General features: G+C 43.1%; 43 protein-coding genes (2 of these 43 running past the window's edge). 13 read left to right on the top strand and 30 right to left on the bottom strand.

Annotated features, from left to right (window positions below; genetic code table 11):
• The 3 genes from Q0590_RS18935 to Q0590_RS18945 form a co-directional block, all read right to left on the bottom strand.
• On the bottom strand, nt 1–261 hold the start of the coding sequence (locus tag Q0590_RS18935) for a PrsW family intramembrane metalloprotease (protein WP_302039160.1). It extends 426 nt beyond the left edge of the window; only the first 261 of its 687 coding nucleotides appear in the window; it begins with the start codon at nt 259–261; its stop codon lies off the left edge, out of view.
• Between the two features lie 111 nt (nt 262–372).
• On the bottom strand, nt 373–897 hold the full coding sequence (locus Q0590_RS18940) for an O-acetyl-ADP-ribose deacetylase (protein WP_302039161.1): 525 nt from the start codon (nt 895–897) through the stop codon (nt 373–375).
• A 133-nt stretch (nt 898–1030) separates the two neighbouring features.
• Entirely contained in the window at nt 1031–3256 is a 2226-nt protein-coding gene (locus Q0590_RS18945; protein ID WP_302039162.1) for a bifunctional alpha,alpha-trehalose-phosphate synthase (UDP-forming)/trehalose-phosphatase, read from the bottom strand.
• A 729-nt stretch (nt 3257–3985) separates the two neighbouring features.
• Between Q0590_RS18945 and gltB the strand changes: the two genes are divergently transcribed.
• Nucleotides 3986–8503, top strand: coding sequence for a glutamate synthase large subunit (gene gltB, locus Q0590_RS18950; protein ID WP_302039163.1), 4518 nt, complete (start codon nt 3986–3988; stop codon nt 8501–8503).
• Between the two features lie 127 nt (nt 8504–8630).
• Nucleotides 8631–10112, top strand: a complete 1482-nt coding sequence (locus Q0590_RS18955) for a glutamate synthase subunit beta (protein ID WP_302039164.1) — start codon at nt 8631–8633, stop codon at nt 10110–10112.
• A gap of 190 nt (nt 10113–10302) precedes the next feature.
• On the opposite strand, the gene Q0590_RS18960 is transcribed toward Q0590_RS18955, so the two are convergent.
• A complete protein-coding gene (locus Q0590_RS18960) occupies nt 10303–11580 on the bottom strand; it encodes a homocysteine S-methyltransferase family protein (protein ID WP_302039165.1) in 1278 nt (425 codons plus the stop codon).
• Nucleotides 11581–11671: 91 nt separating this feature from the next.
• The gene (locus Q0590_RS18965; RefSeq protein WP_302039166.1) at nt 11672–12112 is read right to left on the bottom strand and encodes a DinB family protein; all 441 of its coding nucleotides are present in this window, start codon (nt 12110–12112) and stop codon (nt 11672–11674) included.
• A 155-nt stretch (nt 12113–12267) separates the two neighbouring features.
• On the opposite strand from Q0590_RS18965, the gene Q0590_RS18970 reads away from it, so the two are divergent.
• A complete protein-coding gene (locus Q0590_RS18970; RefSeq protein WP_302039167.1) occupies nt 12268–12594 on the top strand; it encodes a nucleotide pyrophosphohydrolase in 327 nt (108 codons plus the stop codon).
• A 163-nt stretch (nt 12595–12757) separates the two neighbouring features.
• Nucleotides 12758–13291, top strand: a complete 534-nt coding sequence (locus Q0590_RS18975) for a hypothetical protein (RefSeq protein WP_302039168.1) — start codon at nt 12758–12760, stop codon at nt 13289–13291.
• Between the two features lie 66 nt (nt 13292–13357).
• Here the strand turns inward: Q0590_RS18975 and Q0590_RS18980 are convergent, their stop codons facing one another.
• Nucleotides 13358–13966: a DUF1684 domain-containing protein gene (locus Q0590_RS18980; protein WP_302039169.1), complete on the bottom strand. Its 609-nt coding sequence runs from the start codon at nt 13964–13966 to the stop codon at nt 13358–13360.
• Nucleotides 13967–14057: 91 nt separating this feature from the next.
• Here Q0590_RS18980 and Q0590_RS18985 point away from each other — a divergent pair, with 91 nt between their 5' ends.
• The 4 genes from Q0590_RS18985 to Q0590_RS19000 all read left to right on the top strand — a co-directional run bounded on the left by Q0590_RS18985 (nt 14058) and on the right by Q0590_RS19000 (nt 20451).
• A complete protein-coding gene (locus tag Q0590_RS18985; protein ID WP_302039170.1) occupies nt 14058–14771 on the top strand; it encodes a sulfotransferase-like domain-containing protein in 714 nt (237 codons plus the stop codon).
• Nucleotides 14772–14773: 2 nt separating this feature from the next.
• On the top strand, nt 14774–15679 hold the full coding sequence (locus Q0590_RS18990; RefSeq protein WP_302039171.1) for an aminotransferase class IV: 906 nt from the start codon (nt 14774–14776) through the stop codon (nt 15677–15679).
• Between the two features lie 186 nt (nt 15680–15865).
• Entirely contained in the window at nt 15866–19366 is a 3501-nt protein-coding gene (locus tag Q0590_RS18995; protein ID WP_302039172.1) for a ThuA domain-containing protein, read from the top strand.
• A 245-nt stretch (nt 19367–19611) separates the two neighbouring features.
• Nucleotides 19612–20451: a hypothetical protein gene (locus Q0590_RS19000; RefSeq protein ID WP_302039173.1), complete on the top strand. Its 840-nt coding sequence runs from the start codon at nt 19612–19614 to the stop codon at nt 20449–20451.
• 119 nt (nt 20452–20570) lie between these two features.
• Here the strand turns inward: Q0590_RS19000 and Q0590_RS19005 are convergent, their stop codons facing one another.
• The 4 genes from Q0590_RS19005 to Q0590_RS19020 form a co-directional block, all read right to left on the bottom strand.
• Entirely contained in the window at nt 20571–20978 is a 408-nt protein-coding gene (locus tag Q0590_RS19005; RefSeq protein WP_302039174.1) for a hypothetical protein, read from the bottom strand.
• Between the two features lie 146 nt (nt 20979–21124).
• On the bottom strand, nt 21125–22075 hold the full coding sequence (locus Q0590_RS19010; RefSeq protein WP_302039175.1) for a cation diffusion facilitator family transporter: 951 nt from the start codon (nt 22073–22075) through the stop codon (nt 21125–21127).
• A 72-nt stretch (nt 22076–22147) separates the two neighbouring features.
• A complete protein-coding gene (locus tag Q0590_RS19015) occupies nt 22148–22618 on the bottom strand; it encodes a transporter substrate-binding domain-containing protein (protein ID WP_302039176.1) in 471 nt (156 codons plus the stop codon).
• Nucleotides 22619–22976: 358 nt separating this feature from the next.
• Nucleotides 22977–25562: a PAS domain S-box protein gene (locus Q0590_RS19020; protein WP_302039177.1), complete on the bottom strand. Its 2586-nt coding sequence runs from the start codon at nt 25560–25562 to the stop codon at nt 22977–22979.
• A 1119-nt stretch (nt 25563–26681) separates the two neighbouring features.
• On the opposite strand from Q0590_RS19020, the gene Q0590_RS19025 reads away from it, so the two are divergent.
• Nucleotides 26682–29129 carry a T9SS type A sorting domain-containing protein gene (locus tag Q0590_RS19025; protein ID WP_302039178.1) on the top strand — a complete coding sequence of 816 codons (2448 nt, stop codon included), beginning with the start codon at nt 26682–26684 and terminating at the stop codon, nt 29127–29129.
• A gap of 653 nt (nt 29130–29782) precedes the next feature.
• Here Q0590_RS19025 and Q0590_RS19030 read toward each other — a convergent pair.
• Nucleotides 29783–31606, bottom strand: coding sequence for a tetratricopeptide repeat protein (locus tag Q0590_RS19030; protein ID WP_302039179.1), 1824 nt, complete (start codon nt 31604–31606; stop codon nt 29783–29785).
• A 479-nt stretch (nt 31607–32085) separates the two neighbouring features.
• Here Q0590_RS19030 and Q0590_RS19035 point away from each other — a divergent pair, with 479 nt between their 5' ends.
• Complete coding sequence (locus tag Q0590_RS19035; protein WP_302039180.1) at nt 32086–32517, top strand: globin family protein; 432 nt, start codon at nt 32086–32088, stop codon at nt 32515–32517.
• Between the two features lie 187 nt (nt 32518–32704).
• Here the strand turns inward: Q0590_RS19035 and Q0590_RS19040 are convergent, their stop codons facing one another.
• The 6 genes from Q0590_RS19040 to Q0590_RS19065 form a co-directional block, all read right to left on the bottom strand.
• On the bottom strand, nt 32705–33010 hold the full coding sequence (locus Q0590_RS19040) for a hypothetical protein (protein ID WP_302039181.1): 306 nt from the start codon (nt 33008–33010) through the stop codon (nt 32705–32707).
• 476 nt (nt 33011–33486) lie between these two features.
• Nucleotides 33487–34242, bottom strand: a complete 756-nt coding sequence (locus Q0590_RS19045) for a hypothetical protein (RefSeq protein ID WP_302039182.1) — start codon at nt 34240–34242, stop codon at nt 33487–33489.
• Between the two features lie 57 nt (nt 34243–34299).
• Complete coding sequence (locus Q0590_RS19050) at nt 34300–34806, bottom strand: hypothetical protein (RefSeq protein ID WP_302039183.1); 507 nt, start codon at nt 34804–34806, stop codon at nt 34300–34302.
• A 3-nt stretch (nt 34807–34809) separates the two neighbouring features.
• Nucleotides 34810–35181, bottom strand: coding sequence for a hypothetical protein (locus Q0590_RS19055; protein WP_302039184.1), 372 nt, complete (start codon nt 35179–35181; stop codon nt 34810–34812).
• Between the two features lie 758 nt (nt 35182–35939).
• On the bottom strand, nt 35940–37265 hold the full coding sequence (locus Q0590_RS19060) for a RagB/SusD family nutrient uptake outer membrane protein (protein WP_302039185.1): 1326 nt from the start codon (nt 37263–37265) through the stop codon (nt 35940–35942).
• 23 nt (nt 37266–37288) lie between these two features.
• Nucleotides 37289–40273, bottom strand: a complete 2985-nt coding sequence (locus Q0590_RS19065) for a SusC/RagA family TonB-linked outer membrane protein (RefSeq protein ID WP_302039186.1) — start codon at nt 40271–40273, stop codon at nt 37289–37291.
• A 424-nt stretch (nt 40274–40697) separates the two neighbouring features.
• Here Q0590_RS19065 and Q0590_RS19070 point away from each other — a divergent pair, with 424 nt between their 5' ends.
• The gene (locus tag Q0590_RS19070; RefSeq protein ID WP_302039187.1) at nt 40698–42068 is read left to right on the top strand and encodes a Gfo/Idh/MocA family protein; all 1371 of its coding nucleotides are present in this window, start codon (nt 40698–40700) and stop codon (nt 42066–42068) included.
• Between the two features lie 205 nt (nt 42069–42273).
• On the opposite strand, the gene Q0590_RS19075 is transcribed toward Q0590_RS19070, so the two are convergent.
• From Q0590_RS19075 to Q0590_RS19100, 7 genes are all read right to left on the bottom strand, one after another.
• The gene (locus tag Q0590_RS19075) at nt 42274–42786 is read right to left on the bottom strand and encodes a DUF6691 family protein (RefSeq protein ID WP_302039188.1); all 513 of its coding nucleotides are present in this window, start codon (nt 42784–42786) and stop codon (nt 42274–42276) included.
• Nucleotides 42787–42848: 62 nt separating this feature from the next.
• Entirely contained in the window at nt 42849–43427 is a 579-nt protein-coding gene (locus Q0590_RS19080; RefSeq protein WP_302039189.1) for a YeeE/YedE family protein, read from the bottom strand.
• A 132-nt stretch (nt 43428–43559) separates the two neighbouring features.
• Nucleotides 43560–43901 (bottom strand): rhodanese-like domain-containing protein, encoded by a 342-nt coding sequence (locus tag Q0590_RS19085; RefSeq protein WP_302039190.1) that lies wholly within the window; start codon nt 43899–43901, stop codon nt 43560–43562.
• A 32-nt stretch (nt 43902–43933) separates the two neighbouring features.
• Nucleotides 43934–44077, bottom strand: a complete 144-nt coding sequence (locus tag Q0590_RS19090) for a DUF302 domain-containing protein (RefSeq protein WP_302039191.1) — start codon at nt 44075–44077, stop codon at nt 43934–43936.
• 89 nt (nt 44078–44166) lie between these two features.
• The gene (locus Q0590_RS37555) at nt 44167–44433 is read right to left on the bottom strand and encodes a rhodanese-like domain-containing protein (protein ID WP_366970456.1); all 267 of its coding nucleotides are present in this window, start codon (nt 44431–44433) and stop codon (nt 44167–44169) included.
• Entirely contained in the window at nt 44403–45512 is a 1110-nt protein-coding gene (locus Q0590_RS19095; RefSeq protein ID WP_366970453.1) for an MBL fold metallo-hydrolase, read from the bottom strand. The genes Q0590_RS37555 and Q0590_RS19095 overlap by 31 nt, the downstream gene beginning before the upstream one ends.
• Before the next feature lie 48 nt (nt 45513–45560).
• Nucleotides 45561–46361, bottom strand: coding sequence for a sulfite exporter TauE/SafE family protein (locus Q0590_RS19100; RefSeq protein ID WP_302039192.1), 801 nt, complete (start codon nt 46359–46361; stop codon nt 45561–45563).
• Nucleotides 46362–46576: 215 nt separating this feature from the next.
• On the opposite strand from Q0590_RS19100, the gene Q0590_RS19105 reads away from it, so the two are divergent.
• Nucleotides 46577–47236 (top strand): Crp/Fnr family transcriptional regulator, encoded by a 660-nt coding sequence (locus tag Q0590_RS19105; protein ID WP_302039193.1) that lies wholly within the window; start codon nt 46577–46579, stop codon nt 47234–47236.
• Nucleotides 47237–47679: 443 nt separating this feature from the next.
• Here Q0590_RS19105 and Q0590_RS19110 read toward each other — a convergent pair whose 3' ends face one another.
• Nucleotides 47680–48090, bottom strand: coding sequence for a response regulator (locus tag Q0590_RS19110; RefSeq protein WP_302039194.1), 411 nt, complete (start codon nt 48088–48090; stop codon nt 47680–47682).
• Entirely contained in the window at nt 48056–49444 is a 1389-nt protein-coding gene (locus Q0590_RS19115; RefSeq protein ID WP_366970454.1) for a sensor histidine kinase, read from the bottom strand. The genes Q0590_RS19110 and Q0590_RS19115 overlap by 35 nt, the downstream gene beginning before the upstream one ends.
• A gap of 390 nt (nt 49445–49834) precedes the next feature.
• Between Q0590_RS19115 and Q0590_RS19120 the strand changes: the two genes are divergently transcribed.
• A complete protein-coding gene (locus Q0590_RS19120) occupies nt 49835–52132 on the top strand; it encodes a T9SS type A sorting domain-containing protein (RefSeq protein WP_302039196.1) in 2298 nt (765 codons plus the stop codon).
• Nucleotides 52133–52392: 260 nt separating this feature from the next.
• Here Q0590_RS19120 and Q0590_RS19125 read toward each other — a convergent pair whose 3' ends face one another.
• The 4 genes in view from Q0590_RS19125 to Q0590_RS19140 are tightly spaced (at most 59 nt apart) and all read right to left on the bottom strand, a layout consistent with a single transcriptional unit that may run on beyond the window.
• Nucleotides 52393–53130, bottom strand: a complete 738-nt coding sequence (locus tag Q0590_RS19125; RefSeq protein WP_366970457.1) for a serine hydrolase domain-containing protein — start codon at nt 53128–53130, stop codon at nt 52393–52395.
• A complete protein-coding gene (locus Q0590_RS19130) occupies nt 53127–53636 on the bottom strand; it encodes a hypothetical protein (RefSeq protein WP_302039197.1) in 510 nt (169 codons plus the stop codon). The genes Q0590_RS19125 and Q0590_RS19130 overlap by 4 nt, the downstream gene beginning before the upstream one ends.
• A 59-nt stretch (nt 53637–53695) precedes the next feature.
• On the bottom strand, nt 53696–56860 hold the full coding sequence (locus tag Q0590_RS19135; RefSeq protein ID WP_302039198.1) for an efflux RND transporter permease subunit: 3165 nt from the start codon (nt 56858–56860) through the stop codon (nt 53696–53698).
• A gap of 36 nt (nt 56861–56896) precedes the next feature.
• On the bottom strand, nt 56897–57671 hold the 3' portion of the coding sequence (locus tag Q0590_RS19140; protein ID WP_302039199.1) for an efflux RND transporter periplasmic adaptor subunit. 380 nt of this gene lie beyond the right edge of the window; the window shows 775 of its 1155 coding nt (coding positions 381–1155); the start codon falls outside the window, past its right edge — the gene reads right to left on this strand; the stop codon is at nt 56897–56899.

The following is a 57671-nucleotide window of genomic DNA, read 5'->3' on the forward strand; positions in this document are numbered from 1 at the left end:
AAAAGCATATTTGGTACCTTCTTCACTAATGCCTACAATCAGGGCAAATAAGCCACTGGTCAGTACATCTTCCGATACGGCCATGCCCATTTGCTCAGCGCCTGACTCCAGAAGCATGGCAATAAAAACACTCAATACGCCCAGGAAAAAAGACTTTATCAGCAGATGGAAAGGTTCTTTATCGAGTTTATCCCGCTCGTAGATGAACATAGCTATGGCTAATCCCGGAGCAATGGCTAGAGCGAGTAAAACTAAAATCATGCGGTTAAAATTAATCTCACTAAAATAACAAAGGTAGCAATATTATAAGAATAAACCCTGTTTTGCCTGGTTAAACTTCCCAGCCAGATTTAATATAGCTACTTATACAGGCTATGTAGACAAGAGGTTTTGGTACAACTGGTAGTTTTCCTCGTCAAAACAAATAAATAGAACGGTATCAAAGTGATCTGGGTGGAGCTGTAAGTAATTGGTAACTTCTTTAACAGCAATCTGAGCTGCCAGATGTTTGGGGAAATGATAGACTCCGGTGCTGATGTTAGGAAAGGCTACTGTGCGGCAATGATTCGCCTTAGCTAGCTCTAAACTATTCCGGTAGGCATTGGCAAGCAACAGTTCTTCATTGGCTTTCCCGCCCTGCCATACTGGTCCTACGGTATGGATGACGTACTTGGCAGGCAAGTTTCCGGCAGTAGTAATCACCGCTTCGCCTGTCGGGCAGCCACCTTGCCTGGCACGTATCTGCATGCACTCTTCCAGAATGGCCTTGCTTCCTGCCCGGTGAATGGCCCCATCTACACCGCCGCCACCTAAAAGGGAAGTATTAGCCGCATTTACAATGGCATCTACCTGCACTTTCGTAATATCTCCCTTTGTAACTTGTATGTTAGGTTGCATAAGATTAAATAAAAAACAGAGATAGGAAGTTTCCCTTTCCTATCTCTGTTTTATGTATGACTTGTGAATTACTTTATAAAAAATTATCCGTTGTTGCAGGTAGATAGTGAGTAAATACTTGCCTTCAAACATCCTAGGCCGTCATATTTACCTCTTTGTAGTCAGATGAAATGCCTTTTTGTTCACTTAACACATGAAGCAAACGCAGCACTTCTCTGTTAGAAGGAATATTATACTGGGCTGCTGTTATGTTATACCCTACCTTAATGGTAAAGGCATTCGCAAAACCGTTTACTGCTTTAAATGTATCTTCATCTGTGTAATCGTCTCCCATGGCCAGAATAAATCCATCGGGGTGGCGTTCTGCCCACCGGGTAGCCGCATGTCCTTTGTTAATACCGGCATTTTTGATTTCAATGACTTTATTCCCTTCCAGAATCTGCAGGCGCATAGTAGAAGTAAACTGGGTAAGTGAATCAAGTAGTTCGTGTACCCGTATTTCTGCCAGCCCCTGGTCTGCTTTGCGGTAATGCCATACCAGTGAATAATCTTTTACTTCTATAAACGTTCCAGGTGTACGGTCCACAAAGGTTTCCATAACGGCTTTTATCTCCTCTTTCCAGTCTTGTTCCAGTAAGTCAGCTTGCGCCCATTCTTGCCCGGAATCTTTCGTCCACACGCCATGCTCTGCTACAATAGAAATATTCAGTTTACCCAGCCACCGCTCCAATGAATTTTTATCGCGTCCGCTGATTACCACTACACTTGTGTCCGCTCTTTCGGAGAGTTTTTTTAGTAGATTATATAAATATTCATCTGGAGCTACTTTCTGTGGGTCATCCTGAAAATCTACCAGAGTACCATCGTAATCAAGTAAGAATAATTTTCTATCGGCTATGTTGTAGGCTTGAATCAGGCGTTCCTGTATTTCTTCATTGAAGCGTTTTTGTTTCACTTTTTCAGTTGCTTGTCTGGCTTCACCTAAACGCTCCATAAATACCTCAGACCACCGCTTTACATTATACCGTTTCAAGGTCTGTTGCATAGCAGCATTACGGCTAATCTGTTCTTGCTGTGGCATGGTAAGCGCCTTATGAATAGCCCGTACTATGTCGTGCATATCATTCGGATTTACATGAATAGCCTCCGTCAATTCTTTCGCAGCGCCAGCCATTTCACTCAGGATTAACACCCCGGTCTGGTCTGTTTTGGAAGCAATATATTCTTTGGCAATCAGGTTCATTCCATCCCTTAATGGAGTAATCAGGGCTACATCCGACATATAATAAATGGCTGCTAACGTATGGAAAGGCAACCCGCGATAGAAATAGAAGATAGGTGTCCAGCGGAGGGTATTGTACTTCCCATTGATACGCCCTACAGCTTCATCTATCTGCTCTTTTAAATGCGCATATTGCTCTACGCCTGCACGGGAAGGAACCAGAATTACGAGTAACGTTACCTGCTCCTGGTATTCCGGATATTTACCCAGGAACCGTTCAAAAGCCAGAATGCGTTCCAGAATTCCTTTAGAATAATCCAGACGGTCTACAGATAAAATGATTTTGTTTTTACCCAGTTGCTGCCGTAATTCTATAATCTCCTTAATGGTAGCTTTTTCATACACGGCATTGGCAAACTTATCGTAATCAATACCCATCGGGAAGGAATCTACTTCCACCACCCGGTTTGGTAAATTAATACGGCCTAGATGGTGATTAAAGTCCATTATCCGGGTAGCGGCACTTAAGAAGTGCCGCATATAATCATAGGTATGAAAACCCACCAGGTCGGCACCTAAAATGCCCAGCAGTATTTCTTTTCGCCAGGGAAGAGTCCGGAATATTTCGTACGAAGGAAACGGAATATGCAGAAAGAACCCAATGGTAGCATCCGGAAAAACTTCCCGTAACATACCTGGCAAGAGCATAAGCTGGTAGTCGTGCACCCAGAAAATATCTCCGGGCTGGGCTATTTTCTTTACTTCATCGCAATACAGCTGGTTTACCTTTTTATAATACTCCCAGAATGATTTTTTGTAGATCGTGTACTGGGTAAAATAATGAAAAAGCGGCCATATAGTCTTGTTGCTGAAACCTTCATAAAAATTCTCATATTCATGGTCTGTGAGAAACACAGGCTGCATATTATCCTGATTGAGCTTCTCTTTCAGATCTGTCTGTTCTTTTTGAGAGTCAATAGTGCTTCCTGGCCACCCTACCCAGAAGTTTTCTTTTACGGCATCTGTAGAACTTAAGCCAGTAGCCAAACCTCCTACACTAGTTGTGTAAACGAAATTTTCATTCACTACTTTTACAGATATAGGAAGTCTATTGGATATGGTTATCAGACGAGGCATATTTTCTTTTAGGTTATAGTTAAGTGATTGTGTCTTAATGCGTACAATATACAGTGTTTTGAATAAAATCAACAATTATCAGTGAATTAATTCAAAAGCAGCAACTGTTCATTCATAGTAAAAGATTTTGAAAAAAAAATGCCTCTGGCTGCAAATAAAACTGGCATTTTATTACAATTCCTTTCAATTTTACTCAGTTTTATATTAGTATACTTATATCCTGTTGATTATGTTCTACTAAGGAAAATTTATACTACCTCCTTATCGTACTGGTAGCCTAACCATTGCTTTCATCTTGTTGTTACACATTTTAAAAGTCAGTGGAAGATAAATAAATATATCATTTTTTTTATTATTTTTTGAATTATATTATTATATATTTAAATAATACAATTATTTATTGAAATATTTATTAATATACAAAATTCGGCTTTCACGCTATTAAAAACTTCTCCGGGCTCAATATCTAGAATAAGAATTTGCATTTTTTGATTACGTAAGTGTAAAATTTGGTTTTTTATTAATTTTTTTGCCGAAAATTCGTGCATGTATATATAAAAATTAATATCTTGGTGGTTCTTACTTCATTTAACCAAATTAAAAAGGGATAAAGGCTGATTGTTGCAAATTTTTATAAAAACAGTTCTATTTTTTAAATGTAAGCCAGCTAGCATTCAAAAACCACTAATTAAGTACTGAGGTAAACCTAATATTAACGAAACAATATAGATGAAAGAAGAAAATCAAAAGTCGCTGTATGTTCCCCAATTAGAACATGATTCCTGCGGTACCGGATTTGTAGCCCATCTGAAGGGAGAAAAATCTCACCGGATTGTAGAAGATGCCATTACTATGCTTGAGAACATGGAGCACAGAGGGGCATGTGGCTGCGATCCTGAGTCCGGTGATGGAGCAGGTATTCTCATCCAGATGCCTCACCAGTTTTTCAAAGAAGAATGCAACACACTAGGTATCGAACTACCGGAGTTTGGCGAATATGGGGTGGGTATGGTATTCTTTTCTACGGATTACAACATCCGTGAAAAGAGCAGACGCTTATTGAATAAATACATAAAAGAATTAGGTTTTCAACTATTAGGTTACCGGGAAGTTCCTGTAAACAGCACTGGTGTAGGTCCTTCTGCATTGGAAGGCGAACGCAAGATTGAACAAGTATTTGTAAAACCTGCACAACCCCTGGCCGACACTGCCACGTTAGAAAGGAGATTATACTTATTAAGAAATTATACTTCCCATTTAGTCGCAAAAGCTTTAGCGAACGACGATCTTTTTTATATTGCTTCGTTCTCTCATAAAGTAATTATCTATAAAGGCCAGCTGCGGACCAACCAGCTACGGACCTACTTCCTCGATCTGAATGACTCCAGAGTTATCTCTGCTCTGGCACTTATTCACTCCAGGTTCTCTACCAATACGTTCCCCAAGTGGAAACTGGCGCAGCCTTTCCGCTATATTGCCCATAATGGAGAAATCAATACCATCCGGGGCAATATCAACTGGATGAAATCTAAAGAAGCTATTTTAAGTTCTTCCTTATTTACAGAGGAAGAAATTCAAATGCTTCTGCCTATATGCAATGCCAATGATTCTGACTCTGCCAACCTGGATAACCTGGTTGAGTTGCTGACCCTGGGTGGCCGTTCGCTACCTCATGTCATGATGATGCTGATACCAGAAGCCTGGCAGGAAGATAAATTGATGGATGAAGGCAAAAAGGCTTTCTATGAATACCATGCGTCGATGATGGAGCCCTGGGATGGCCCGGCTGCTGTATGCTTCACCGATGGCAATATTGTAGGTGCTACCCTTGACAGAAATGGCCTGCGTCCTTCCCGCTACTGCCTAACAAATGATGACTACCTCATTATGGCTTCTGAAGCCGGAGCCTTGCCGATAGACCAGTCTAAAGTAGTATTGAAAGGCCGCTTGCAACCAGGAAAAATGTTTGTAGCTGATTTAGCTCAGGGACGTATCATCAGCGACGAAGAACTAAAAAGAGACCTGTGTGCCAAACAACCCTACGGAAACTGGCTACAAACCAATAAAGTAAGTTTAGAAGAATTGCCTGGGCCAAAGCAGCTCACTTACCAGTTAGATCCTGAAACCCTTATTCACCGGCAGCAGGCATTTGGCTATAGCGCCGAAGATCTAAAAATAACCTTGCAACCAATGGCCGAAAAAGCCCAGGAACCGATCAGTTCTATGGGTGTGGATACACCATTGGCAGTGTTATCAGATCAGAGCCAGCATTTATCTAATTACTTCAAGCAACTGTTTGCGCAGGTAAGTAATCCGCCTATCGACCCAATCCGGGAACGCATGGTTATGTCCTTATTTACCACTATTGGACCCACAGGCAATATTTTGGCAGAAACCCCTGAGCATTGCAAGCAAATGCATCTGGCTCAACCAGTAATGACAAATAATGATCTGAACAAATTAAAATACATCAGCCATCCGGATTTCAAAGCTAAAACCTTGGATGCCATATTCCCGGCAGATGGCAAAAAAGGTTCATTGGAAAAAGCCATTGACACCCTTTGTCAGGAAGCGGAAGCTGCAGTAATAGATGGATGTAATATATTAATTATCTCTGACAGAGCTTTCGACAGCAAAAATGTACCTGTACCTTCTTTATTAGCGGTTGGTGCTATTCACCATCATCTGATCCGGACGCAGCTGCGTACCAACGCAAGTCTGGTTGTAGAAGCTGGCGACGTACGGGAAACCCACCATTTTGCTACCTTAATTGGCTATGGTGCATCTGCTATCAATCCATACATAGCTTTTGAGACCATTTCTTCTTTTAAGAGAGATAATTTGCTACCTGAAAATATTTCTGAAGCACAGGCACACTATAACTATATAAAGGCAATCGGATATGGCTTGCTGAAGATCTTCTCTAAAATGGGTATTTCTACGCTGCAATCGTATCAGGGTGCTCAAATATTTGAGGCTCTGGGTATCAGCAGCTATGTAATTGATAAATGCTTTGCCGGAACAATTTCCCGTATCGAAGGTCTGGATTTTGATGGCATTGCCAAAGAATCTTTAATTAAACACAGACTTGCTTTCCCAGCCAAACCACTAGCCAATCCACGTCTGGAAGTGGGTGGCGTTATGCAATGGAAACGTACCGGGGAAGCACATTTATTCAATCCGGAAACTATTCACCTGCTGCAATACTCTACCAAACGTGGAGACTATAATCTATATAAGCGGTATGCGCAGAAGATTAATGAGCAGGCAGAAAAAGCTATCACGTTAAGAGGTTTACTGGAGTTCAAAAAACGGAAATCTATTCCATTAGCTGAGGTAGAAAGCAAAGAAAGCATCTTCAAACGTTTTGCTACCGGCGCTATGTCTTTCGGCTCTATTTCGCATGAAGCGCACACGACATTGGCTATAGCCATGAACCGCATTGGTGGCAAGAGCAACAGCGGCGAAGGTGGCGAAGATGAAATCCGCTTTGAACGCAAAGAAAATGGAGACTGGGAATGTTCAGCCATTAAACAAGTGGCCTCTGCCCGTTTTGGTGTTACCAGCTATTACTTAGCCAATGCACAGGAATTGCAGATTAAAATGGCACAAGGTGCAAAACCAGGAGAAGGCGGACAATTACCAGGCCATAAGGTAGACGAGTGGATTGGCCGCGTACGTCATGCTACGCCAGGTGTAGGGTTAATTTCTCCTCCTCCGCACCACGATATTTATTCCATTGAAGATTTAGCTCAGCTAATATATGACCTGAAGAATGCGAACCGTCAGGCACGGATTAATGTGAAGTTGGTAGCGGAAGCCGGTGTAGGTACCATTGCTTCCGGGGTTGCCAAAGCACATGCGGATGTAATCTTAATCGCCGGACACGACGGTGGTACAGGAGCCTCTCCGATCAGTTCTATCCGCCATGCTGGTATTCCTTGGGAAATTGGCCTGGCAGAAGCTCATCAGACGTTGGTACGTAACAACCTGAGAAGCCGGGTTACCCTGCAATCCGACGGACAAATCCGGACAGGCAAAGACTTAGCCGTAGCTATCTTGCTGGGTGCCGAAGAATTTGGGGTAGCCACTGCTGCCCTAGTGGTAGAAGGTTGCATTATGATGCGGAAATGCCACATGAACACGTGTCCGGTTGGTATTGCTACACAAGATCCTGAGTTGAGAAGATTATTCACCGGCGAACCTGAGCATGTGGTAAACCTGTTTAGCTTCCTGGCTGAAGATCTACGTGAAATTATGGCAGAACTAGGCTTCCGTACAGTGGAAGAAATGGTAGGCCAGGTAGATGTATTAAAAGTACGCGACAACATCGATCATTGGAAGATCAAAGATCTGGATTTGAGCCCAATCTTGTATAAGCAATTAACTACACCGAATGTAGGCATCTACAAGCAAATTGAACAAGACCATGGCATAGACAGTGTACTGGATTGGAAACTGCTGGATGTAGCTAAACCTGCCCTGGAAAACGGACAGTCGGTGGAAGCTGAATTCAAGATTATTAACACCGACCGAGCTGTAGGTACGCTGATCTCAAATGAAATATCTAAAAAATACAAAGGAGAAGGTTTGCCAGAAGGGACAATCCACTTCAAATTTACTGGTTCTGCCGGGCAAAGTTTTGGTGCTTTTGGAGCGCCAGGCTTGCGTCTGGAACTGGAAGGAGAAGCCAATGACTATTTTGGTAAAGGTTTATCCGGCAGCCAATTAATTGTATATCCGGCCAAAGAAGCCACTTTTGAGGCCAATAAGAATATGATCATCGGGAACGTAGCCTTCTATGGTGCTACGTCTGGCGAAGCCTATATCCGGGGTCTGGCCGGCGAACGTTTCTGTGTACGCAATTCAGGGATGAAAGCGGTAGTAGAAGGCGTGGGCGACCATGGCTGTGAATACATGACCGGAGGTATTGCAGTAGTATTGGGAGACACCGGACGGAATTTTGCTGCCGGTATGAGTGGCGGTATTGCCTATGTGTACGATCCGCAGAACAAGTTCTCTAAATATTGCAACAAAGAACTGGTTGAATTTGAGACACTGGAGTATGAAGATGTAAACATGTTGCGCGAACTGATTGAAAATCATCAGAAATTCACTGGCAGCGATGTAGCCGATCAGATACTCAAGAATTGGGGCAACACACTGCATTCCTTTGTAAAGGTAATGCCACGTGAATACAAAGCTGCCCTGCTCAAATCAAAAGTTAATCTCAAAGAAGCAGTATAACGAACGGAAAACAGGAGCTGGAAAAGGAAATAGGCAAGTATCTTTTTTATTCCAGTTTCTGTTCTCTAATATCTGTTTTCTAATCATTATCATCTAATTATTAACCTTCTTACTTCTAGCCAATACGATGGGAAAGCCTACAGGATTTATGGAAGTCGGCCGTGAAATGCCGAAAACAAAAGCACCAAAAGAAAGAGTAAACGATTACAACGAAATATATATAGAGTTTCCGGAAGAAAAAATAAAGCAGCAAGCCAGCCGCTGTATGGATTGTGGCGTACCTTTCTGTCACCAGGGCTGTCCGCTGGGCAACAACATTCCGGACTTTAACGATGCCGTATATGCCCAGAACTGGGAATATGCCATAGAGATACTTAGTGCCACTAACAACTTTCCGGAATTTACCGGACGCATCTGCCCTGCTCCCTGCGAAGGCTCTTGTGTATTAGGCATTAACAAACCTCCGGTAACTATTGAGTTAATTGAGAAAAGTATTGCTGAAAAAGCTTTTGAATTAGGCCTGATTAAGCCACACATTCCGGAAGTACGGACAGGAAAAAAAGTAGCGGTTATTGGTTCAGGCCCCGCGGGTCTGGCAGCCGCTGCCCAACTGAACAAAGCCGGACATTGGGTTACCGTTTTCGAACGCGACGACAAAATAGGTGGATTATTGATGTACGGTATTCCCGACTTCAAACTGGAAAAATGGGTGATTGAACGCCGCCTGAAAGTAATGATAGAAGAAGGGGTTGTGTTCAAAACCAACGCCAACGTAGGTGGAAACATAGCTACTGATGAACTAATGAAAGAATTCGATGCGGTAGTGATATGTGCTGGTTCTACTGTTCCAAGAGACTTGCCTATTCCAGGACGGAATCTGAAAGGAATCCATTTTGCTATGGATTTTCTAACGCAGCAGAACAACCGGGTAACCGGCGGCAGAAGAGGCATGTGGACGGAAGATATTATGGCTACCGGCAAAAATGTAGTAGTAATTGGCGGCGGCGATACTGGCTCTGACTGTGTGGGCACATCTAACCGCCACAAAGCCAAATCCATTACGCAGATTGAATTACTGGCTCAGCCACCAGCCGAACGGGCAGCGGATAATCCATGGCCCAACTGGCCTATGATTCTGCGTACTTCCTCTTCTCACGAAGAAGGCGCTAGCCGCAACTGGTGTATGCACACCAAAGAATTTATAGGTGATGAAAACGGCCATATAAAAGCCATTAAAGTGGTGGAAATTAAGTGGGAATTGAATAAAGAAACTGGCCGGTCTTCGTTTGTAGAAGTGCCAGGCACTGAAAAAGACATTCCCTGCGAACTGGCGTTACTAGCTATTGGCTTCTTGCACACGCAGAAAAAAGGCTTTGTCGAGCAACTAGGCATTGCCCTGGACGAAAGAGGCAACATCAAAGCTACTAACTACCAGACTAGTGTAGATAAAGTATTTACTGCCGGAGATGCCCGCCGCGGACAATCATTGGTGGTATGGGCTATTTCCGAAGGCCGGGAAGCTGCCAAAGCAGTAGATACATACCTGATGGGCTCATCCATGCTTGAATCCAAAGACGACTCCCTGATCAATGTGACCAGAGTTGCTTAATGTATAGAGGTTTTCGATTTAAAAGCCATACAGTATAATGTACTGTATGGCTTTTTTGTTAGCTTAAACACTTGCTTTTCGGTAATATAATTTAAAATAGCCCTACGATAGCTAATGCTTTAGCAGCAGTAAATAGCAGATAAAAGTGCTGTTCATTAGTAAGATGATTCAGCTGTTAAGTTTTTGTATTTCAGTACATTTTTGCCAGCTTTCCTTCTGCTTGTAAGTATTGAAAGCGGCCAAATAAATGGGCACTAATTAACAGGATTTGCTCAGGATGATACAACTTTTTCTGCTGATCAAAATGGTTTTTTATTTGGTTATAAGTAGGCTCATCCTCTACCTGTGAAATTAGGTCCATCATGTCTTTAAGAGTATAGGTTGGCTTACTTACCTGGTTGTAGTTTACTTGCAATTCTTTGTGGCTGACACTATAATTGGTTTCGTTCACCCTTTTATTAACAGCAGAACTTAAACTAGGCAACTGAAAGCGGGACCGTGGTGGATACTTCTTCATTGCTTTTGCTATAGCTCTAATATGAGCAGGCGTAGTACCACAACAGCCACCCACCAGATTTACCCATCCTTCCTGGGCAAACTCTTCCAACAAAATGGCTATTTGCTCAGGAGATTGGTCATACTCACCAAACTCATTTGGTAATCCCGCATTCGGATGAGTGCTGACAGGGAAAGGGCTAAGTTTAGCTAACTCCTGAATATAAGGCCTAAGTTCTTTGGCTCCCAGGGCACAGTTCAATCCTACAGAAAGCAAGGGAGCATGCGATATAGAAATAAGAAACGCTTCCAAGGTCTGGCCTGAGAGGATACGTCCACTGGCATCCGTGATGGTTCCCGATACCATAATAGGAAATTGCTTACCAATCTTATCAAATAATTGCATGAGGGCAAATAAGGCAGCCTTAGCATTGAGTGTATCAGTTATTGTTTCAAGTAAGAATATATCCACACCTCCGTCCAGTAAGGCTTGGGCTTGCTCAGTAAAGGTTACTACCAGTTCATCAAAGCTTACTGCTCTGGCGGCTGGATTATTTACGTCCGGAGAAAGGGAAGCCAGTTTGGAAGTTGGCCCCATAGCGCCAGCCACAAAACATGGACGAGTGGCCGCCGATGACTCAAGGGCTTGCCGGGCTAGCCTAGCTCCTTGGTAGTTAATTTCATAAACCAGATGTTGCGTGTGATAATCCGCCTGCGAAATGCGGTTGCCATTAAAGGTGTTCGTACAGAGTATATCTGCACCTGCTGCTAAATATTGCCTGTGTATATCTCTGATTATCTCCGGCCGAGTTAAGTTTAGCAACTCGTTATTACCTTTTACATCCACTGTATGATCTTTAAGCAAACTGCCTCTGAAGTCTTGCTCCTGGAGGGCATAAGTCTGGATCAGCGTACCCATGGCACCATCTAGTATTAGTATCCGTTTCAGTAATTCTAATTCAATTTTTTGCATATAGGCGTAATGACATAGTTGTTGGTTTTATCCTTCCGACATGTATCCAAACTTCAAGTAGATGTTAGCCGGGGGTAGTCTTGTTTTGATTTTATTCCAGTATTCGTCGTAAGTAGTTAATCTGCCCTAAGTGGTAGGAGAGATGAGCCAGTAGGTGCATTAAAAAAAAGCCCGTAGTCATTTCAAACCCAAGTACATTTTCCGGATATTGCTGACTTAACTCTACAGCCTGCATCTGTTGTAAGGTGGTAAGTACAAGGTGTTGCGTAATCTCAATTTGGTGCAAGAGTGCTTGTTTAGGAATGTTTTTGGAAGTAAACTCCGCTTCTCTGTCGCGAATATAAGGCGTATTACCAATGTTTTTACCAATGTAGGTTGAAAGGTTGCCTACCAGATGCAAGGATAAATTGCCCGCAGCATTCGGCACCTGCCCACTGATTTGCCACAGATGCTCTTCCTGCGAGAAGAGAGAGATCTCTTTGTGCAAGCGTTGTAAATCCCTTTTGTATAGAGTATATAATTCTTCGACCATTGTTCTAACTTATATTCTTATATAGGTTAACCGCAGCTAAATACGTACATCCAATATAATTGCGGATATATTTACCCCAGTGCGCGTATAAATATATCCGCCACGTATATTTAACACAAATTTCCTCACCATTTATTTTACTTCAATTAATAGGTATGACTCTAGAAGAAGCACAACAAGCCGTAGATACCTGGATACAAACCACCGGCGTCCGGTATTTTAACGAATTAACCAATATGGCCATGCTTACCGAAGAAGTAGGCGAAGTTGCCCGCATTATTGCCCGGCAATACGGAGAACAATCGTTTAAACCCTCTGACCGGGACAAGAACCTGGCCGATGAACTGGCAGATGTGCTATTTGTTGTCATCTGCCTGGCCAACCAGACGGGTGTAAATCTGACAGAAGCCTTACAAAAAAATCTGGACAAAAAATCTAAGCGGGATGCGGACAGGCACCATAATAATGAGAAATTAAAATAATATAGCTCCACTGCCTTAGGTCCTGTTACGTTTTGAAAACCTGACAGGGCTTGCTAGCACGTATGATTTTTTCAGGGAAAAGTAGCCTTTTGAAGCGTAAATGCGTATTACAGGTAACTGCCTATAAAAATGCAGGAAAAATGTTAAACAAACTATACGAGCTATGGCTACAGACAAAGAAAATCAAAACGAAGAACAGAATAATATAAATAATCTGGAAAATGGTGCCAAAGGAGCTATTCCCAAAATCCCGAAAGAAGATTTGTTAGATCTGGAGAAAGGCGCAGCGGCCATGGATAACCTGAAAAGGTCTACGCAGCATATCAGCGGAAAAACCATTAGCGGTGCAGGCGCAGGCCCGGGTACTGGCGATACCGGCAGCGACTTCGACCGGCCCGGGACAGATGGCTTACCAGCCATTAATGATTATGTAGATCCGGAAGGCATTGCCGATGAAACCGACAACACCCGGCAGGAAGATACAAATGCTACAGTGGCAGACAGTGATTTACCGGCTGGTGGCCTGGCAGAAGGCGAATATAGTTCTGGCTTTCCTGGCGGAGGTGCTGTCCGTACCGCCGAAGACCGGATTCCACCAGCTGCTTCTAACGATGACGATGCCGGATTCAGGCCGGAAGAGCCGTTAAACCGGCATAAGAATCCTGGTTCCGGGGGTGCAGCCGAACGGCAGAACTAACAACAACCTAATTAATTAAAGACCTAGCTGGTTTTAAAAACCAGCTAGGTCTTTGTTTTTTTCTCATTACTTATAGCTTTTTTCGCCAGCTTCTATTTTTACGTTCAAGTGATTTTCAACAGGCGGTATAGGGCAAGAATAGTCCGGGCTATACGCACAATAGGGATTATATGCTTGGTTAAAATCTATTATAACCGCAGAACCCCCAGGAATACGGAAATCCAGGTAGCGGCCACCCCCATAGGTATCAAAACCATTGGTTTCATCCATAAAAGGAATAAACAAATAATCTTTGTATTCCGGCTTTTGTATAAGTTCCAGATTCTGGTAAACGGTCAGCACATGGGGGTTACCTGAAAAAGTAAAATGCAGTTCTCCATATTTTACATAGTCGGGTAACCGGCCAGTAGAGGTTTTCATCTTGAAAGGTGCCTGTGACGAATCCCGCACAAACGTAGCTTCTACCTTGTACGCAGGATTAACCGGAAAATACTGTAACCCTTTAAATTTTCTTTTGTCCTTGGGTAAAACGGGAGACTTTTCCCCTCTTTTAAATTCTAAATCTTTCTTCTTCCGGGAGCTTTGTACTTCCTTTATATATGCATCCCCAGCACTGTCCTGAGCTGTAGCCATATAACTACTCAGCATTAAAAAAATCAGATAAAATAGCTTCATAAAAATGTATGATTTTTTAAAATCAACTAATTTGGCAACGAATATATTTCTGCGTTGAAATTTACTGCTTTCATTTTATTAAATCATTCGCATGATCCTCCACCTGATATCCGGCCCACGTAATATTTCCACCGCACTGATGTATTCTTTTGCCCAGCGGCCCGACACTACCGTAATGGATGAGCCTTTCTATGGATTTTATCTGCACTATACAGGTATAAACCATCCGGGTAGAGAAGAGATACTAGCTAGTATGGAACCTGATCCGGAAAAGATTTTTAAACAAATTGAGCTTAACCAGCAAAAGAAAGGATTCGTGTTTGTAAAAAACATGGGACATCATCTGCAGGGCTACGACTACAGCCCTATTCTTCATTACCAGAATATCTTTCTGATCCGCGACCCCGGCCAGATGCTGATTTCCTACGCCAAAGTACGCGAACTTCCAACCCTGGACGATATAGGACTGAAATTTCAGGCTGAATTGTTTGAGTGGCTGAGCAGTTTTGGCAAAGTGCCTGTCGTACTGGATGGAAACGAAGTAAGAAAAAATCCGGCTGGCATTTTAACCCAGCTCTGCCATAAGCTAGGCATTCCCTTTACGGAGAAAATGCTGCACTGGCCCGCCGGCCCTATTCCGGAAGATGGCATATGGGCGAAGCACTGGTACAACAATGTTCACCGGTCTACCAGCTTTCTGCCACCAGATACACAACAGGTAACAGTACCAAACGCACTGCAGCCAGTATATGAAGAAGCCATCCGGTATTATAATCAATTAAGTACACACATCCTAAAAGCCTAAATATGTTACAAAAATATGATCCCAGAAATGCCCATATAAAAATCTGGGTAGGAACTGGTTTAGTTTCCCGTCAGGATGCCAGAGTTTCTGTATTCGATAGTGTAGTTCAAGGAGGCGACGCCGTTTGGGAAGGATTACGCATTTACAACGGTTACGTTTTTATGCTGGAACAACACATCGACCGCATGATAGAATCTGCCCATGCCCTGGCCTTTGCCGCCGTTCCTTCCCGGGATACTATTAAGAATGCTATTTTTGCAACCTTAGAAACCAATGGCATGCGAGATGAATCTCATATCCGCCTTACCCTGACCAGAGGCGAAAAAATTACCTCTGGTATGGACCCCAGGCTAAACCAGGCTGGTTGTACCCTAATTGTCCTGGCTGAATGGAAACCTCCCGTATACGATAATACAACAGGAATCCGGTTGATTACCAGTGCCATCCGCCGCAACAATCCGCAATTTCTGGATTCCAAAATCCACCACAATAATTTACTAAACAACATTCTGGCAAAAATCGAAGCCAATGTAGCCGGAGCCGACGATGCCCTAATGCTGGATATCAATGGATTTGTGGCTGAAACCAATGCTACAAACCTATTCATGATAAAAAAAGGTACCCTCTATACTCCTTTTGCCGATGCCTGCCTTCCCGGCATAACCCGGAAACTGGTTATAGATATGGCTACTGAACTCTCTATTCCAGTAAAAGAAAAAAACCTTTCCCTGACAGAATTCTATAATGCAGATGAAGTTTTCACGACCGGTACCATGGGAGAGCTTACCCCTGTACAAGAAATAGATGGCCGGATAATTAGTAATAAGTCCACAATCGCTTTGCTACCCAAATTACGAGAGCACTTTGTTACAAAAATCCCAGTATTTGGGGTGAAACTACCTTTCTAAAGCCTCTTTCCTGATTGATCTTGCACCTTTTCTTTAGACATCCATTTTTCTGAAGAGATGGTGCAAAATTATTTTTTAGGGTTACCGGAAAAAAGAAGGCAACTTGAGCAGAAAAAAAATTATATTTAAAGTCAGTAAAATTATATACTCTCTTTTGCCTAAACCTTTTACTCCTACTTATTTTACATGTTTACATTGAGAATGACTTACAATGTAGGGCTAAGTATAGCTCTGCTGCTTGCAATTTCTATTGGTTTATATTCCTGTTTACAATCTCCCAAAACTCCTACCCAAGCTCCTGTTGCAGCAACGCCTCCGGCACTGCGTGTCCTAGTTTTTTCTAAAACTAAAGGCTGGAAACATACCTCTATTCCTTATGGCATTGCCTTGATACAGAAATTGGGGAAAGAAAACGGATTCACAGTAGACACTACCAGGAATGCCGCGTATTTTACAGAAGATAGTTTGAAAAATTACCAGGCTGTGGTGTTCAATTGCACTACCGGCAATGTATTAAATGCCAAACAGCAAGCCGCCTTCGAACGGTATATACAGGCAGGCGGAGGCTATCTGGGAATCCACTCAGCGGCAGATACAGAGTACGAATGGCCCTGGTATAACAAACTAATGGGAGCACATTTTGCCAACCATCCGCTGAACCCAGGCGAACGCAAAGCTACCATTGAGATAACTAATAAAAACCATCCGGCGACAACTAGCTTACCGGATAAGTGGGAACGCATAGATGAATGGTATAGCTACCGGTCTTTTTACCCCGGCCTCAACGTACTGGCGTATCTGGATGAAAACACGTATGATAACGGCACCAACGGAGCTAATCACCCGATAGCCTGGTATCATGAGTTTGATGGTGGCCGTGCCTTTTATACTGGATTGGGCCATACTCCCGAAAGTTACAGCGAACCACTGTTTGTCAGCCATTTATTGGGTGGCTTACAATATGCCATGGGAGATGGAAAACCTCTGGATTTTAGTAAATCGTATGCCGTAGTAGTGCCGGAAGAAAACCGGTTTGTAAAAACTGTATTGGTAAATGATTTAAATACACCTATGGAAATGGCGGTTGCTGCTGATGGACGCATATTTTATACAGAACTCCGCAGCGGCAATTTATTTGTCTATAATCCGGCTACAAAAAAACCATCGGTGGTGCATCAATTCCCGCTGGCTACGAAAGGGGGAACCGGATTGATTGGGGTAACCTTAGATCCAAACTTTGCTACCAATCAATACATTTATCTGTATTACTCTCCTCCTATTGATCAGGAACCTATTATTTTCAACTTATCTCGTTTCAAGCTAAAACCAGATAACACATTGGATCTGGCTTCAGAGAAAATATTACTAAAAGTGCCAGTGCAGGAAAACAGCGGATCGCATCATGGCGGCTCATTAGCCTGGGATAAAGATGGAAACTTATACCTCTCTACCGGCGATAGTTCCAGCCCTTTTCCATCCAATGGCTATGCGCCTATTGATGAACGGCCTGGGAAAGAATATTATAGTCTGGATGCCCAGCGTTCATCTGCCAACACCAATGATCTGAAAGGAAAAATTTTGCGCATCCGCCCGGAACCTGATGGCACGTATACTATACCAGCGGGCAATTTATTTCCCAAAGGTATGGAAAAAACCCTGCCCGAAATATTTGTAATGGGCTGCCGCAATCCGTACCGCATTGCTGTAAATCCCAAAACCTCTACTGTATATTGGGGAGAAATTGGCCCGGATGCCGGAAAAGACAGCATACAAGGCCCCAGAGGCTACGATGAATTTAACCAGGCCAAAAAGCCCGGAAACTACGGTTGGCCCTATTTTGTAGGCAACAACCAGGCCTACGCCGACTGGGATTTTGCCACCAGTACTGCCGGGCCGAAATTTAATCCAGATGCCCCGGTAAATCAATCTCCCAACAATACCGGCCTCACCAATTTGCCTCCAGCTCAAAAAGCCATGATCTGGTACCCGTATGCTGCTTCAACAGAGTTTCCAGAACTTGGCCAGGGTGGACGCAGTGCTATGGCTGGGGAGTTTTATACGTTTGACGCTAATTCGACAGCCGCCAATAAATTTCCGGAGTATTACGACGGGGCATTATTTGTATTCGACTGGATGCGTAACTGGGTATTAGCTCTCCGGTTCGATGCCCAGGAAAACTATGTACGCAGCGAACCTTTTATGACGGCCAATGGTGATTTCCGGCGGCCAATTGACTTGGCGTTTGGCAAAGATGGCATTATGTATATGCTGGAGTATGGCTCAGTGTATGGCGCTGACAATGAAGATGCCCGCCTGGTAAAAATTGAATACAACACTGGCAACCGGGCTCCCATTGCCAAAGCTACCATCACCGATTCTGCGGCTGCTGCCCAGCTAAGCAAACGCGTATATCTGACCTCAGAAAACAGAAACCTGCCAGAAATCCGGGAAATAGCCGGGCAAGCTCCTCTACGCGTAGCATTTGGCAGCCGCGGCACCCGTGACCTGGACGACGATGATGAGTTAACCTATGAGTGGCTGTTTGATGGCACAACGCTGGGTTCTACAGAACTGAATCCCAAATATACCTATACTCAGGAGGGCATCTATCAAGCCATTTTGCGGGTAAAAGACCAGGCAGGTTTAGTGGGTACTGATACGCTAGAGATAAAAGTAGGTAACGCCCTGCCGGAGGTAGTGATAGAAACACCAGGAAACAAATCTTTCTATTGGGAAAATAAACCCTTCCAATATGCAGTAAAGGTGACGGATAAAGAAGACCGCAAAATTGACCCAAAGAAAGTGAAAGTATATTTTGACTATACCCCGCAGCCAAGTACACTTATCGGCGAGTCGCAAGGAAAGAAACCGTTCGTAACTACGGTTGAAACCAATACCGTAGGAAAAACCTTGATTGCAAAAAGTGATTGCAAAGCTTGCCATACCATTGATAAAGTATCGGTTGGTCCGGCATATGTAGCGGTTGCCCAACGGTATAAAAATGAGCCAGGCTCTATGGAAAAACTAGCTAAGAAGATTATTGCCGGAGGTGGCGGCAGCTGGGGTACGCAGTATGTAATGAGTGCCCATCCACAGATTTCGGAGCAGGATGCAGCCGAAATGGTGAAATATATTTTTTCGCTGACCGATGAGAAAAAGCAGAAAACCCTGTTGCCAGCCAAAGGAACCCTTCCCTTAAAAGACCATAAACCGGAAGAGCCAAGAGGCCAATACACCATAGTAGCCATGTATACCGATAATGGCAGCAAAACAGTTGCTCCTCTTACTAATTCGGACATGGTTACGTTGCGAAATGCCAAAGTACAGACGGTGTATGCCGATGCCCATGTGGGTTTTCCCAGATGGGGTAATTCCTTGAGCCAGGGTGATCACAAATCATATATTCTGCTAAAAAATATTGACCTCACCGGGATAAAGAAACTTACCTATGAATATGCCTCGCTAGATAAAAATGGCGAAATAGAAGTCCGGATAGATTCCTACGGTGGACCTATGATCAGCCGTATTCCCTACCAGGCAACTGGTTCCTGGAATACCAAAAGGTTATTAACGGCTGACATTACGACCCCCACTACCGGCAAACACGACCTCTATTTTGTAGTGGTAAAACGCGAGAAGCCAAATGAGGATATTATCAGTTTATCTACTATTCAATTTGACGAATAATAACTGAATTTTACCTGGAAATCAACAAAAGTGGCTTACTTTACAGTAAGCCTTTTTTGCTAAAAACCCACTAAACAGGTTGTTGCCTGCTTACAGATAAGTAAGTTGATTACTGCATAAAACCCACAACTAAGCAACATCTATAAAATTCAATTTTTTTTAGATGGCTGGATTTTATCTGCTAAAAATTAGAATATACCAACATTTTTTTGTAAGTTACTCATAAGGCCAAATCACTTACCATTATGAGATCTATAAAAATAATTATTGCCTTACTGCTTTTTTCAAGTCTCCAACTTTTGGCTCAGAATGATCATGTTGGCACCTGGAAATTGTTATCTGCAAAATACACGAGTTCGTCCGGAGAGACAGACTATTTTACCAATGCGAAAGTAAAAGAAACCAAAATTATCACGCCTACGCATTTTATGTGGATGATTCAGCTGACAGACAGCCTGGATAACTCCAATAAAGTATTACCCACAGCCTCCAGTGCAGGTGGAGGTACGTATATGATGATGGGCAACGATAAGTATATTGAAGCACTGGAGTATGCCTCCTGGGAAGATTATGCCAAAGATAAAACAAACTTTACGCTGAACATAGATGGCGATATTATGGTGCAGACTGGTACAATCAGCTATCCGAATGGGAGTAAATTAACGTTAGAGGAAACGTGGCGCAGAGAAAATTTTCCTCCCAACAATGGCAAACATGTAGGCACCTGGCACATGATGACTCAGAAAGTGACTAATCCAAAAGGAAAAACCACTAAAACGGATATGTCCAAACTAAAGCAGGTGAAGATTATTACGCCTACTCATTGGATGTTTATCTCAGAAAATATCGACAATGGAAAGAAAAAATTCAGAAGTGCCCTGGGTGGAAGTTACACCTTGAATGGAACCAGATATGTAGAGGCTATCGAAAATGCAGAGGATGTACAAACAGATTATAGTTTACGCATAAAAGGCAACAAGCTGCACATGGTAGGTTCCTTAACTACGGCAGAAGGAGAGAAGTATATTTATGACGAAACCTATCAACGGGAAGAAACCATTCCCAAACGACTGGTAAAGCAGTAACTACTAAGCGGTAAACCTACCTTTCTGCTAATTGCACCAGGTAGAAATGGCTGACAAATTCCCTGGTAAAAGGACTTAAACCTATACATTTAAGTCCTTTTTACGTAGCATGGATACGTTCAGGAATCTAGCCTGGTCAGTTTAATTTCGTTGCTTACCGTCGGTTTTATCGTAAACTTTTTTGAAGTTCCGTCTCCTGCCAGAATAATCTCCAGGACACACCTGGTTTTGCTGGGCAGACTCTTTATTTTGCTTGATAAGGTCTGTAGTACTTTATCATCTGAGATAGTCAGGTACTGAAACGCATCTATTTTTTCCTGAAGAGCCACACTATCCAGGTAACTAGTTGTTTCTTTGTTTCTTGTCTTTAGGTTGATAGACGTATCTATTAAAAATGTAATCACTGGCGTAGTTCCTTCCTGGCCAGGTTCAATAGAAAGTCCATCAGATAATAAATGACTACTCCGCCAGTCGCCACATTGGATATAAGAAATTTCAAAGGTGCCTTTTCTAACAGGAATTTTCATGGGCGTATATAAAAGGTTGGTTAAAGGAAACACTGCAAGATAAAGAACATAAACTAAAATCCATATAAACAGCTGCCATAGTCGCTGGCAGAAAAAAAGCCAATACTCACTGCTTTCAACTACTTTCCACTCATCTTTAGGAACCCTTACTCTTCGGGCAGTTTTTTTACAGGGGTAATAATAAATTCCTGAATCCGCCAGTCAAGCTGTGTTATTTTTCTGGTAATCAATTCTATTTCATGCGTTAGGTCGGCTTCAGATACAGGCACGATAAATCCCTCGCCAAAATACACATGGCCTTCTTCCCGCAACCGGATGATATGTTCCTTCACCGAGGCATGTTTTTCCAGAACCTCTTTCACCCGGTCAATCAAAGGATCAGGCTTATGATCGGTCACCGTTTTGGGCGCTTGGTTCATCAGATCTAACACAGCTTGTTTCAGGTTGGTATACCCATCGTGGATGATATCCAGAGAAATAACGGCCGCTGCCACCGAATCGGCCCACCACCAGCCTAGGCCAATACCAATTATCCCAAAAATAGCTGCAGCAGCCGTCATCCAGTCGGCTTTATTCATCTGGGCATCGGTATACAGGTTCTTCTCATGCAGCTTCTTGGCGAGAGGTAATTTTTTCTTGCCCAGAATGATAGCCGGGAAAGTACTCCATAAGAGGGCCAAAATCATGAGGTAACCCAGCCAGACTGGCCTGCCAAAAACTACTACGGTTCCAATAGTCGGATGTTCCATTTTGATTAGTTTACTCACTGAATCTATCAGTAAAAAGCTGCCTACAAAAAATAATGCCAATGCGCTGCACAAATAGGCAATGCTCACTACCCGGTGGTATCCATAGGGAAATTCTGTATTGGTGGGTTTAGTAAAAATTTTAGAAGCAATCAGAAAAGAGATGGAAGGTGTAAAACTGATTAAATCTTCAAACCAAGCCGTTTTCATCGCCTGTGAGTTGCCCATTGTCAGCATAATTACTACCATTGTGGAAATAAGGTAGGCAATGGTGATCCATTCAAGTTTTTTAGCTTTTTCGAAAGCAGGGACTAGTTCTTCCGGATATTCAAAATTCTGAACCTTTTTCATGCATATACAGGGCTAATCCAGGTGTACCATACGAACATATATATGTAGATTTATAACTTTTGGGCAGAAACATCATTCATTTGGTAACCGGGTTTGTATATCTGGCTTCTTCTCATGCAGAAATTTCTCCAGATGTACCAGAAAGGCATTTTCCCCTAACTGAACAGCCATCACATGTTTTTTCTTCTGATGTTCCACATACGGCCGGCTAATGCCTGCTTTTTTTGCCCAGGGAGTATCTTTCGTAAGCCCTGCAATCAGCAGATGGATTTCCTGCTTTTCCAGACTTTCTACCAACGTTTGCTCATTGCCGTTTTTCCATTGAACAGTGGCTCCTAAATCGTTAGCAAACTCTTTTACTAGTTCCGCTTCTATGCCGGTAGGCGCCTGGGAAGTTTTCACTACCCAAGGCGGATTTTCTGAATACCCTACTATCAGTGTTCCGTTAGTAACCTTTTCTAAGGTATGTTCAGGGTCTTTGGGAAAATTATCGCAACTCTGGATAAACAGACAAAAAGCCAGCGCATACACAATTGTTTTCATGTTCTGCTAGTATAAAATAATGTCTTGTCGGTAATAGAAAGTAAAATTTGGAAACCTTAGTCAGCTATGTTTGTCTATCACCTGCTTTTGGCTAGCAGGCTGCTCAAAAAATATAGCTACAAGCAACCACTGCATCAATACGGCTTTTGTTGTGATTAGTTTTACTGGCTCTTTTATAGAGCTGACAGAAGAAACGATTTCACATAGGGATACCCAAAATGGCTCTCCTATCAGTTTGCGGGAATTATTTTGGTAAAGATATGCACCAATAAAAAGAGGGCCTGATAAATACTATCAGACCCTCCTTTTACTGGCTGTTTTTTAGACAAGCACACCAATTATAACTTGTTTGGGTGTATTAAGATTCTATAGCCTGTGCAAGCTTTATTATTTTAACCAGCTGATCTTTCTCATCAAACACTGGCGTATAGCTGGCATTGAGCCATACTTGTTTTCCTTGCTTGGTCAATCGTTTAACCTTGCCTATCTGGGCTTTTCCCTCTTTCAGATCCTGCCAAAACTTGTGGTATTCGCTACTGGCTCCATAGCCTTTTTCCACAAATATGCGGTGAGGCTGATGGGTAATTTCCTCTAGCTCGTAGCCCATTAGGGTAAGAAAATTCTGATTGGCTTTCAGGATGTTTCCTTGCAGGTCAAACTCAATGGTAGCCAGACTGGCATCTACGGCAGTAACATGCGCCTGCAATTCCAATGCCTGACGTACGGCTTCTTCCTGTGTGGCTTGCAGTTCTTCCAGATTTTGCCGGATTTCCTCCTCTTGTGCCCGTAATTCTTCTGTTTGCAGCAGGGTTTGTCTTTCTAACATCTTTTGTTCGGTTACATCCTGCGCATATTTGACAATTTTATAGATTTTGCCGTTAATATCTGCAATAGGTGTGTAGTTGCCTTTAATCCATACGTTAGTACCATCCTTACTTACTCTTTCAAATTCGCCTGAAATATATTCGCCACTCCGTAGTTTTTCCCAGAATTGCTGATATTCCTCCGATTCTTGCTCTACTTGCTTAACGAATATACGGTGATGCCTTCCATAAATTTCTTTAGCCTCATACTTCATAAGCGCCAGGAAGTTAGCATTGGCTGAAAGAATATTCCCATTCAGATCGAACTCAACAATTCCGTTAGATTTAGAAATAGCTTCCAGCTGGCTCTGATAGTCTAAGGCTGCCTGTTTTTCTTGCGTAATGTCCTGAGCAAATTTTATAATTTTAACTACCTCTTTCTCTTCATTAAATACCGGTGTATAACTGGCACTCAAATACACATCTTTTCCGTTTTTAGCCTGCCGCCTTACTTCCCCTATTTGCTCCTCTCCTTGTGAGAGTTTCTGCCAAAACTCCGTATAGGCCTGGGTTTGGCTATGAGCTGCATCTACAAACAGGCGATGGTGTTTCCCTGTTATTTCTGGCAGAGTATACCCCATTAATGAAAGAAAACGTTCGTTTGCCGTAAGAATAATTCCTTCCAAGGTTAATTCAACCATGGCCAGCGTAGAATCAACTGCTAACATAAAGCCACTCATCTCCTGGTCTTTCTTCTGTAAAAGACCGGTATTGGAGTGATACTCTTGCATTAACCGGGCAATTTCGTCTAAGTGGGCCTGCTCATTTCGCCGCATTTCCTCCTGCGTAGCTTCCAGCTCTTCCATATTCTGCCGCATTTCCTCTTCCTGGGCACGCATTTCTTCGGTTTGTTGCAGAGAGCTTTCTAAAAGCTTTTTTGTTTGTTCATTTATCCGGTTGTTCTGTATAAAGCCGGCTATGTTTTCTGCAATCTTCTCCATAAAGGAAATCTGGTGTGGAGCCAGCTTATGAAAAGAAGCGATTTCTAGCATTCCTTCTACTGTATCATTTATTTTCAAAGGCATAATCAACAGTGCGGTAGGGGTAGCTTCACCTAGTCCAGACGTAATAGTTATATAATTTTTAGGGACTTGCGTCATGTAAATATATTCGGCCTCCAGGTAGGCTTGCCCCAACATTCCTTGTCCGGGTGCAAAGGATTTGTCTATGTATTTTTTGCGTTCATAGGCATAGCAGGCCATTAGTCTGATAACTTTTTGTCCTGGCTCGGTTTCATCTACCACATATACTCCCCCCTGGTTGGCGCCCATGTACTTTACAATCATAGAAATAAGCGAGTCGTAGATGTGGCTACCTGCACCATGGCTGCGTAAAATTTCAGCTACTTTCGCTATCCCTTCGCTTGTCCATTGCCGATTGGCTTCTTCAGTTCTGGCAATTTCCAATTTTTCCAGATTTACTTCTAAGGCTTTCCGGGCCTGTTCCGCCTCTGTAGATTTTTCGTTCATTTCACTCAGCAACTGCGTAGAACGTTCTTCCGACTGCCTGTTTAAAACAGCCAACCCATAAATTGACCCTATTTGCGCAAATAAGGCTAAACAGGTAGTGAGCACAGCAAGCGGACCTTCTCTTAGTACTGATCCATCATATCCCATATCAAAATATCCCCAACTTAATGGAAATACTACCAAGATGAAGAAGGAGAAAATAGTACAGAAAAGTAAAAACCCTTTTTCCCGGAAATCAAACACAATAAAAGGGATCAGCGTAAAACTTAACTCAACCAGCGATACACTTGTGATTGCATCATCCAGAGAGGTACTAAAGAACGCATTATATAGGGAAGAAAGCAGCAATAGCATAGTAGGCAAAACCACTCTGGTATAATAAATTCCACCTAAGCCGTTTGCAACCATTATTAGAACACATATAAGGCTGGCCACCGACGGAAAAATGGCCATCTTGGGAAAATACAGTAAGGAGATACTACTGAAAGGAATACCTAAAACGAAGATTAACAGCAGACACAAAATATTGGTAGGCCTTACTCTGTTTTTTAAATAGTCAGGCAGGTCGTACTGACTGCCGGCGTCTAAAATTCGTGTGAAAAGGTGTGGCATGAAATAGAAATAAATACGTTTATCTTAATTAGTATTCAGAGTTACTTATAGTGTTTACAGGTGTAAGGCACAGTTGCCCTCAAGTATGGATACCTGCCCCGGATATAGAGTACATTTCAACGTTTTACCGTGCCTGCTTCGCTTCAAAATGGTAGTAGCTTCTAGGAAAACCGCAGTTCTCTCATTAAACTGATCCAATTATAAAATTAGAAAAGCAGTTCTGATCTGTTCTGAGAATTTACTTCAAAAGTAAGCTATGTAATATCTATAGGTGTTTAAGAAAACAACTATCCCCTATAAAGAGAAATCAGCTTCTGTTTATATTTTTTTTGAAACAAACGGCATGTTCTTCCTACTAGCTTCCTATAAAACAAGCAGCCCATATAATAGGCGGCTATCCCAATTTTGCCAGGAAAATGAAACTAGTAAAACAAAATAATCAGTATACAGGCATTTTTTTATGCATTTAGTTTCACCGCCTTTATAGTAATACCAAAATAAAACCAGATTGCGAAGTACTTGATAACAGCCTTACCGAAAGCCGCCTTATACAATCTTTGGTATAAGGAGCAGGCCTGTGCGGATGGTATACAGCGGTATTGGCAAGGCGGGGCATGTCCGGCCCTGGAGGACAAACACTCTCTATTTATTCTTCTTTTGAGAATTAGTACGCTAGTTGAGTTATTAGATGAGTATACGTATTTCCGCCGATGAGTTTACCAGGCAGTAACTATTAATAGCTGATAGGAGACTGTAGCTAGTTAGTAACATTCATGATTTTGGTTCATGTCTTCTTGAACGGAGAGGTGTACTCGTATAGAATGGAAGTTCCTTAACAGATTTTTATTTTTTACCTAAGAACAACCTTAATTACTCTTGCCATCTCTTTTCGATAGTAATTTTCCTTGTTTTTTTAGCTTTTTGCCGGGCTTGTTTACCTTTTGCACACCTCTTTACTAGCTTGTTCACCTCTTGTACACATCCAAAGCTTGGAGATGGGCCTATAGAAATACTTCCTTTGCATCCGTTAGCCGGGCATAAAAAGCAGGTAGATGGCCAAACCTGATCTTTACCCAGACTATGGATAACATCCACTTAATTTATTTAAAACTACTATTTATGAAACGCCAATTATTTTACACAACAAACTTCTCCTTAACAAGCAATCGTATACTTAGAATGATCGTTCAAACTTGTTTAATAGGCCCCTTACTAGTAATAACATGTCTGTTTAGTACTTCTGTCCAGGCACAATTTACGTGGGCGGTAAAAACTACCCACACCACTCAGAAAACGGTGGTAGAGGCCGATCAAAACGGCAACAGTTATACGTTATCTCCATTTACTGGTAGCCTTACGATAGGCGGCCAAACGTTTACCAGCCTTGGCTCTACAGATCTGCTCCTGGTAAAGTATAACGCAAGTGGGGCCGTCGTGTGGGCTCGCCGCATCGGTAGCACTGGTGAGGAAGAGGTAGGTGATATAGTTATCAGTCAAGCAGAAGGAACGCTTTACCTGACAGGTTCTTTTGAATCAACCGTTAAACTTGATACGTCCCCAGGAAGCTCTGCCGGACAACTTACGACTGCAGGTAATTCAGATGTATTTGTAGCTAAGTACAATCTTCAAGGCTCTTTAGTTTGGGCACACAGAACAGGTGGAACCAGTGAGGATAATGGCCTGGGTATCAGCTTAGACAATTCACAGAATGTATACCTGACTGGTTCCTTCAATGGAACAATCGTTTTGCCTTCCAATATTTTATACAACCAATCTCTTGTTAGCAAAGGGAACAGTGATGTATTTCTGATGAAATATAATGCACAAGGTATTTTTCAGCTTGCCCGCGCAGTAGGTGGAACCGGATATGATATGGGCATGGCTGTTGCAGTAGACCCTGTTAATGGAGACATCTATTTGGCTGGCGGTTATTCTCCTGCTACAAACCCTTTTATAACGAATGTGATGGTTGCCAAGTTTACTAAGTCAGGTACACTTCAATGGAACAAAGTATCTGGCAGTGGGGCCACTATTGATATAGCTACCGATATTTCCATGACGGCTCAAGGTGTTTATGTGACTGGCTACTTTGGTAATAGCATTGCCTTCGACAATATTTCTCTGGTAAGTAGTGGCGCGGCAGATATATTTGTAGCCTATTACCCAAGTGCTGATAATGGTAAGGCAGCATGGGCAAAACGTTATGGCGGCAGTGACTGGGATGAAGGGCAAAGCCTGAGAATCGTAGCTGGAGAGATATATCTGGGAGGTAGTTTTAAAGGATCTATTACTTTTGGACAAACTTCTTTAAATGCAAAAGGAGGAGCCACCGATAAAGATCTATTTTTGAGTTGTCTTTCCTCAACTGGTAGCCCAATCTGGGCACAAAGCTTAGGAAGCACAGCCCTGGATTACGGACGCGGGAACATTGCCGGACCTATCAACAATACCCTTTTCTATACTGGCCAATATGGCACCGCCTTTACTTTGGGGGCTAGCACCTTAAGTAGTTCTGGTAATTTTTTAACTAAAATCACCCTACCATCTATTAGTGGGTACTCCTTGTATAATGCCGCAACAGATACCCATATTAAATCTTTATCTTCCGGTAGTACGATTAATTATATGGTTATAGGTACTAATCAAATTAACATCCGGGCCGAAGGAAACAACAGTGTAGGCAGCATAAAGTTTGTGCTGAATGGGAAAGTATATACAGATAACGGAAATACCTTTGCTCCCTGCACCTACCCGGGCGACGCACTTAAATCAGGAGGAGGCATTGATTATCTGCCAATTACGCTTGCAGAAGGCGAGTATAAACTGGAAGCTACTCCCTACTCCGGACCCAATGGAACTGGTATAAAAGGCGTGACCCGAATAATTACATTTAAAATTATCAACAAACCGGAGATCAGTGGCCTTACGCTTATCAATGCAGCAACAGACTCAGACATAAAACCTTTGCTAAAGGGAGCCGACATCAATTACACCAGCTTAGGCACGAATCAGCTCAGTATCCGGGCCAATACTAACCCTGTAAAAGTAGGCAGTGTAAAGTTTGTGCTTGATTCGAAGGAAAAACTTGAAAATTCCGCTCCGTATACCATAGCAGGTGATGCTGCTAAAACAGGAGGGATAGATTATTTACCTTTTACTCCTGCTCCAGGCTACCATACATTATCGGTAACTGCCTATAGCGGGTCAAACGGTACAGGTACAGCAAGTGATACATACACAGTTAATTTCTATGTAAATCCAGGCAATGGTCGGTTTTCTTTTGTAGAAGAAGAGCCACAAATGCAGGCCGCATCTGTTACAGCAGCGCCTAATCCTTTTTCAGACTACACAATTCTGGGTTTTACCCCAACTTTGGATGGTGTGGCGAAAGTAGAAATATATACTATGCAAGGGTTGCTGATTGAGCAACTATACGATGGGGAAGTAAAAGCAGGCCAACCGTATACCTGGCAGTTTACTGCAAGTGGTTTACCCGCAGGGATGTATATTGCACGGATACAGGCAGGCGAGCAAGCGTTCACCCAAAAACTGATAGTAAGCCAGTAACACAGGCAACCTACCAATAAACAGCACACCTTGATACAAAATGATGATTTGTATCAAGGTGTGCTGTTTTACTGGCTTAATCTAGATACTATCGTATCTGTATATTTCATCAGGTATGTAGAAATTCAACCCTTCCATTAGCCTTTATTGAATCTTTCAGTGAGGCTATACTTAGGCTATTATTTTCCTTGATAATTTTTTCCGGCGCATGGAAGAGTTGAAGGAAGGAAGTATTTTAGGAGTTAGTTTAAGCCGTTTTTTACCCAATGGTGCATTGGTACAAACCATACATTCTCAAGATAATTGTATTGTCTTAACCAGGATTTCTAGGCGGATACGGCTCTATTTTAACTCTTAACAGCCAGAAGGCGAAATCAGCAACATTACCCCAGACTTTAGTCCTGTGTTCCAACATCCAACCCAACTTAGCTTTTCTAGGTAACCGTATTAGCTAGCAAGAGGCATCCCCTAGCTTTAGTAAGTATAAACTATTGAGCATGTGGAGTGCCTATACACTTACTGGAACATACCTACCAGCCTGGAAATAGGTTGGTTACTTGCCGCAGACTTTGGGTTAAAAGGCTTTGCTTTCAGAGAACACAATAGGTGAGTATATCGAAAAGCTGTTTACGTTGGCAGAGCTACGAAAATAATTAGATAGACAGCAAATAATCTGGCATGTTCTGATCTTCACCCAAATTTAATTTCTTACGCAGCCTGTGGCGGGATGTTTTTACACTTTCCGGCGATATGCCCAGGATAGTAGCCGATTCTTTAAGGTTTAGGTTTAGCCTTACAAGAGCTGCCAGTTTCAGTTCCCCGCTGCTCAGTTCCGGATGCTTGGCTTTTAGCTTAACAAAAAAATCTTTGTGCACTTGTTCAAAATAAAGCTTAAAGTCTTCCCAGTCTTTATCCAGGCTAAAACTATAATCGATTAACTTAATCAACCGGCTATAAACCTGTTTGTTGAGGTCTTTGGGTTGGTTCCTCAATACTTCGCTGATGGTTTCCCGGATTTCCTCCATAATGCCATTTTTCTGGATCAGGTTCAGCGTATGCGTAGTAAGTGATTTGCTGCGGTACTCCAGCTCTTGTTGCAGTTGTTGCTCCCGGATCTGGCTATTTTTTTGTTCGGCTTCAGCCAAGGCTTGCTGTGTATCTAACAGTTCCTTGCTTTTTTGCAGCAAGATTGTATGTTGCTTAGTTTTAGAACGTTGCTGGCGAACAACTACCGTACCGAAAAGCAGCAGAATAGCTAAGCCCATAGCCAGCCCATTGCGGGTCCATTGAGCCAGTTGTTTTTCTTTTTTCAGCAGTTCGATTTCTACCTGTTTTTTTTCTGTTTCATAATTTGTCCGCAGACTGGTCAGCTTTGCTATGCTTTCTTCGGAAAACAGCGAATCTTTCAACTGCGTGTACTGGTGTTGCAGCAGATACGCTTTTTGATAATCATGCCCGGATGCATACGACTCTGCCAGGCCAGCTAATGATTCGCGCAGTGCCATTTTAACCCCGGTAGCTTGTGCCAGATCCATTGCTTGCTGATAATGGGCAATAGCCTGGGCAAGTTGTTGCAGTTGCAAAAACGCACGGCCGAGCCCATTATGGGTCACAATCAGTCCTTTTTTGCTGGCATAGGTTGAATTTAATGAAAGTGCCGCCTGAAATTGTTGGAGAGCCTGATTAGGTTCTTGCTTTTTCAGGTACACTTCTCCCAGGCTGTTATGTACAATAATTTGCCCATTGATATCTTTCAGGCTTTCAAATATAGCCAGGGCTTCTTCATTGTTTTTTATGGCAGAGGCAAAGTCCCTCCGCTGTAGGTACACATCTGCTATATTGTTCAGAACGCCTGCCACCGATTGACGCTGACCCAGTCGTTTCCATATTTCCTGCGCCTGTTCAAGAAAGATAATGGCTTGCGAGAAATCTTTGCGGTTTTTGTAGAGCAGTCCTATACTATTTAAAATATTAGCTTCACTTTTGGCATCTTTTATCGCCTGTAGAATTTTTAGCGCCTGATAATAATTTTCTAATGCTTGCGAGTCGTTGCCCTGCTCCCGGTATACGATCCCCATATTGCCAAGCACTCTGGCAATGCCCCGTTTGTCTGGAATAGATTTATATACAGTTAATGCGTTTGTGTACCATTTAAGGGCATTTTCATAATCGCTTTTCTGCCAGTAATGTACACCCATCATCTGGTAACTGCGGGCTTCCCCAGAGGCATAGCTAATTTTCTTTGAAAGGGCCAGAGCTTGTTGAGCATAGGTCAGCGTTTTTTGAGGTTCTTTGCTCCAGTATTCGTACGCCAGGTCGTTGAGCAATTGTACCCTGCTGGTATCTGCTTGGCTTAGCTCCAGCAAGCGGCTGAGGCTATCTGTTTTAGTTGACTGGGCGAATACGGAGGTAGTTAGTGTGAAGAGGAGAAAGAAGATGCGTAGAAATTTTGAGGGTGTACATAAAGAGTAATGCATAGGTAGGTCATTAAGTACAGTAATAAGGATGTTTATTCAGGCAGTCTGGTAACCAGTTTTTTCCTCACGATGATACGTTAATGAAAACAATTGCTGTAGGTAACCGGCTAAAGATGACAAAATTAAAATTTCATTTCCCTATCCAACTTTTTTCTATCGAAGATTTTAACAGGATGATAAACTTATGGAAAGTTTTTGTAAGAAACACATGTCAACATGCGTCCAACCTGTTTTTTACTCCTTCCAGCACGCATCTAAACGTCTCTATCATACAGCACATAGCTTAATAATATGAGCATTCTCCCTGGCTATACCGATACTAGTTGTAAAAAAGTTGAGTCCCCATTTACCGCTTCATCCGGGCAATACCGGCAAATAAATTCATGCGCTCGCTCTCTTTGTTCACCTTTTGTATACCTGATTTTATTGTATAATTACGTAGCTCCAACTAATTTTCAGGTATATAATTTTACTATTTTATGACTGATCTTAACATACTGACTGTAAAAAATTCCTGGAGTTATATTATTTTCCAAGCTGAAGAAGTAAGTCAGCTCTTCTATGACAAACTATTTGAACTAGATCCTACCCTCCGTCCCTTGTTCAAGGGAGATATTACCGAGCAGGGTTCAAAGCTAATGAGTATGCTTACCATGATTATTTCCAGGCTGCAACGCATGCAGGATATAGAAACCGAAGTACAAAGCCTTGGAAAGCGGCATGTAGGCTATGGCACCAAGCCAGAACATTACCGGACTGTAGGCCAAGCTTTGTTATGGGCATTAGAAAATGCCCTGGGCGACCGATGGAACCCGGAGACTAAACAGGCCTGGACAGAAGCCTACACCATGATGGCTACTACCATGATGGCTGGTGCCCAGACTTCTCCGCTCCCTGAGCAAGTAGTGTAATTTAGTTTAGTTACCAAAGCATACAGGTTTTCCAGAGGCATTCCAGCAGTTATCCCAGGTATAAATACAAAAACAGAATCCGCAGTATGAATTTTCTGCAGATTCTGTTTTTTGTCGGTGAATACAATATTAGATTCTCTCTAATTCAAGTTCTATGCTGTATAGGTTAGCTCCATACATTTTCCGGTTACTGCCAGTTTCCGTTGCCGGTAAAAATCATGGCGACTAGTATGGGTAGCCATAGGAAGTAAGACAAACAGAGAACGCCAAAGCCTGCGCCTGTTTTACCTTGCAACAGAAGCAGTTGATAAGCCCACCCTAGCAGACCAATCACACCAAGACAGCCAAGCACGAAAATAACGCCGCTCAAACTCCGGTAATGTGGGGCTGGCGGGTAGATGAAGGACAACACCGTCATCCCCAGATAAAACAGGGTAACGAGTCCGTTTATACTGGCAGCCAGACAAAAGATGATTTTCAGTAGTAACGGCATACTATTAAGCGATAGAGTTAGTGTAAAACTATTGCCAGCTCCAGTTTCCCTTGATAGAGATAATGGCAATGATAGCAAGTTGTATAAGTACCCATATCAGGTAAGATAAAGCAACGACACCAAAGCCTGCAGCCATCCGGCCTTGTAAAATTGCCAGATGGAATGCCCACCCGAGCAGACAAAGAATGGTAGCACTGCCGATAGCTACTACATAGTTATCTGAAGGTTAGCTTGCCTAGCCGCAGGATTGAAGATAGCAGCCAGTGTAGCCAGAAAAAACAGGAGTCCGGCCAAGCCATTAATGCCGGATATGAGATAGAAAAGGAATTTAAGTGCCAGATCCATTGCTAAGGAAAGAGAATTAGGGTGAAAAGTATAAAATAAAATGACGCAAGTTTCTATGAACTATTACTGACTAATGGGTGTAAAATCCTGTGAGGATCAGTAAGTAAATGGTGATTGGAATTAGTTGATTGCTAATGCATATCCGCATACGTCTTATTGATAACCAGATTAGCTACCACAATCTGGTTATTCTCGTACACCGTATAGATAATAAATGGCTTTTCTGCTCCACTTTCTGTAAGGGTCCGGTAAAAGGCAAACCCAGTACTACCAAAAGAATCGGTGGTGTAAGTAATGGTGCTTGATTGCCCAAGGGTTTGAGCCTTTTCAAAAAAGGGAAGCAGCAAATCTGTGCAGACCTGCTCGAAGGTTTGTTCTCCGATCTGGTGGAGGAAATTAGGACTAAAATGGGTTCTTAGACCGGATGCATCTCCCGCCATCATTTGTTTAATTACCTCTTCTGCTAACACATTAAAAGGTTCTGCATCAGCTTGCATAGTCAGGTAGTGGCCCATATCCATCTCTGGTGTGAATGTATCTACAGAACGTTCTTCTTCTGCTGTAGCCGGGCCATCTGATTCCAAGGTTTGAAAGATTTGTTGAGTCCATTGCTGAAGCCAGTCAGCTTTATACGTGCCACTCAGCGCTGAATCCGTCAATATTTCTGTAGCAGCGGGCATTTGGGTATCAAAATTCAGCCCGAGCAAATAGCCGGTAATAACATAGGTTACAAGGTCTGCTTCGGTTTGTAAACCGTAAGTTGCGGCTTTTTCCAGTAAAAATGCAACGCCCTCATATAGTTCTCCAGCCTCCATCTGCTGTGAATCCGGGAAAGTAGTGTGCAGGAAATCTATTACCTGGTACCGGAAGTTTTCTGTGGTGTTCATAATAAATTAGTTTATTTTTTGTGAAAGTTTAGCTTTACATGTGGATCACGAAGTAATTTACCTTACTGCATTGTAAGTACCAGCTGTTGGTCTATACCGGCCAAAGAAGTAAGGCATGAATACCGAGAGTGATTTTTTCTGATGTGTAACCCAAAGCAAGGCAAGATTCACTACCAAGAAAACTGTGAAGCAGGTATAGTAAGCTATAAACCCCGCAAAAGATGCCTCCGCTATATACAAGGGACAAATAATCATCCAGACAACCTGCACGAATAGGAAGAGCAGCCCAAATACCAGTATGCGTTTTCTAGAATCTGTGCCCCGCCAGAAAGCTAGTATCAGGTGCAACAGTGAAAATAACAGCAAAGGTAAACCACCTAAAGTGAGTAGTCCGATAAATACGGCTCCGGCAGCAGGCCCGCTTTCTCCTTTCATAGTCCAGTCATAGAGTTCGCCGAACCACATAAAATTGCCTGTAATGACAATTAAATAGAAGAAGCCATACCAGAGAGTCCACCAGCCACGGCCCAGCAGAAAGCGGAATAATGGGCTTGCATATTTCATAGGTTATTCATTATCCAGCTCAAATGGTAAGATATATTCCCGTACTTTAGGTGATGAGGTACGGCTTTTTACTTCTACCCGGGCTTTAAGGGGAGAGCCCAGAATCAACCAGTTTTTTATGTACTGGTCTTCATGTGCCATCCAGGATTTATCTTCCAGTAAATATTCCGTTCTGCCGGTTTTGTAGGCCTGGTAAGCCCAACGCTGCACAGCCAATGGTTCGTAGGTAAGATACTGACCCATGTAAATTACCTGTATCCCTGGCAACGACTGATTGCCTAGTTCGGTAGCACTTTCTACGTAAATACGTAGAGAAGAATTGTCTTCCAGGTCTTTGACTTCCCATTCATCGAGTTTGGTTTTGATGTTGCTCATGTTGTTACTTGCTTTGTTTGTAAATTGTAAAACTGAAAATCTGTTTAAACTTTTAAAACGCTAGAATAAAAGCGGGCAGGCCCGGAAAAACAGCGGGCCAAGCATAGGCCTGCAGCGCAGAAGCATTGTCAACTGCGTTGGTTCCCTTCGCATTCGCATGCTTGGGAATCCTAGACCTTTTTTGTTACTCAAGGCACTGGGCTGGCTCAAAACGTGCGTTTTGCCCTGTAGCAATGACAAAAAAGTAAGGAGATACGGTCAACATCATCTGGTTTAGTCGCATCTCGGTTAACATTTCTATTAAGTTTAAACAACTTCTAAATTAACTAACCTATTTACTGCCCCGTTAAGGCTTGTTTAGTTGTTCTCTCCGTTTCTACAAAAGTAGAAGCACCTGCCCGGTATGGCAACTTTTGGAGGGTTACATAAGGTGAACAATACCTGAAAATGGGTAATCAAAAGGTGTACTGGAAGAAAATTATCTTGTTTACTCTCTGAACAATCAGCCCTCTTACTGCAGGAAGCAATGTTTATAAGAAGTAGTATAAATGATCTCTCATTAGGTTATCTGCTTTGGTGATGCGCCAATGGTTTTCTTGGCTAACTTTTCTGAGCCCTTGTGTAGCCTGATTCATAGTTTTTTCTTCATCTGATAACAAGTTGAAATCAGCCGCGAATTTTATAAATATCCCATAACAAGAAAAGCAGACGATTACTAAACGTCTGCTTTTTCTTGTGGGGCTTAGTTTATTCCTTTATTATCCTCCTTGTACACCTACTTCCGGGAATGGCCGTGGAAATTGCACATGCACTACATCGCCTGGCCTGTCAATGGGCAATTGGTTCAGCCGGTTATATCTGCGCATGTCAATCCAACGATGGCCTTGCATAAACAGGGAGTACCTCCGCTGCTTGAGCATTTCCGTAATCAGCGAATCTTTATCGGTTGGGCCAGCATAGGGTAAGAGGGCTGCATTTGCCCGTATTTTATTCAAGGCTGAGGTACCTTCCGCTAAGTTGCCAGCCTGTATTTGTGCTTCCGCGTAAATTAATACCAGCTCTTCATTCAAAATAACAGGCGTTGGATCGGTGTTGCTCCGGTAAATATAAATGTCATGTGTACCGGTTAGGTTGGAAGAAGTAGCTGGCGCATTTCGTTGCAACACCTTAGAAAGCCTTGTATCTGTTGGCTCTGCTTCGGCCACCCAGCTGGGATGAGCCAGACGTATATCGCCAGTGGCATTAGGCGCCAGGTAAAACGAATTTAAGCGGTCACCGGAACCTGCGGAATAATCTAAGTAAACCCCCTTGGAGTAGTTTCCATTTAAATCCAGAAACGATTCATTTAAAAAAGTTAGCGCCTCATCAAACCGGCTCCTATATACGGCTACCCTGGCAGCCAAGCCGCGGTTAAATTGCCGGAAGGTAGCCGGTGTAGTAAAACCTGCAAAGCCGGAAGGCAGTGAAAAAGGAAACTCGGTGCCTGCATTGGCTAAATGAGCAGCGCCTTCCTCCAACATACTGGCAATAGCAGCAAAAGATTCTTCTCTGGATAAGAATGGCCCAAGATTCTCTGCATCGCTTACTTCTACCCGGATACCATTATCATATTGCATGTTTAGTACCATTAACAACTCGTGTGCTTTCAGGGTTTTTGCTACGCCCAGATAGGCTTGCTTAGCTGGTTCTGCTGGTATATTGGTATTGTTTACCGCATCTATGAGGATATTCAGCGTTTTTACCGTGGCATACCGGGAAGCATACGGATTAGTGGTATAAAAGGCATTGTTATCAAGTGGTGCACCATTCGCTCCTGGCAGATCAGAGGTATAACGCGGATCTGATCCGGAAAAACGGTACGATTCTCTACCTATTACACCCACATCGTCTATATACAGGTCATAGTTAGCTCGCATCTGAGCAATAGATCCGGTTACCAGCGTATTTAACTGGGCAACAGAGGCATTTCGGCTAAACTGATCTGGCGTGGGTTGGTTTACATTTTCCAGATCGTTTAAGGTGCAGGCGCTTAACCAAAGTAAAGTCAAGACACTCACTATAGCGGATATTTTTATCTTTCTCATGTGTGAAACAGTTAGATAGGCCATTAAAAATTTACGCCCAGGTGAAAGAAAATTCTTCTGGAGGAAGGGAAAGGAGTTACTTCTACACCGGTAGAAATTCCATTGTTACCAAAGTTAGAAACCTCCGGATCATAGCTATTGTAATTGGAGAACAACAGCAGGTTATTTCCGGATACCCCAAGCCGTATACCTTCTATGGCTCCCATAGAAAAGCTTTTGGTAACGGTGCCGGGTATGGTATAATAGAGAGCTACTTCGCGCAACTTCACATAACTTGAGTTTTGTACCCATACGCGTGTATCGGAGCCCAGTGTATTGGTTCTTTCTACCCCGTTAACTATGCCATTTCCATTGTCGTCGTTATCAAAATCGAAGCTGGTCTGGCCCAGGTCAGTTAACAACTGCGTAAGGTTAATATTCTGGCCACCTTGCTTCCAGTGCCATAACATAGAAAACTGAAAATTTTTCAGGAAGGTAATGTCGTTATAAAACGAGAGCTGAAACTTTGGCGTGGCATCGCCAATCTGTGCAAGACCTCCTTCTGGCACTACCCCCACAATTTGTGTAGCTGATTTTCCTTGTTCAATCCGGAAAGAACCTAATGCGTTGGAAAAGCCGCCCAGATTAAACGGCGCTACATCCAGGCGTGTTATTTCGGCCCGGTTAACCCAGAAATTGGTTTTGGTATTCCACCGGATGGCATCTGTATTTACTGGTGCTACCCCTAACGATAGTTCTATTCCATTGTTACGCAAGGTGCCCACGTTGGCATATTGGTTGGTAAAGCCAGTAGAGGTAGGCAGATTGGCTAAAAGAATCAGGTCGTCTACAGTCTTTATGTAATAGGTAGCTTCTAGTGATACCTTATTATCGAATAAGCCTACATCTATACCTGTTTCCAGCTCTTTTGACCGTTCAGGCAGAATATCTGCTTTTCCCTGGGTAACGCCAATCACTAGCCCGGTTTCGCCTGAGATATTGCTTGGCACCATTACTGTAAATTTAGGAGCTTGCAGCGAAACTGGGTTGGCACTTGGTATACCCCCGGCTTCTCCATAGGCTGCCCGTAATTTTAGCATGTTAACTGTCTCCATGGTCCAGAAATCAAAATTAGCCAGATTTACAGCCAACGAGACTTTTGGAAAAGCAAAAAGGGCATTCGGATCGCCGATCATGTTCGACTTATCAAAGCGTATACCTGCGGTAGCAATAATTTTATCCTGAAAATTTGCCTCCTGCTGAAATACATAGCCAATGTCCTGGCTTTCCAGCGAACGGTTAAATACCTGGGTAGCCCCTGCCTGTTCCAGATTTTGCTGTCCAGGAATCAGTTGGGTAGCAAAGGTATTTATGCGGTCGTTGCGGAATGATAAGCGGGTCATTCCCAGTTGTGAGGTAAGGTCAATGCCTGCCAAGGAGGTATTGAATAGAAGAAACGCAGAGGCATTGGTATTAAAGGCAAGGCCACTTCCTCTGGAATACAGGCCATTGGTTGCTGTAAGCCCAGATTGCTGCCATTGCAGTTCTTCCGGAAAATATAAGGTAGACGACAGATTATAATAGTCAAAGCCGCCGCGCAGCAATACACGCAGCAACGAATTACTTCTGCGCAGCAAATTAATATTCAGACTTCCGCCTCCCAGAAAGCGGTTAACTTCCTCATTAATGGTAGACAAATCGCGGGTTTGCAGGAAGTTAGAAGCAGCATATGGATTGTTCGGATATACACCCCTTTCATCCGGAAAAAGCTCTGCCCAGGGTACGGTAGAACTTAAGGCTACGCCATAGGAAATACCAGCATTGTCATTATTAGTAACGCCTCTGTCTGTGGAAGAATTGATATAATTTGTATTAATGGAAAAATCGAACACCTTGGAGATTTTATGATCTATGTTTGCCCGGATGGTTTTCCGTTCAAAGCCAGTGTTTTTGATAATCCCTTCTTCATCTTGCAGTGTGCCGGAAACGAAAAACTTTGTTTTATCCGTACCACCAGATACACTAATGCGGCTGTTTATAAGTAAGCCTTTCTCTCCATACAGCTCCTTTTCATAATCTATTAAGCGGCCTGCACTTCTGGCGGCCTGAAACCTGGCAAGTTCAGCTTCATTAAAGGAAGTGCGTACCCGTTCATCGGTATAATCTCGCATGCCCAATAAATTCAAAGCCGAAGCAAAACCAATATCCTGGTTAAACGAAACACTTGTTTTTCCTTCCCGACCCCGCTTTGTTGTAATAAGTACCACGCCAGCATTGGCTCTGGCTCCATAAATGGCAGCCGCCGAAGGGCCTTTCAATACCTCAATATTCTCAATATCCGAAGGATTTAGGTCAGCAATCCGGTTGGCCGGGTTATCCTGGGTGGACGTAGCTCCTGATGCCCTGGAAGCCGCAGTAACCACATTTATACCGGAGGAAATAGCCGAATTATCCATATATACCCCATCCACAATATACAAAGGCTCCGATGACCCAATAATGGTACTAATGCCTCTCAGTTTCATAGAAATACCGCCACCTGGAGCACCAGAATTGGCAACAATGTTTGCCCCGGTAAGCTTTCCATACAGTGCCCCATCCAGGGTTTGAGGATTAGTAATGCCGGTTAGTTCCCTGGCAGATACCGTAGCTACAGCATTGGCCAAATTGGATCTTTTTACAGAAGAGGCTAATCCGGATACCACTACTTCTTCCAGCCTGGTGATATCTTCTTCCAGTTGAATAGCCAATGTACCGGAACTGGAGTTGACCGGCACTTCTGCTGAGAGATACCCTACATAGCTTACCGCGAGTGTAGCAGACTGTGTTGGCACAGCGATACTAAAATTTCCGTCAATGTTTGTGACTGTGCCTGTAGTAGTGCCTTTCACCAAAACCGTGGCGCCTATGACAGGCTCGTTGGTACGCTTGTCGGTTATTGTACCGGTAGCGGTGAATTGTGCCATCCCTGTTACTGGCAGTAGCAGCCACAGGAGCAACCATTTGAGATGATGTAATCTTTGGTTCATATAGGTTTTTGTTATAATGAAATAGTTAGCTAAACATAGTGATTATCTTAGAATAATTTTAAAATTTAACAAAAAAGTGTAATTTCGATCCAGCATATTTTAAATCCGCCCACGTAGAGGGTGTACTCATCTTGCCCTGGGTTTACAGAGGCCTTAAGCCATGGTTGCGTACATGTGAGTAACGATAAGAAAGGAGAATTGCGGGAAAAATCAACCTCAAACTTTGAACAGGCGCTGCTGTGTAAATAAATGTGCTAATAATCCGGTTAACTAACTGCCATAGTTAACTAGTATTGTAAAAACTGCAGTTTCCCTGGCTTGTATGGCTAAGCGATAATTCAAAAAATGGTTGTTGTTTGTAAGAAGAAGTATATATTGTCTGACCTATTCCCTACTCCTGTGAGAGGATTAAGCATATTCACCTATGAAAAACACTACCCGAAGATCATTCTTAAAAAAGGCAGGCACAGCCGTTTCTGCCGTATTTGCTGTACCCACCATTATTCCCGCCTCTGCCTTGGGCAAAAATGGATATACTGCTCCCTCCGACAGGATCAATCTTGCTTTCATAGGGGCTGGCAACCAAGCGGAGAACGATGTGAAGGGATTCTTAAATGATGAACGGGTACAGATTACAAGCATTTGTGATGTCAATAAAGAAAGCACTGGCTATTGGGATGGAAAAGTAGGTGGCCGGGATTTTATTATCAGAAAAGTAGATGACTTCTATAGCCAGAAATACGGAAAAAAGTATAAAGCTGCTAAAGGATATGTAGACTTTCGGGAAGTACTCAGCCGGAAAGAGATTGATGCGGTAGAAGTAGTTACCCCGGATCACTGGCACTCTATTCCAGTACTAATGGCCGCTGCCGCAGGCAAGGATATATACTGCCAGAAACCCCTTTCCCTTACCATAGCCGAAGGAAGGGCCATGAGTAATGCCGCCAAAAAATACAATATTGTTTTTCAGACAGGAAGCCAACAACGCTCCGATCCTAACTTTAGACGCGTATGTGAACTGGTACGGAATGGTAGAATAGGCGAACTAAAAACCGTAATTTGTGGCCTACCGGGAGGCACACCAGATTTTGGAAAGACAGGGCAGTTAACGGAGACCATACCTGTACCCAAGGATTTTGATTACGATCTGTGGCTGGGCCCTGCACCAGAAGCTCCTTACAGCCCTTCCCGGACACATGTCAATTATAGATGGATATTAGACTACTCCGGGGGAATGGTAACCGATTGGGGAGGCCATCATCCGGATATTGCCCAGTGGGGCATGAATACCGACAATACCGGGCCGGTTAAGATCCGTCATGCCAAAGCCATCTGGTCTACGCATCCTATCTGGAATACGGCTACCCAGTTTTATTTTGAATGCATCTATAAAAACGGAGTCACGCTGGTTGTGCAAAGTGATAAAATTTCTGGAGTTACTTTTAAAGGAACGGAGGGGGAAGTATGGGCAACCCGGGGAGAACATAAAGTTTTCCCTGCAAAATTGCAAGACACCGTCATTGGAGATGGAGAAGAGCAGCTTTATAAAAGCGAAAATCATTACCGGAACTTTATCGATTGTATCCTGTCACGAAAACAACCTATAGCCCCGGCAGAAGTAGGGCACCGGTCAATTACTATTTCACATCTGGGCAATATTGCCATGATGCTGGGCCAGGATCTGGACTGGGACCCTGACAACGAACGGTTTATTAATAATTTCGCAGCTAATCAATTACTATCCCGCGCCATGAGGGAACCTTGGGGAACCATCTATAAAAAACATGTGGTTTGAGGTGTCTTATATAAAAGGCCAACATTCTTTGTTACGAAATGAAAAAATCAGCTTATCTGATATAAGAGGTTTTAGGAATAATCAGGCAGCCATAAGCTAGCTGGTGCTTAGCAAGCAACCATCGTTTCAGGAATTGAATTGCTGAAACGATGGTTATTTTTCTTCATGCCTTACTGGCCTTACGTATATATAACTATATGCAGTTTTAGTTGGGGAGTTTATGACTAAATTTTCCATAAAGCCAGGTACCGGCTATGGCGCTTAGCAGAGTGACTATAACCACAGAAAAGCCACTGCCAATCTGGGCAAAGATAGGTCCCGGACAGGCGCCTGTGATTGCCCAGCCTAAGCCAAAGATAAACCCTCCGATGATCTGACCTTTTTTAAACTCCTTATTGTGCAGTACCACTTTTTCGCCTTGTATCGTTTTAATATTAAACCGTTTAATGAGTTGTACCGACAGCATTCCTACCAGGATAGCAGACCCGATTACGCCATACATAAAAAAGGATTGTAAGCGGAACATTTCCTGTATTCTAAACCAGGAAATAATCTCTGCTTTGGTAAACACTATCCCAAACACAATACCTACTATCAGATACTTTAGCAATCCCTGAGGGCTATCTCCATACTTTTGTTCATTGGGTGCATCGCACACAAAAGGTTGGGCAGTTTTTACTGGTTCTTTTATCTGTAGTTGCTCTTTATTTATTGCCATTTTTTATTTGAATCTATATTTATTTCTACCTATTTTTTGCTTGTCTTATTTAGAGCATCAACTTATTGCACCCATGCCATAAGGTAAGGCAGCAGCAGATGAGTCATGGTAAAGCCGCCGGCCATAAAGGCTATGGTGGCAATCAGAGATGGCCATTGTAAGTTGCTTAATCCCATAATGGAATGCCCACTGGTGCATCCACCGGCATAGCGGGTACTAAACCCTATCAGCAATCCACCAAGCACAAAGAATACCAGACCTTTGCGTGTAAACAGGTTATCCCAGGTAAATATTTCTTCAGGCAGTAGCTGTGTAAAGTTTGTGATACCTAAGGCTTTCAGGTCTTCCTGGGTAGATGCGGCCACCGTAACAGCTTCCGGATTAGCAAAGAAAGTGGCAGCGATAAATCCTCCAATGAGAATACCGGCTACAAATACCAGGTTCCAGGTTTCCTTGCGCCAGTTATAGGTAAAGAATGGGATCCTGGCTGGCACACAGGCTGCACAAATGTGCCGCAGTGAAGAAGATATACCAAAGGATTTATTACCTAGCAAAAGTAAAAGGGGTACGGTAAGTCCAATAAGTGGCCCGGCAACGTACCATGGCCAGGGCTGTTTTAGAATTTCTATCAATTGTTCCATGCGTAGTATTACTATTAATCTTTGTTGTTACAACTTAAAATTTACGCCTACATTCAGGTTCCACCTGTCTACGGCGTTTGTCACCGCTTGATCTGGCAAGGATGTTTCTTTTATGGATGACTCATCAAACCCTTACCTTGTTTGCTCATACGGCCAGGAAGCAATACCTCCTTTAAGATTATATACTTTATCAAACCCCATACTTGCCATTTTACTGGCGGCTTGTGCACTGCGGTTGCCATTTCTGCAATACAGCAGGTAGGTTTTAGATTTGTCCAGCTCTTGTAGCTGTTTATCAAAACTGCCACTCAGCATATCTATATTTCTGGCTTCTTTTATTTTGCCTCCGGCAACTTCTCCTGCTGTCCGCACATCCAGCACGAGGGCATTTTTATCTTCCTGCAGTTGCTTAAATTCTGCAGCTGAAACATTTGTATAACTGGTAGCTGGGTTATTCTTAAATAAATTAAACATAGTGTATAACTGTTTTTATGTGAATGATTCTGTTACTTTCTATACAAAGATGGCCTGGCACAACCGGGCTTCTTTTTGAACTTTTCTTTCAGATCAATCTCCGAAATATTGCCAAAGCCTTCTTTTGTTATTTCCCTGGTAACTTTATTGATAGCCTCCTCAAAAAAAGGAGACATTTTTTGGTAAAGTGGTAGCTCATGGTCTTTGTCTGTAAGGGTATGCCTGTTTATTAGCTAATGACTTGAGAATAGCTATTAAGCGCCCATCAGGATTTTTTTAGTTCATTAACTGCTTCGCTCATATCCAGTACTTCCGCCTTTGTATCCAGAACTGCCTCCAGAATGCTGCTGCCGGCAGCAGAGCGGTAGCCACCGGCACAATGCACCACAATAGGCTTGTCTACCGGAATTTCTTTCGCCCTTTCCCGAAGCTCTGGCAAGGGTATGCTAATGGCCTGTTTGAAAAATTTCCCTGCTTTCGTCTCACTTTCATTGCGGATATCTACAATGGTAAATGTATCTGGTGCTGCCAGAAAGGTTTTTTATCAAAAAAGGCAGATTGTTCTCCGGCTTTACTAGTGTACACAAAGGCACCTTTCAGGGTAAGTTCATAGCCTATTTTGGCCGCTTTCCTCAGTAGCTCATTCAGCTCTTTGTCAGAGCCGGCTATTAAATACCATGCTTCCTGTGGGCTCACGATGCTTCCCAGCCAGGTTTCGAACTTAGCGCCGTTCTGTATATTGATGGCTCCTTTCAGGTGGGATGATTTAAACTCCTGCTGCCCTCTGGCATCTACTACAATGGCTCCTTCTTCCGGTGTGAAGTTATCTTCTAAGCGTCTGACTGCTTTCATGCTCTGCTCATATTCCGGTGCTCCTTGCTTATTTAAGGCTACATTGTATTCAAAATATTTCGGTATAAAAGGCTGATCTTCCAGAAGCACCTTTACAAACGCCTCTTCTGACATAGGCTGCAAAGCATAATTACTTACCTTTTCCTCACCAATGGTGCTGCTATGGGCCTCGCTTAAGGATTTACCGCAAAGTGAACCTGACCCGTGCGCCGGATACATCACTACTTCATCTGCTAATTTCATGAGTTTATTGCGGGTACTCTGATACAGTTGCCTGGCTAGTTCTTCCCGTTTGGCTTTCATATTTCCTACATTTTCCCGCAGGTCTGGTCTGCCTACATCGCCAATAAACAGGGTATCGCCGGTAAATACCGCTTTATCTTTTCCCTGGTGTTCCAGCACAATGCTGATACCATCCGGAGAGTGGCCTGGGGTATTTAGTGCCTTTAACTTGATTTTCCCAAAGCTTATCACATCGCCTTCATCAAATGCGTGATGCGGGTAATCGGCTCCAGCCAAAGCACTGGTATAAATAGTAGCGCCAGTAAGCTGATGAATTTCCAGATGTGCGCTAACAAAATCTGCATGTGGGTGTGTTTCGATCACTCCTATAATTTTAGCGCCGTTTTCCCCGGCATAGGCATAATATGGTCTGGGGTCACGGGCAGGATCGATCAGAATAATTTGCGATTCGCTTTCACTTAAAATGGCATACGAAAAATGCGCAAGCCCTTTATCTTCAAATTGTTGTATTTTCATGGTGTGTCTTTAGTTTAAACGTTCGTTACCTATTGATCTGAGAAAAGTTTACATAACCAGTTCTTTCAACATAATATAAAAACCCATCAGCAGTACAAACCAGCCAAACCCTCTTTTTAAGTGATCTGAATTAATTTTAGTAGATAAGTAGCTTCCAATAAAGATGCCTCCTACTGATAAAGCCGTAAATAGGAGCATGAATGTCCAGTTGATTGGCTGGTTGCTAATATCTCCTAAAAATCCTACCAGGGATTTTGCCGCAATGATGAGCAGCGATGTACCTACGGCCATCTTCATAGGTAATCTGGCTACTATCACCAATGCCGGAATGATCAGAAATCCACCGCCTGCACCAACAATTCCGGTGAGTACGCCTACCAATGCGCCTTCTACCCCAATGAGTGGATAGTTATATTTGATTTCCCCACTTGTTTCCTCTTCCTTCCGTTTACTCCGAATCATAGAGATAGAAGCAGCTACCATAACCAGGGCAAAAAACACCATGATGGCTATACTTTTTGTCACTTCGAAGCTGCCGAGGGTAAACACTGGGTCTGGAATGGCCGGCACCAGGTATTTACGGGTAAGAAACACCGAGATAAAAGAAGGCAGGGCAAACACCAGGGCCGTCCGGTAGTCTACGAGTTTTCTCTTCATAAACGAGAAAGAACCTACCAGCGAAGTGGCCCCTACTACAAACAGAGAGTAAGCCGTAGCCAGTACCGGATTTACTCCCAGTAAGTACACTAATACTGGAACCGTTAATATAGAGCCTCCGCCCCCTATCAGGCCAAGGCTCAGACCGATCATAACCGATGCAGCATATCCTATTATTTCCAAAGCAGTCATTAGGTAAGTTTAACTGCTGCAAAGGTAGACCCTCCAACCAAGGAAGTCAGTGACAATTGTTACACAGCTTTCGAAGTATACAATATGGAGGAGTGGTAGGGGATAAAAACTGAATCGTTTAGATACGTTTCTCCTCAACCTCACACGGACAAACCTAGTACAGGGAAACGAGAACTTTAAAGTTGTTCTATTCCTTTTATAAGAAAAGCTCACACATGGACGTACAAGAATTAAAAGCCTATTTACCGGCTATTACTGACCCTAACTTGCTGGAAGCTATTAGTAAGCATGGAAAAATCTATGAACTAAATGCAGGCGAATCTCTTATGGAACCAGGCCATTACATTAAAATGGTGCCTTTGATTCTGCAAGGTTCCATTAAAGTAATGCGGGTAGATTCAGAAGGCCGGGAGCTATTTTTGTATTACCTGGATGCAGGCGATAGCTGTGCCCTTACACTTACCTGCTGTAGCAACTTACAAAAAAGCGACATTAAGGCAGTGGCAGAAGAAAAAACCAACGTAATAGGCATACCTTTGGGGCTGCATGAAATCTGGACCAATGAGTACCGGCAATGGAAAGATTTTGTAGCACTGACTTATCAAACCAGGTTTCAAGAATTATTAAATGCTTTAGATGCGGTTGCTTTTAAGAAGATGGATGAGCGCTTACTGAACTACCTAATTACTAAGGCAAAGCAATTAAAAACAAACGAATTATCCATCACGCATCAGGAAATAGCCAGTGAACTGAGTACCTCCCGGGAAGTTATTTCCAGGCTTATGAAACAACTGGAAAAAACCAAACTCATCGAACTCGGCAGAAACAAAGTATACGTGAGGGATGATATAGAAGCATTTATGAAGCGGCGTTAACCTGTTCTTAATTATCATTCTGGTTACTATCCCCCACTAGAAAACTTACTTTACAAATTCACGGAGGCAGAACAATATTCCTACATCAACCATTCCGGGGCAGGCTTAATACAATTTGGCAAAGCAACAGAAAAATAAGTGGTCTGTTAGACACACAAAGCATACTATACTAGGTTTACAGAAGAAGTGGCAGCAATGTAGCCTGCCGGTGATTATCAATGCTTTTGTAGGGGGCATGATCGGACTGAAAAAAACACCATTGCCAATGGATAGAACAGGAATTCAACCTCTTTGCTGGATGAGTGCTACTCTCCTTTATTGTGGTTTTTGGCCTTCCCAAAGCCGTTACCAGTTATTTTCCTAGTACCTTGGCCAACAAATTCGGGCGTACATGCTTTGTTTATTTCTTCAGCGCATTAATCTCTCCATAGGGAAATTTTGGATCAGGAAGTAAAATACTTCTGCATTATTTCAGTGACCATATTTATTGTCATAGGCTTTTTCCTGAATTCAGCCACCTCTCTTAGCTGACTGGCCTTTTTGTTATCATCCGGGTTTACAGAAGTAGTTAATACCACAATTATGCTTTCATTAGAGTAGCGTTCTTTGGTTTTTTTATATTCTTCAATAAAATCCCAGCCTGTTAACCCGGGCATATTCAAATCGAGAAATATCAACTCTGGCGCATTACATTTCTCCACACCCGGACATTCCAATAGCTCCAGTGCTTCAATGGCTGTTTCTGCTACTCCAATGTGCTGGGCAACTTGTGCTTCCTCTAAAACATTTTTGTGCAAAAAATTAGTAATGCTGTCATCATCAATGAGCAGTATTTGCTTTAATTGTATTGCCATAACTAGTAAAATCCTTGGATATAGTAAAATAAAAGGTACTCCCCTGCTTGGGTATAGAATCTACCCAGATTTTTCCGCCATGTAGCTCTGCAATTTTCTTGCATTGCGCCAGTCCTATTCCTATGCCGGCATACTTTGACTTAGCATGCAATTGCTGAAAAATGATAAAAATTTTTTGAATAAACTTCTTCTCTATTCCTATTCCATTATCTCTCACTAAAAATAGATACTTATCCTGTTCCTCGGTTGCTTTTACAGTAATTTGCGGGCTAAGCTCAGATTTGCGGAACTTGAGCGCATTGCTTAGTAAATTTTCAAACAGTAGTTTAAGTTCTGCCCTGTATGCATAAAAGGTTGGCAGGAAATCGCTTGAAATAGCTGCATTATTCTCTTTAATCTGTTCAGCACACTCAGTCAAGACCTGATGAAGAAGTTGGTTGCAATCGACTAACTCTAGTTCCGTTTCTTTCCCTATCCGGGAATATTCTAACAGTCCCGTGATTAAGGCTTGCATACGGGAAGAAGCCTGAGAAAGAAAGCCCAGATACCTTAGGGCATTTACATCAAGCTTTTCTTTGTATTGCTTGTCCAATAAAGCGACCACACTCAAAATTGTAGCTAATGGCTCCTGAAGATCATGAGAAGCAATGTAAGCAAATTGCTCGAGCTCTGCATTTTTTGCCTCCATCTTTTGAAGCATCCGTTCAAGCGCTTGACTTTCCTCCTTTAATTGATTTTGCAAAGAAAATTCCTTTACAATGGTTGTTTGCAAACCATTAAATAATAAGTGAATGGAGGCTACAATTACCGCACTAAGTATGACCAGGTTTGAACTGACAGCTATCCATGAGCCAAGTGTATAATGCTGAATGATAGAAGCATCAATCAGGCTAAATTGAATTAACAAAGAAAAAAGTATACAAATTACCAGATTGCCAGCTACCGACCAAAAGGCAAACTTTATAGGAAAGATCAGCGAAATAAAGATGGTAAGGGCCAATAGGTAAAGTAAGCCTGGGCCAAATGAACCAAGATATATAAGCAAAATAATTGAGAGCAGATACAGGCAGATAACAAGAATTACTTTGCGCGCATACAGACTCAGGGTGGGATGCAAGGTGATAAAGGCAAAACACAAAACAGCCATTACATCAAATAATGCTAGTAATGGAATTTGTCCGATAAAAGACATGACTATGCCCGGAAGTAAGGCCAAAAAGCTAATAGGTAACAGGTAGAGGATTATATTGGTAAAAAGCTTATCCCTCCAAAAGGAAAGTGCTCTCATTTCATATTGTGCACTTCGGAAGGTATTATTTTCCACAAGCTTCTTATAAGCTAGCCACCATTTCATATAACTTTCTTTACACAAATAAATGAAAAATAGCCTTTAGGTTCAATGTAAATTCAATTGTTTTAGTTTGCCTACCTGTTTATTCCTGTCTATATCTCAACTAAAAGAACTTCTGCTTGCGGGAATGGGTATTTTTTCAGGGATTTCTCCTGTTTTTCATCATTTCTCCCGTTGTTAGATGCATCCCTTTCAGGCTTTCAATATATTTTTTATTCATCAATCCAACCCTTTAGCTAGCTCGTATGTTTTACACCCTCAAATCCGTGAACATTGCAGAGGCAGTATGTAATACTAACTATTGAAGTATAGCCCGGCTATGTATGCTGCTGAAGATTGTTTAAAGAAAGTTTAGTTAACCCGATATGTCACACAACAAACAACCTACCTACCATGAAAAAAAATTTATACGCTAGCAGATTACCTTACGAACAAGACCTTTTTCAGCTTTCCGTGGTTATCAAGGCAATTGGCTTCACCTGGCAAGTTACTTTATTTTCGGTGTTTCTTTGCATGCTGCTAAATTGGCTCCCTGTGCAAGCCCAGCAAAGTAGTACTAGGTCAATACCCTCCAAGATGTGGGATCAAACCCTGGGAGGCAATGAGGCTGATTATCTTTCAACGATGCTTCGTACGACTGATGGCGGCTATTTGCTTTCAGGCTATTCTGCTTCAGGCATAAGTGGCGATAAAACACAAGCCAGCCGCGGAGGCCATGATTACTGGCTTGTTAAAACGGATAGAAATGGCCAAAAACAATGGGATAAACGCTATGGAGGAAGTAAAGACGATATTCTTACGTCAATTGTGCAGAGTGCAGATGGAGGCTATTTACTCGGTGGCTACTCAGCCTCAGGCATTGGAGGAGAAAGCACCCAGGCCAACCGGGGAGAACTGGATTATTGGGTAGTGAAAATAGATAGTATGGGCAATAAACTGTGGGACCGGCATTTTGGCGGGAATGGTACCGATATCTTACGGTCAGTTATTCAGACAGAAGATGCAGGCTTTCTACTGGCTGGTAACTCTTCTTCGGATAGAAGTGGAGATAAAACACAGGAGGGCAGAGGAGCAGAAGATTACTGGGTTGTAAAAATAGATAGCACCGGTACCATGCAATGGAATATACGCTATGGAGGAAGTGAGGCCGATTTTTTAAGTTCTGTAATTGCTGTCAACAATGGATACTTACTGGCAGGTACCTCTTATTCAGGAGTAGGGGGCGACAAAAGCGAAGATAGCCGCCAAGGCTGGGATTATTGGCTAATAAAAATAGATACCAACGGTGATAAGCTATGGGACAGACGCTTTGGTGGTAGCCAGTCGGATTTTCCCGCACAGGTAATTCAGACAAGTGATGGAAATTACCTAATAGCAGGTATATCCAACTCAGCAATGGGAGGCGATAAAACCCAGAATAGCCATGGTGGATGGGATTACTGGTTAGTAAAAACAGATACAATGGGAAATAAACTGTGGGATAAACGCTTTGGAGGTATGTTAAATGATGATCTGAATGTATTAGCAGAAGACGAAGATGGGCATTATTTATTAGGAGGCAGTTCAGATTCAGAAATAGGGGCTGATAAAACAGTAAAAAACCAGGGAGGGAATGATTACTGGCTAGTAAAGGTAAGCAAAGATGGGATGAAGCTCTGGGACATTGCTTTTGGTGGAACGGCAGATGACCAGTTGTTTGGACTTGCGCAGACGGGCACAGGAAGCTATGTGCTGGCAGGCCACTCTACTTCCCCCAAAAGTGAACATAAATCTGCGGAAGGAAATGGAAGTTATGATTACTGGCTGGTAACAACTACCGCTGAAACAACTATACCCCCGCTGATGAAGGTTAATTTTGGAGATAAAAACACCCAAGCACCTCTGGGATGGGTACAGGATTATGGCTTACCTTTTGGACGTAAACTACCGGCAGGTAAACCAGAAACTTGGTTTTACGGCTGGAAAAGGAAGCAAGATGGACTGCCGGTAGATTTATCTGTAGGCGGCCCATCTCCCGGCAATGGACGGCAGCGGCCATTACCGGCAGACTCCTTGCTGGCTGGCCTGATGCATATGCAGGGAAATGATGTCCTGAATTTTAAGGGGACACCTGTAGAAGCGTATTGGGAAGTGGCCCTTGAAAATGGGGAATATCAGGTTACAGTCTCTGTGGGAGATGGGTCGGTATGGTATTTTAATGAAGAATATCATTCCATTAATGTAGAGGGAGTACGGGTAATCAATAGATTTTTACCTACCGGCCCAGCCGGAAGTGTAAGCCGCTTCAACCAGGCAGCGGTTCAGGTTACGGTTACCGATGGCCTACTTACTATTGATGCGGATGGTGGCCAGAATACGAAAATTAATTATGTGATCATTCAACCACTCTCTACTAAACGCTCACCGGCAAACACTAACGCCTTGGCTTCCTCTTTCATAGAAACCACTTTTAAAGCTTATCCGAATCCTTTTGCTGACAGGCTTACGCTGGAGCTGGAAGAATGGCAAGGAGAAGTTACCTTAACTTTGCAGGACCTTGTAGGAAACACGCTGCTTGAATCCAGCAAAGAAGTAAAAAATCAATTCCTGGAGATAGATGTAACAGGCGTTCCGCTACTAAAAGGAGTTTATCTGCTCAAACTAATGGACAAACAGGGCAAAAGCAGTTCTATTAAAGTATTTAAGAATTGATAATGAGGAAAGGTGGCTAAAGGGTAATTTTCTTACTACTCTTTAGCCGCAATTTCTGACAAATGTATAGTCCGTTAAGCAAGCTACTGTTACTCTTAGTATTCTATTGATTGTATAAGACCTTTTTTTCGAAGTCTGTTGTCAGCAGCTAGGGAATCAGGTTAGGATTCTCGAATAAGCATCCAACCAACCTAGCACAAGAAAATGGATTGCCTTCAACCGAAAGGTAGATGCAAATTGAAATTACATTATAAGCTGTCTTAAGGTTGAATGGCTGATAGGATACGCTTAAATAATTCATTAGGATTGCCATTGTGCCACCGCCATACCACCACTAAATCATGTTCCGGATCAATCCATATAATGTTAGATCCTGCTCCTATGGCTGCATAGCTTGTTGCGGGCACATCTGGCCATGCTTTCTTTTCCGTGTTCAGCCACCACAAATAGCCATAATCCGGGCCTGGGCCTCCTCTGGTCGTAGCCTTCTTTACCCATTCTTCAGAAATAAGCTGTTTACCTTCCCACTTCCCCTGCCGTAAAAACAAATACCCAAACCGGGCCTCATCCCGGCTATTGATCCACAATCCCCCACCCCACCTGGTGCCCCCACTCACAGAGGGCATAGGCTTCCCATTAATTTCTACTACAGAATTGTGATAGGGTACATATTGCCAGGTATCAGACGCACCAATAGGGTCCATGATTTCCTGCTTCAAAACGGACGGCAGCGGTTTTTCCCATAAGCGTAACAAGGATAATGCAAACCGGTTAATGCGAACATCGTTGTATTCATAAAAAGTGCCTGGTTCCTGTAAGGCTCTGGGTTGCCTTTCACCCCGGCCAAAAGCCTCTCTGCCTACAAAGTCATGTTTTTTCCCCCACAGTTCTCCTTCCCATTCAGATGTTTGCCTGACATGATGCTCCCAGGTAACTTTTTTGTTCTGTTCAGAATCATAACCTCCATCCTGTATATAGTTGCCTACCGGGTCTGTTATATTTTTATCATCTTCCTATCCAGCGTAAGCCCAAGAAGGGTGGAAAGAAAACTTTTGGCGACACTATAGGTAGGTTCAGGTTTTTGGGTATCGCCCCATTCTGCTACGATATATCCATGGCGAATAATGAGGCCATTGGTACCTCCTCTTTCGCTAGGCATAGGTCCCAGCAATTTTCCGAATATTTCTTCCTGCGTAGAAAAATCACGCGGCATTTGGGTAGTTTCATTCGCCTGGGCAAACTGTATTGCTTCATTCAATAGTATGGAATCCATCCCGAGGGTAGTGGGGCTACGGTGTTGCCAGTTAGTTCCTTTGGGTGGATAGTATGGTTTTTCAGCAAGGCTACCTTGATTGATGCTTGCATTAGTTGTGTTTTTAGTAGTACACGTGGGTAACGTAAGCAGCAGAAGCAAGCAAAACAGATACGGCAGTGTTAGCTGCCGTATCTGAATACGTTTTGATGTTGGAGATGCTGTGTAAGGCGATTTTTTTATGTCTGTCATACGCTACGAAAGAAGTTAAAAATGCACTTAAATCCTATAAGGCACTAATCCTTTCTCTCCTATGCACTATCCGGCCTATGTAGTGTTTGCAGTTCAGCCAGTTTCTTTTTGCCGTAGGCAAATCTGGTAATAGCGATGTATAAAACTGGTACCGTAAAAATAGCCAGGAAAGTAGCAGCTAGCATGCCTCCTACTACCGTCCAGCCGATTGTCTGGCGGGCTATAGCTCCTGCCCCGGAAGAAAAAGCCAACGGTAGTACACCCAGGATAAAGGCTAGGGAGGTCATAATAATCGGACGCAAACGCAGTTTTACTGCTTCAATGGTGGCCTCAATTATTTCCATACCCCGGTCTACCCGTTCTTTGGCAAATTCCACAATCAGGATGGCATTTTTTGCTGCCAGACCGATCAAGGTAATTAACCCAATCTGTGCATATACATTATTAGACAGTTTAGGTAAAAGCAGTAAGGCTACAATGGCTCCAAAGGCCCCTAAGGGCACAGCCAGCAATACGGAAAAAGGCACCGACCAGCTTTCATACAAAGCAGCCAGTAACAAAAATACCAGTACAATGGACAAAGAAAATATAATGATGGTGCTATTGCCAGAAGCCAATTCCTCCCGGCTTAATCCAGAGAACTCATACCCATATCCGGCCGGAAGCACCTTTGCTGCTACCTCTTCTAAGGCTTGCAGGGCTTGGCCGCTGCTATAGCCTGGTGCCGCATTTCCATTAATTTCTGTAGAACGGAAAAGATTGTAATGCGAAATTACCGGTGCACTTTCTGTTACTTTATAAGAAACCAGGGCACTCAAGGGTACAGATTCGCTGCGGCTGTTTAATACATAGAATTGCCCCAGGTCTTTAATATCATTGCGGTACAAGGTATCTGCCTGGGCTACTACCCGGAAGTTACGGCCATACATGGTAAAATCATTGATATACTGGCTACCCATATAAGTACTCATGGTGGTAAATACATCACCTACTGATACACCCAGTTTTTTTGCTTTTTCCCGGTCTACTACCACCTGATAGCCAGGTGTACGGGCGGTAAAGAAAGAGAAGGCTCCTACTATTTCGGGCCGTTTGCGGACTTCGGCCAGGAAGTTGTTCACCACATTTTCGAAACCTTTAATATCATCCGTGCTTTCCCGCTGCTGCAATACAAAACTGAATCCACCGGTAGCCCCTAAGCCCGGAATAGCTGGAGGTGGCACCACTACAATGTTGGCATCGGTTACTCTGGAAAATTTCTGCTGAAGCTGACTAATAATTCCTCCTAGCTGCTGGGCCGGATCTGTCCGTTCATCCCAAGGTTTCAACTGCACGAAAATAGTACCGCTGTTTGACTTAATAGAAAAGTTGATTACGTTCAATCCGGCAATGGCCGAGTAATTATTTACGCCAGGGGTTGTGCGAAGCATTTCCGACATTTGCAGGAGTACTTCCTGGGTACGGGCACTGGAGGCGGCTTGTGGCAACTCAAATGAGACAAACAAGCGGCCTTCGTCTTCGGTAGGGATAAAGCCGGTAGGTTTGCTGGAAAACAACCCGACCGTTCCCACATAAATACATGCCATTAAAATAAGCACCAAAGGAGTAGCCCGTATACTTTTGCGAACCCCTACAGAATAAGACTCTGTTGTACGGGCAAACCATTGGTTAAACTTATAGAACAAGCGGTTCACCCCTCTGGAGTTTTTATCCAGTTTCATCGGTTTCAGCATAAGTGAACACAGAGCCGGTGTAAGCGTAAGAGCAACAAAAGCAGAAATCAGCACGGAGATGGCAATGGTGATGGCAAACTGCTGGTACAACCGGCCTACAATGCCTGGAATAAAGCCTACCGGAATAAACACCGCTGCCAGAATTAAAGCAATGGCGATTACTGGTGCCGTAATTTCTTTCATGGCTTTCCGGGTTGCTTCTTTGGCCGATAGCCCTTCATGGTCAATATAGTGTTGTACAGCTTCCACTACCACAATGGCATCGTCTACTACTATCCCAATGGCCAGTACAAAACCAAACAAGGTAAGGGTATTGATGGTAAAACCCAGTGGAATAAAAAAGATAAACGTACCGATAATGGATACTGGAATTGCCAGGATAGGTACCAAGGTAGCCCGCCAGTTCTGCAAGAATAAAAATACCACAAGAGTTACCAGCAATAAAGCTTCCATGAGTGTATGCAATACTTCATTGATAGATACTTCTACAACTGAAACCGATTCAAAGGAAACCTTGTAGTCCATATCATTTGGAAAGGACTTTTTCAGTTCAACAAGTGATTTATACACCCCGTCGGCTGTTTCTATGGCATTACTTCCAGGAGACTGATATACTAACAAGAAGGTTGCTGGTTTGCCATTTACAAAGGAATTACGGGTATAGCTGAATTTACCCAGCTCCAGCCGGGCCACATCTTTCAGGTAGACAATAGAGCCATCTTCCGGTTTGGTGCGGACGATGATGTTCTCAAACTGTTCCTGGCTGGTTAATTTTCCGTTTACAGTAATGGGATATTCAAACGCCTGCGAGGAATACTGCGGAGCACCACCTACGGCGCCAGCGGCAACCTGCACGTTCTGTTCGCGCATGGCGGCGGCTACTTCCGCTGAACTAATACCCAGCTGGGCTAACTTATCTGGCTTCAGCCAAACCCGCATACTAAATTCTTCTCCAACCGTGTTGATGTCTCCTACTCCTTTCACCCGCAACAACGCATCGCGGATATAGATGTTGGTATAGTTATCCAGAAACTTAATGTCATGCGTGCCGTTGGGTGAAAAGAAAGTTACCACCATCATAATGGTGGGGTTCCGCTTACGGACCGTTAAGCCTAAGCGCCGTACTTCTTCTGGTAAGCGGGGTTCGGCAATACTTACCCGGTTTTGTACGTCCAGGGTGGCAATATCAATGTTGGTTCCTACGTCAAAGGTTACATCCATCGACATTTGCCCGGTACTGGTACTGTTCGATTTTAAATAAGCCATGCCCGGCGTTCCATTTACTTGTGTTTCTACAGAAGTAGCCACTGTCTGCTCCACCGTTTGGGCATCGGCCCCAGTATAATTTCCCACAATAGACACCACAGGCGGGGTAATATCGGGGTACTGGCTTACCGGCAGGTTTATAATTGCCAGCGTACCTACCAATACAATGACAATGGAGATTACAATGGCAGTTACCGGCCGGCGTATAAATATGTCTGAAATCATGCTGTTGAATTATTAATAAGACTCAATACCTGAAAATTATCTTCCACCACTGGCAGCAGCGGACGAAGCTTTGGGTTGCGTGGAGGCCAATTGTATTTTGACACCTGGCCGAAGCCGCTGAGTACCTTCTACTACTATATTCTCTCCGGCTTGCAAGCCTTCGCGTATTACTACTTTATCTTTTACTCTGGTCCCTAACATTACTTTGCGTTGTTCTACAGAATCTCCCCGGACCACATAGGTATAAAATTCACCCATTTGTTCGGCTACTGCCCGTTCAGGAATAATCAGCTGCTTGCCAATATCTTCATTTAGTGACCTAACCACTACACTCATGCCGGAAACTAATTCTCCGGATGGATTCGGATAACTTAGCCGCACGGTAATAGTACCAGTCTGGCGGTCAACGGCTCTGTCCAGGGCAAGAATTTTTCCTGGAATCGGATAGACCATTTGGCCTCCCAACTGAAGGGTAAACAGGGAGTCTGGCTGTGCCTGAGTGTTCTGCAGAAAACGGCTAAACCTGGGAATTTCCTGCTGATTAATAACAAACTCTACAGCCATTGGATTGGTAGAAGAAATAGTATTGAGCAACGGTTGTCCTGGTGAAACCTGCGCCCCTACCCTAACCTGAGAGATACCAATCGTGCCATCAAAAGGAGCCACTATAACTGAATACCGCAGGTCGGTTGCCGTACTCGCCAGCTGTGCTTCGGCGGCTGCCACCTGTGATTCGGCTGTTAGAAAATCGGCACGGGCATACTCTACTTGCTGGCGTGCAATGGCATCTTGTTTTAACAACCTCTCGTAC

Origin of the sequence: Rhodocytophaga aerolata (assembly GCF_030503435.1) — a bacterium.
In the GTDB taxonomy this organism is placed as follows: domain Bacteria; phylum Bacteroidota; class Bacteroidia; order Cytophagales; family 172606-1; genus Rhodocytophaga; species Rhodocytophaga aerolata.

Excerpts from the sequence above, each read along its gene's own strand:
- Q0590_RS18940 (WP_302039161.1), bottom strand. The coding sequence starts at position 897 with ATGCAACCTAACATACAAGTTACAAAGGGAGATATTACGAAAGTGCAG.
- Q0590_RS18945 (WP_302039162.1), bottom strand. The coding sequence starts at position 3,256 with ATGCCTCGTCTGATAACCATATCCAATAGACTTCCTATATCTGTAAAA.
- gltB (WP_302039163.1), top strand. The coding sequence starts at position 3,986 with ATGAAAGAAGAAAATCAAAAGTCGCTGTATGTTCCCCAATTAGAACAT.
- Q0590_RS18955 (WP_302039164.1), top strand. The coding sequence starts at position 8,631 with ATGGGAAAGCCTACAGGATTTATGGAAGTCGGCCGTGAAATGCCGAAA.
- Q0590_RS18960 (WP_302039165.1), bottom strand. The coding sequence starts at position 11,580 with ATGCAAAAAATTGAATTAGAATTACTGAAACGGATACTAATACTAGAT.
- Q0590_RS18965 (WP_302039166.1), bottom strand. The coding sequence starts at position 12,112 with ATGGTCGAAGAATTATATACTCTATACAAAAGGGATTTACAACGCTTG.
- Q0590_RS18970 (WP_302039167.1), top strand. The coding sequence starts at position 12,268 with ATGACTCTAGAAGAAGCACAACAAGCCGTAGATACCTGGATACAAACC.
- Q0590_RS18975 (WP_302039168.1), top strand. The coding sequence starts at position 12,758 with ATGGCTACAGACAAAGAAAATCAAAACGAAGAACAGAATAATATAAAT.
- Q0590_RS18980 (WP_302039169.1), bottom strand. The coding sequence starts at position 13,966 with ATGAAGCTATTTTATCTGATTTTTTTAATGCTGAGTAGTTATATGGCT.
- Q0590_RS18985 (WP_302039170.1), top strand. The coding sequence starts at position 14,058 with ATGATCCTCCACCTGATATCCGGCCCACGTAATATTTCCACCGCACTG.
- Q0590_RS18990 (WP_302039171.1), top strand. The coding sequence starts at position 14,774 with ATGTTACAAAAATATGATCCCAGAAATGCCCATATAAAAATCTGGGTA.
- Q0590_RS18995 (WP_302039172.1), top strand. The coding sequence starts at position 15,866 with ATGTTTACATTGAGAATGACTTACAATGTAGGGCTAAGTATAGCTCTG.
- Q0590_RS19000 (WP_302039173.1), top strand. The coding sequence starts at position 19,612 with ATGAGATCTATAAAAATAATTATTGCCTTACTGCTTTTTTCAAGTCTC.
- Q0590_RS19005 (WP_302039174.1), bottom strand. The coding sequence starts at position 20,978 with ATGAAAATTCCTGTTAGAAAAGGCACCTTTGAAATTTCTTATATCCAA.
- Q0590_RS19010 (WP_302039175.1), bottom strand. The coding sequence starts at position 22,075 with ATGAAAAAGGTTCAGAATTTTGAATATCCGGAAGAACTAGTCCCTGCT.
- Q0590_RS19015 (WP_302039176.1), bottom strand. The coding sequence starts at position 22,618 with ATGAAAACAATTGTGTATGCGCTGGCTTTTTGTCTGTTTATCCAGAGT.
- Q0590_RS19020 (WP_302039177.1), bottom strand. The coding sequence starts at position 25,562 with ATGCCACACCTTTTCACACGAATTTTAGACGCCGGCAGTCAGTACGAC.
- Q0590_RS19025 (WP_302039178.1), top strand. The coding sequence starts at position 26,682 with ATGAAACGCCAATTATTTTACACAACAAACTTCTCCTTAACAAGCAAT.
- Q0590_RS19030 (WP_302039179.1), bottom strand. The coding sequence starts at position 31,606 with ATGCATTACTCTTTATGTACACCCTCAAAATTTCTACGCATCTTCTTT.
- Q0590_RS19035 (WP_302039180.1), top strand. The coding sequence starts at position 32,086 with ATGACTGATCTTAACATACTGACTGTAAAAAATTCCTGGAGTTATATT.
- Q0590_RS19040 (WP_302039181.1), bottom strand. The coding sequence starts at position 33,010 with ATGCCGTTACTACTGAAAATCATCTTTTGTCTGGCTGCCAGTATAAAC.
- Q0590_RS19045 (WP_302039182.1), bottom strand. The coding sequence starts at position 34,242 with ATGAACACCACAGAAAACTTCCGGTACCAGGTAATAGATTTCCTGCAC.
- Q0590_RS19050 (WP_302039183.1), bottom strand. The coding sequence starts at position 34,806 with ATGAAATATGCAAGCCCATTATTCCGCTTTCTGCTGGGCCGTGGCTGG.
- Q0590_RS19055 (WP_302039184.1), bottom strand. The coding sequence starts at position 35,181 with ATGAGCAACATCAAAACCAAACTCGATGAATGGGAAGTCAAAGACCTG.
- Q0590_RS19060 (WP_302039185.1), bottom strand. The coding sequence starts at position 37,265 with ATGAGAAAGATAAAAATATCCGCTATAGTGAGTGTCTTGACTTTACTT.
- Q0590_RS19065 (WP_302039186.1), bottom strand. The coding sequence starts at position 40,273 with ATGAACCAAAGATTACATCATCTCAAATGGTTGCTCCTGTGGCTGCTA.
- Q0590_RS19070 (WP_302039187.1), top strand. The coding sequence starts at position 40,698 with ATGAAAAACACTACCCGAAGATCATTCTTAAAAAAGGCAGGCACAGCC.
- Q0590_RS19075 (WP_302039188.1), bottom strand. The coding sequence starts at position 42,786 with ATGGCAATAAATAAAGAGCAACTACAGATAAAAGAACCAGTAAAAACT.
- Q0590_RS19080 (WP_302039189.1), bottom strand. The coding sequence starts at position 43,427 with ATGGAACAATTGATAGAAATTCTAAAACAGCCCTGGCCATGGTACGTT.
- Q0590_RS19085 (WP_302039190.1), bottom strand. The coding sequence starts at position 43,901 with ATGTTTAATTTATTTAAGAATAACCCAGCTACCAGTTATACAAATGTT.
- Q0590_RS19090 (WP_302039191.1), bottom strand. The coding sequence starts at position 44,077 with ATGTCTCCTTTTTTTGAGGAGGCTATCAATAAAGTTACCAGGGAAATA.
- Q0590_RS19095 (WP_366970453.1), bottom strand. The coding sequence starts at position 45,512 with ATGAAAATACAACAATTTGAAGATAAAGGGCTTGCGCATTTTTCGTAT.
- Q0590_RS19100 (WP_302039192.1), bottom strand. The coding sequence starts at position 46,361 with ATGACTGCTTTGGAAATAATAGGATATGCTGCATCGGTTATGATCGGT.
- Q0590_RS19105 (WP_302039193.1), top strand. The coding sequence starts at position 46,577 with ATGGACGTACAAGAATTAAAAGCCTATTTACCGGCTATTACTGACCCT.
- Q0590_RS19110 (WP_302039194.1), bottom strand. The coding sequence starts at position 48,090 with ATGGCAATACAATTAAAGCAAATACTGCTCATTGATGATGACAGCATT.
- Q0590_RS19115 (WP_366970454.1), bottom strand. The coding sequence starts at position 49,444 with ATGAAATGGTGGCTAGCTTATAAGAAGCTTGTGGAAAATAATACCTTC.
- Q0590_RS19120 (WP_302039196.1), top strand. The coding sequence starts at position 49,835 with ATGAAAAAAAATTTATACGCTAGCAGATTACCTTACGAACAAGACCTT.
- Q0590_RS19130 (WP_302039197.1), bottom strand. The coding sequence starts at position 53,636 with ATGACAGACATAAAAAAATCGCCTTACACAGCATCTCCAACATCAAAA.
- Q0590_RS19135 (WP_302039198.1), bottom strand. The coding sequence starts at position 56,860 with ATGATTTCAGACATATTTATACGCCGGCCGGTAACTGCCATTGTAATC.